A 57,671-nucleotide genomic window follows, 5' to 3' on the forward strand; every position below is an offset into this window, starting at 1 on the left:
ACAGTCCTTTCTTCCCAGGCCATATCGTTCTTCCTTTCCTGCCTCGATATGGCTCTAGTGTATCAAAACTGTAAACCATGTGGTTGCCTGATGTGTAAACTATCTTATTGCACTATACAAATGCTCCGCCTCCCTTTGACGGGGACGCCAAGGACCAGCGCTCCTGGACCCGCTGGGCAGCTGAGTGGCTGTATGAAGCGCGAAAGGTCTGCAAGCTCGGTGCCCCAGTGTGTATGTTCATCGACTGGCGGCAGCTTCCCGCGGCGACAGACGCTCTCCAGTGGGCCGGTTGGATCTGGCGAGGCACCGCAGTTTGGGATAAGGGCAACAGCCGCCCGCAGAAGGGGCGCTTCCGCCAGCAGGCAGAGTACATCGTCTGGGGCTCCAACGGAGATATGCCCATCAACCGTCCGGTACCTTGTCTGCCCGGTGTGTTCAAGTACGGAAATCCGCAGAACCGCATCCATCTCACGGAAAAGCCTCTGCAGCTCATGCAGGACATCGTGAAGATCACAGAGCCGGGCGGCCATATCCTGGACCCCTTTGCCGGTTCCGGGACAACGGTGCTGGCGGCCGTGCTGGAAGGCTACTCCGCCACTGGCGTTGAGGTGACCGATGCCTATGCCAAGCTGGCCAGGGATCGGATCGATGCTGCGGTAGGATCGATGGCTTAAATCACCGTTCTGGAACACTATGTGATTTTCCTTTGGGAGCCTGCTTGATCAAAGAAATATCCTTCGGAGGTTCGACTGCCAGTCCTGCTTTTACACAAAGGCCGCGTACAGCATCCATAACGGCATCCCAGGACAGATCGGAAGCATACTGGAATTTGTTGTGATAGCGCTCCCAAAGTTCTTTCATATAAGTGTTGCTCAGCAACTCGACAAGGACATCTTCTGTTTCCGACAGCAATTGGACAGATCCGCACTTTCGAGCCGTTGCATATAAGGCAGCAGACAGTGTGTTCGTGTCCAGCGTCGGTCCATAAAGCTGCAGTAAGACGCGGATATCGTAAAAATCTCGCATCCTTGTGTTTGTAGAGGCGCGGGAAATAACGGTCTCCAGCTTCTCGGCAAGAACAGTTTCGAGATTGTAAGCTAAGACTTCGATGGATCTGTCCTCGAACATCAACCGGAAGATATAGCGGATCTCCCTGGGGGTGATCGCATCTCCGGTCGAAATGTCGATTTTGAACGGGGTACGAACTTTGTCGAAGAGAGCATCCAGCGCTACCCTGACGCCGGGATACTCCGCCTCATCCATGATCTCCGAAACACTTTTTAAGGAAAAAGAAACACCATCGTCTACATGGACAGAAATGATCTCCGACACGATATCACTGACTTGGTCTACATCGACGGTCGTACCTTGGATCGTTGCGTCGATATCCATGGTGGATCGGGCATCAAGACCTACCATAGCGGCGACCAACATACCGCCTTTCAAAATGAATTTGTCTTTGTAGAGCGAGAGAGAAACACGCTCCAAGAACCGTTCCATCATATAGTTCCGCATGAGAAGCTGTGCGTCTGCCGCATTTTTTCTGGAGAGGTTATTGATCAGATCCTTGAGCTGTCGGGCTGTTTTTATCATAGTAGTACCTCCAGGTAATTTCGCAGAACGGTTTCGATGTGCAGCGCCTGTGCGTAACGCATCAATCGACGCAGATCCTTGTGTTTTCGGGCTGTATATTGTCTGAGTGCATCTCGGATCGTCTGCATCTCCATCCGATTTCGGCTGCGGATCACATCACAAATCGTGCGCTCCGGATCGTAGACAGCAACGGTGTTCCCAAACGGCGTTTCTGCCTGCGAGAGGCCAAGATCATAAAACTCTTTTTTGATGGTGTACACGGTGATGCCATCTCCATGCAGCCGATGCGGGTTATAGCCAGTTTTCACAGTGACGGTATAGGCAAGAGGCTCCCTGTCTGTCAGACCATGTAGAAATAACGCTGTGTCATGGGAAAAGATCACCTGCGGACAGCGCAGCTGCAGCAGCCGCATCCCGTCTTTCCATGCATCCGGCGACAAATAGATCCCGTTCCCGACTCGCTCCATGCCACGCAGGCGCACATACTGAGCAAATGTGGTTCGGGAAATATGAGCCGAAGCTGCATCCGCTGTCCGCAGGAGTCCGTTTTCATGTTGCACCAGGGCATCTAAGATTTGATAAGCATTCATATCATCACCTCGATCTGTGCTAATATGATAACCCATATTAGCACAGATGTAAAGTGGAATCCAACAACTATTTAAAAAGACTCTTTCCTGCCACCTATGCTGAGTGAGCCGGAGAAAGGGAGCGTTCAGGGCGGGAGAGAGCCGCATGACCGCCATGCTATCGGTCAAAAAACTTGCTATGATATGAGAAAATCGATATAATAAGAACAGAAACTATCATGAAAAGCAGGACCGATCCAGATAAATACCAGTGTTGGGCTAATGGCCAAACAGCGACTGGCAGGGTGTCATTTTGACACCCTGTTTTTTCTATGAGGGTGTTTAGAAAACACCCTGCCACAAGGAGAGAAGTATGTCAGAAAATTTTGCAAGTTTTTATCGGAAAGCAAGCAGTGTGCGGGAGTTGGTAGATAAAGCACCTTTTCCTGAAAAAGCGCGGTTTCAAATTACGAAGGTGATCGAACTGCCAGCCAAGCAGTACCACCGCTACATGAACGAGCTTTTGCGGGATGTTTCCTTCATATCCCGGAACGTGGAGGATATGAGGTTCGATGGGAAAACAGAAACATTCCTCTGCCTGTTCGTCACCTGCCGGGATGCGAACACCGGCGTGCTGGTGGAGTCCGAAGGTTTTGGATATGCCAGGTACGCGGCCTTTATCCCCGAAAAGAAAGCTCTCGTGCTGGACGGCATCCCGGTAGAACACGCAAATGAAAAATGCCTTCGCCAGCGTTCTGTCCCGGAACGCTGATTTCTTTTTACGAGGAAGCGGGCAGCGCCCGCCCAATATTGCAATCACCATACCGCTTGCAAACAAAGCCCCGCGCAGCGGGGCGAAAGCCAACGCCGCCGTGGGCGGCGCTGGCGCAAGCATAGCGTTTGTATGACAAACGCGCTTGCTGGGGGCATCCCCAGTCCCCAATGCCGCCTGCGGGCGGAAGATTTTGCGGCAGCGCCGCAGGAAAGGAGGGCGATATGCCCGGAAGAACACACATGATCTCCGTCCGGCTGACCGACGCGGAGCGCAGGAAGCTGTCGCAGATCTGCGCCGTTTCCGGCCTGCCGGTCAGCGCGGCGATCCGGGAGATGATCGGCGGCGTTACCATCCGTCAGCGGCCGCCGCAGGAGCTCCACGACCTGTATGTGGAGATCAACCGCATCGGCAATAACATCAATCAGATCGCCCGCAAAGCCAACGCCGGCTTTGCGACGAAAGATGATATGAGAGAGCTGCTGTTTTTGATGAAAGCCATTGAACAGAAAATGGCAAAGGTGGCGGAGCAGTAGTGGCGGTCACAAAGATACTCGCCCGCCGCGGCGGACTATCCCAGGCCATTGCGTATGTTCTCAACGGGGATAAGACGGAAGAACAGATCCTCACGGCGGCACAGGGCTGTCTCACGTCAACAGCTTGCCATGACATGGCTGCGGTCAAGCAGCGTTGGAATAAGACGGACGGAGTGCAGCTTTACCATGTCATCCAATCCTTTCGCCCCGGTGAGCTGTCACCGGAACTGGCACTGGAGATCGCACAGGAATTTACGCGGGAGCATCTGCCGGGATACCAGGCGGTCATCGGCATCCATACAGACCGGGAACACATCCACGCCCATATCGTATTCAATTCCGTCAACCAGCTCACCGGAGAAAAATATCACAGCAACGCCCGAAGCTACTATCAGCAGATCCGGGGCATCTCGGATAGACTGTGCCGGGAGCATGGACTGTCCGTTATCATGACAGGAGAGCCGTCGAAAGCAGTCAGTTATATCGAGTGGCTTCGGCAGTCCAAAGGACAGCCGACCTTTCGCTCCATGCTGGAAGCGGACCTCCGGACAGCAATCCAGGACGCAAACGATCTCGGACACTTTTTCCTGCTCATGGAGCATATGGGATATGAGATACACCACGGGGATCGTTTGGGTTTTCGCCTGCGCGGGCAGGAGCGTTTCATGTATCCCGGCAGACGGGACCCTTTGTTCACCGAAGATGGTATCCGTGCCGCCATTCGAGGGAACTTGCGGAGATCGAATCTGGCAATCGCCCTGCGGTCATTCAGCGGCCGCAGTATCGCCCCTACCGAAAGCATCCCAAGTACACCGGTTTTCTCGCACTCTATGTCCATTACCTCTACCTGCTGGGCAAGATCGGGCAGCGACAGTATCCACCTCGCATGACACACCATCTCCGACAAGAGGTCATGCGCTTTGAACAGTATCAGGTACAGTTTGCCTTCCTGCGGGAAAACAACATCGTCACACAGGCGGATATGGATGCCGTTCAGTCCAGCACAGAGCAATCGCTGGCCGATCTTATGAAGCAGCGTACCATCCTCAATGTGCGGAAAAAGAAGCGGCAGCACCTATACACGGCACTGGCAGACGCAGAGGCGCTGGCTCCCAGCAAGGCGCTCTACGAAGAAGGGCTCACCGGTATGGAAGCGGAGTTCGAGAAATACATGGAAGCTGTAAAGCAGTTGGAGAAATGCGGCATTTCCGCGGAACGGCTGACAGAAGAAAAAGCCGAGATCTATGAGCAGCTGGCGAGCCTGAATCGTGAGATCCGGGCGGAGCGCCGGAAACTGAAGCTCTGTCAGGAGATCAGACAGCAAATGCCTGCTATGGAGCAGGACATCCAGAACACAGATGAACACCAGAAGGAGGTGCAGGAACATGAACATCGGAGGCGGTGAAGCGGCGGACCAGTTGGTACGCATGATGCTATCCGGCAGCGAGGTAGCTGTCCGACTGAGCGGCTCCGCCCTCAAAAATGTGCTGGCGTTGAGCATGGCGCTGGCGAAGAACCACAAGACGATCTCCGGAAAGGTCAATCTTGCGAAGATGCTGAGAGAGACCCGCGATGTGCGCAAGTTTACCATGTCCCCGGAGCAATACCAGGAGTTCCGAAAACGAGCCGGAAAGCAGAAACTCCTGTTTTCCGCCATTCGGGATACAGACGGCCACGGTAAGGTGGTGGATGTCATCATGCCGGTCACAGAGATCGACCGCGCCAATCTGATCTTTGGCCGCATCCAATACCTCGGCCGACCGGAGCAGGTACAGCAGGAGCAGCAGGAACCACAGCGAGAGGCACCGTCCAAGGACAGAGAGACCCGTACAGCGCAGGGGGCACCCCAGGTCGAACAGGATCACCATCCGCAGACCAAAGCCCCCGTAACGCCGCCTGTGGACCAGCGGCAGGAGGTGCCGTCAAAAAAAGGATCTCGGTCGGGACACGACTCGCCCGCTACCGCGCCCAGCTCGACCTCGTCCAAAGGCGAGAGCCGGACGATGAGTGAGGAACGCCCTTCTGTGCTGGAACTCCTGGAGCGCTATAAGACTCAGCTGGATCAGCAGCAGAAGTCTGCCCCGACCAGAACGAAAAATCGGCAAAAGAGCAAAAACGGTAAAGTGAAATAAGCATTATAGATCACCCAAAGCAGTCTCATCGGCGGATCGTGTACCGCCGATGGGACTGCTATTTTGTTCTCTCGGAGGTGGATCGCCTGAAACAAACATCCAAGCAAAGCGACCTGATCTTTCGCCTTTCCCTCTACATCCCGGTCGTCTGGGCAGCGCTACTCATTGCGCAGTCGATGGGCGGCGGCTTGCCGGGGCTGCTGTCTAAGCTGACCGCCGCGCTGGAGCATCCATTCCAAATCCAATGGACGGACAAGAGTTTGCTGTCCATCCTCATTTGCACTGGCGCTTACATTATGGGTCTGTGTCTGTATGACGCGGAGGGGAGAAGGACGCGAGACGGCGAGGAACATGGTTCTGCCATGTGGGGCTCTCCCAAACAGGTCAACGCACAGTTCTGCCAAAAGCAGAATAAGATCCTGACCCGCCATGTCCGGCTGGGGCTGGACACACATAAACATCGACGATCCCTCAATGTGCTGGTCATTGGCGGCAGCGGCGCGGCCAAGACCCGCGGCTATGTGAAACCCAACATCTTGGAGGCAAACACGAACTATGTCATTACAGATCCGAAAGGGTCACTATAATAAGGATAGAAAGGTCGTGAAAATACAAAACAGGAGGTTACACACATGAGGAAGCAGGAGCAAAAGGGTAAAATCACAGCATTGTACGAAAGGTTATCTCACGACGATGGGCGGTCTGACGAGAGCGTGTCCGTAGAAAATCAAAAGCGCATCCTGGAGGACTACGCCCGAAAAAATGGCTTCACTAATGTCCGCCACTTCACCGATGACGGGGTGCGGGGAACGACCTTCAAGCGGCCCGGCCTGGACGCTATGGTGGACGAGATACGGGCCGGAAATGTGGCTACCGTCATTGTCAAAGACCAGAGCAGAATAGGCCGTGACGTGGTGGAGGTCGGCTTGCTCAAACGCACCTTTGACGAGTACAACGTCCGCTTTATCGCCGCCAATGACAACCTGGACACCGCCAATGGATTTGATATTATGTCCATCTTCCGGGATGTGATAAATGAGTGGTACGTTGCTGACACCAGCCGCAAAATCAAGACCGTTTTCAAGTCCAGAATGGAAAAGGGCCTGCGCTGTTCGGGGGCCGTCCCCTATGGCTATCTCGCCTCAAAAGAAGAAAAGGGCGAGTGGGTGATCGACGAGGAAGCTGCCGCCGTTGTGCGCCGCATCTTTCAGATGGTCATGGACGGTCAGAGCGTCAACGGCATCGCCCGAACGCTGCGGGCCGAGCAAATCCCCATCCCTTCCGAACACTGGAAGCGTATCGGCTGTCCTGTTCGAGCCAACAGCTACCGCGACCCCTACGCATGGTCTGCCACCACCCTGGGTTATATTCTTAAAAGGCCGGAGTACCTGGGGCGCAAGGTGCTGGGCAAGACTGTCTGTGAGAACTACAAGACTAAAAGCACCCGCAGGACAATGCCAGAGGAACAATTTGTATTTGAGGGAGCCGTCCCCGCCATCATTGACGAAGAAACGTGGCACAATGTTCAGCGTTTGCGGGAAACCAAGCGCCGGACACCCAAGCGGAGTAATGCCCCTAACCGTTTAACCGGACTGCTCTACTGTGCCGACTGCGGCGCAAAGCTGACCCACCACAACAGTCTTGTCCAAGGCAAGTACATTGACGATGCTTTCACCTGTTCCAGATACCGGGCACCTATGGAGGATTGCACCATTCACTATGTTGCCACGCAAAAGCTGGAAGCGGCGATCCTCTCCGCCATCCAGCGGATAAGCTGGTATGTCCGCAACAACGAGCAGGAGTTTGTTCAGCGGGTTCGAAAGGCATCCAGTCTGCGCCAGGAGGAAGCAGTCAAGGATTGCCGGAAACAGATTGTCCAGGCGAAGAAGCGCCACGCCGAACTGGACGGACTGGTGAAGAAGCTGTACGAGGCCAACGCCACGGGCAAGCTGCCGGATAAGCATTTCAGCCGTCTCCTTGCCGAGTATGACGAGGAACAGGCCGCGCTGGAAGCCTCCATGACGGAGTGGCAGGGCTTGCTGGACAACTGGAACGCCGACCGGGTGAGAATGACGGAGTTTATCGACCTTGCCAAGCGGTACACCGATTTTTCGGAACTGACTACGCCCATTCTCAATGAGTTTATCGAGAAAATCGTTGTCCATGAGGGCAACGGACGGGGAAAGCAGCGCCGTCAGCGGTTAGATTTCTATTTCAATTTCATTGGCGCGTTTGAGGTTCCCGCCGACATTGTGACCCCGATGGAGCAGGAGGAAGAACGCCGCCAGCAGGAGGAACAGGCAGAGAAAGAGGAACGCTCCCAGGTGCTTGCCCAGGTTCGGTATGAGAGGTACAAGCAGGAGCGCCGGGAGTTTACCGCGAGGAAGCGGGCGGGCCTGTTGACCCCGGAGGAACAGGCGGAGGAAGAACGGCGGTTAGAGCGCAATCGGGCCTATCAGCAGAAGCAACGCGACAAGAAAAAGGCCAGTCAGCCAGAGAAGCCTCGCAAACGCTCACTGAAGGAACTCGCCAAGCTGGATGGAGCCGATCTCACCCCGGAGGAAGCGGAGCGGCTTGCGGCGCACCGCCAGAAGAAAGCCGAGCAGCACAAAGCGTGGCGTGACAGGCAGAAGTCCGCACAGCCCCCGAAGCCCCAACAGCGGACGTTGAAAGAACTTGCCAGATGTGCCGAGGCAGGTTTGCCTCTCACCCTAGAAGAAGCGGAACGGCTGGAAGCCCATCGCAATCGGAAAAAGGCGGCTTTGCAGGATTTGAAAGCCCGCGCCGAAACCGACCCGGTAGCGGCGGCAGAGTTGGCGCAGCAGAGAGCGCAACAGTCAGAAGCGGTAAAGAAGTCCCGTCAGAAAATGTATGCGGACGCTGCCGCCGGAGATCCCGAAGCCCAGGCCCGGTATGAACGTATGCTTGCCGCGAGGCGGGAGAACTACCACAGGAAGAAACAGGCAGAAGCCGAAGCTGCTCAAGTCAGCTAACGTAGATACAGAAAACGCCAGGGACAACGATAGTCCGTGGCGTTTTTGTCATTACTGCCGTTCCAGCAAATCCATATATTTCTGACGTTCGCCCTCCGGGACTTTCAGCGCCGCCATAGCCTGTTCAATGGTCAGCCCCATCGTTTCCATGAGGTTTTTGATAGAGGACAAGATACCTTTAGCAACGCCTTTTTCCTCAACGCCCTTGCTCAAATTACACATGACCGACACCTCCCTTTCCATTGTCTGCGTCATTTGAATGTCGTAATCGTCCTGCAAAATTTTCCGCTTTTCCGCCTCGCTGGTTTCGTTGGAGAGAAGCACATCCAGCATCCGCAATACGCCGTCATAATTTGACCCATCCGGCCCGCCAAGGCACAGCATGATGATGGACAGCAAATCATAATTCCTGATGGGTTCTTTGCCCTCGCCGACCAGATATTCTTCCACCAGCCGATACCGGGTAATGGTGTTCTCTCGATACTGCGGCGGTTTCATGCAAATCCAGATGGAGTAGACCTTCTTGATTTTCTCATAATGGGAGCCAGTGAACTCCCTGCCGTACTGGGAAGAAATCATGCGGCAACAGTAGTATATGCCACGCTTTATCAGCGGATAGCCGGGGTAAAAATCGTTCTGGGCCTCCACGTTGATGATGAGGGCAATTTGTTCCTCGGAGTCGGGAACGATGGCGCGGAAGCGAATGTCATAGGTGACTGTCCCCTCGCGCACCGATTTGTCCTCGGTGTCCATGCCGCTGATGACTGTGCCACCCTCGTCCGGCAGCACCGGGACGGCGGACACCTGGGGTTGGCCCTCAATGTACTTCTCGGCAATATCATTGACATCGCAATCCTTGTATTCTTCCAGGCAGGACTTCATAATCCGCGCCAGGATTGCCTTTTCAGACAGGACACGCTTACAGGCGGCATCATAACCCGCGCTGTCATCTGTGACGTGCAGTCCCTGGGCGATTGTCGTTTTGAGCTCCACCATCCTCACCTTCTTTCGTTTCATTCTACCACAGCTTTGCCAGCGCGTCCACTTCTTTTTTGAAAAGAGTTGCGTATGGCGTATACACGAGAGAGATATGGAGGTGCAGTGACAGAAAAAATTTATCTTAACAGGGTTGCTTTTGGGAATTTGATATGCTATACTATAAAAATCCAAGCAAAGGAGTTTATCAATATGCGGCAAGGTATTCTTAAATAAAATTTGATAATGGGAACAAAGACAAACGTCCTCAAGGAGAGGGCTTGGTTTTTGTACCCAATTTAAGAATACTTTTGCCTTTTCATTTCATATCGTGATAGACAACGGCCAGCCTTGGCCGCAGTTTTCATGTGTGTCCTACCTATCATCCCCAGCGGTAAAAGTATTTGTCGCTGGGGATTTTTGCGCCCTTCTGGGCCTTGTATGGAGGACAATCATATGAAAATCATCAATATTGGCATTCTTGCTCATGTAGACGCAGGTAAGACGACCTTGACGGAGAGCCTGTTATATACCAGCGGAGCAATCGAGGCGCCCGGCAGTGTGGATCAGGGAACAACGAGAACGGACACCATGTTTTTAGAGCGGCAGCGTGGAATCACCATTCAAACGGCGGTCACTTCCTTTCAGTGGCACGATTGTAAGGTCAACATTGTGGATACTCCTGGGCATATGGATTTCTTAGCGGAGGTCTATCGCTCCCTTGCCATTCTTGACGGAGCGATTTTGGTTGTTTCTGCAAAAGACGGCGTTCAGGCGCAGACCCGTATTCTGTTTCATGCTCTGCAAGTAATGAAAATCCCAACTGTTATCTTTATTAACAAAATCGACCAGGACGGGATTGACCTGCCAGGTGTGTATCAGTCTATCCGAGATAAGCTCTCCGCAAATATGATTATTAAGCAGAACGTGCAGCTTTCCCCGGATATATCCATCATGGAAAACATGGGGCTGGAGAATTGGGATACCGTGATTGCGGACTGTGATGAATTGTTGGAGAAATATATTGCCGGAGAACCAATGGACAAAGAAGAACTTCTGCGGGAGGAAAACAGGAGAATCCAAAGCGTCTCTCTGTTTCCGGTCTATCATGGCAGTGCCAAGGTAAACTTGGGAATCCGACAACTCATTGAAGCGGTCACAGATACATTCCAATCACCCACCGGGCAGAACAGCTCTGAATTGTGCGGAACTGTGTTCAAAGTTGAGTACGCAAACCAGAGCCAACGCCTTGCCTATCTGCGGTTGTATAGCGGTACGCTTCATTTGCGGGATTCCGTAGCCTTGGCAGGGAAAGAAAAACTGAAAATTACGGAAATGCGTATCCCCTCAAAGGGTGAGATTGTCCGAACAGAGATTGCCCATGCGGGCGAGATCGTCATTGTACCCTGCGACAGTTTGCGGCTGAATGATGTGCTGGGAAACAAACTGCTGCTGCCCCGTGAAACGTGGAGCGACAATCCTCTCCCTTTGCTGCGGACAACAATTGCACCAGAGAAACCAGAACAGAGGGAACGCTTGTTAAACGCCTTGACAGAAATTGCGGATACCGACCCGCTTCTGCGCTATGAAGTAGACGCTGTGACCCATGAGATCATTCTCTCCTTTTTGGGCCGGGTACAATTGGAAATTATCTCTGATCTTCTGGTGGAAAAATATCAGCTCAACACAACTGCAAAAGAACCTACCGTCATCTATATGGAGAGGCCATTGAAAGCGGTAAGTCACACCATTCATATCGAAGTGCCGCCCAATCCATTCTGGGCGTCCATCGGGCTGTCCGTCACCCCTCTCCCCCTTGGCACCGGAGTGCAGTATGAGAGCAAAGTTTCCGTTGGATACTTGAATCAGAGTTTTCAAAACGCTGTATTGGATGGTATCCGCTACGGTCTGGAACAAGGCGTGTATGGATGGAAGGTAACGGACTGTAAAATCTGTTTTGAGTATGGGCTTTATTATAGTCCGGTCAGCACTCCCGCAGACTTTCGGTCATTGGCACCTATTGTATTGGAGCAGGTGTTGAAAAAGGCGGGGACGCAGCTATTGGAACCATATCTTTCTTTTACACTCTATGCGCCGCAGGAATATCTCTCCAGAGCTTATCATGACGCACCAAAATATTGCGCGAGTATTGAAACGACCCAGGTTAAAAACAGCGAGGTGATTTTTACTGGCGAAATCCCTGCCCGCTGTGTGCAAGAGTACCGCAATGACCTCACCTTTTATACAAACGGGAGAAGCGTTTGTTTAACAGAATTGAAGGGGTATCAAATCGCCAGCGGCGAACCAGTTTTTCAGCCACGCCGCCCAAACACCCGGATTGATAAGGTGCGCCATATGTTCAACAAAATTCTCCCATCAATGATGGACTTATAAAATCCCTTTGGAACAAAGGGCGCACTTCTATACATGGTCTGCGACCATGTATCGTGCGCTCTGCGAGGCTACGGCCCGGACTTCCGAAAGTCCGGGCCGTTTGCGTCGCTCCGCTCCGTACAAGGGGCTGCGCCCCTTGCGCCGCTTTGCGGCTATCCCTGCGCCCTCGCTGGAAAGGTACATCCGCTCTGCGTCTGCACCTTTCCAGCGAGGCTAAAACCGAATACCGTTACCCTTGACCGTTTACCCGACACAGCAGGTAGACGGTCTTTTGTTTTGCCAAGAAGGAGGTCAAACACGATGGACAAGTCACGCGAAGAATTAGAGAAAGAGTATGCTGAGGCCACCGCTAAGTTGGAGCAGTACCAGCACAGAGGCCAGCGGTATGAGAACCGCATCCGCTACTACACCCAAGGCGAAAGGAAGAAGCGAAACCACCGACTTATCACCCGTGGCGGAGCGGTGGAGAGTATCGCCCCGGAGGTGCGCGGCATGAGCGAAAGGGCCTTTTTTCTTTTGATGGAAAAGGTCTTTTCCCTGCCGGAAGTTGCCGCCCTGGTGAGCCAAGCCACTGACCAGCAGGAAAGCGGATAATTGGCCCTGTTCCATCTCCACGTTACCCAGGTCAAACGGAGCGCGGGACAGTCTGTTGTCACGTCCGCCGCCTACCGAGCCGGGGAGAAATTGTATAGCGAATACTATGGCGAGGTCAGCGACTACACCCACAAGGGCGGCGTGGTCTGCACAGACATTCTCCTGCCGCCCCAGGCCCCCAACCAGTACCAAGACCGCGCCACCCTCTGGAACGCCGTGGAGAAGGCCGAGCGCGGCAAGAAAGCCCAGCTTGCATATAGCTTTGACATTGCCTTGCAGAACGAGTTTTCATTGGAGGAAAACATCGCTCTTGCAAGGCAATTTGTTTCGGAGCAGCTTGTGGGCCGGGGCATGATTGCCGACTTTGCCATCCACCAGCCGGACAAGGAGGACGGCGGTATTCCTAACCCGCACTTTCATGTTCTCTGCCCCATCCGGCCCATTGAGCCAGACGGCAAATGGGGGTGCAAGCAGCGCCGCCGCTACCGTCTGGACGAGGACGGGAACCGCATTATGGGAGAGGACGGCAAGCCCCTCTTTGACGCTGTTCCCACTACCGACTGGGGAAGCCCGGAAACACTGGAACATTGGCGGGAGGCGTGGGCCGCTATGGTGAACGCCAAGTTTGAGGAAAAGGGGCTGACCTGCCGCATCGACCACCGCTCCTATGAGCGTCAGGGCCTTGACCTGCTGCCCACCGTCCATGAGGGCGTGGCCGTCCGCCAGATGGAGGCCAAGGGCATCCCCACCGACAAGGGCGATCTGAACCGCTGGATAAAAAAGGCCAACAACATTCTGCGGGATATTCGGAAGAAAATCGCCGGCCTGACGGATTGGATTAAGGCCATAAAAGAAGAATTGAGCAAGCCCCAGGCCCCGACCCTTGCCGCCCTGCTGACCGACTACTATGAGGGCCGGAACGCCGGAGCATGGAGCCGCAACGCCAGGATTGGAAATCTTAAAGGTTTTGCCGAGGCCATCAATTTTCTGACCGAGAGGGGCATCGCTACGCTGGAAGATTTAGAGACCCATATCGCCGCCCAGAGTGAACGAACGGAGGCCATCAACACATCCATGAAAGCGAAGCGTGACCGTCTGAACGAATTGAAGGAACTGCTTCGCCTTGTTGACCTCTACCGAGACACCAAGCCCGTCTATGACGAGTTGCAGGGTATCAAGTGGAAGGGCAAGCGGGAAAAATTCGAGAGGGAGCATGAGAACGAGTTGAGGACGTTCCACATGGCCCGCCGGAAGCTGGACAAGCACCGTTCCCCTGCTGGTAAAATCCCCGTTCATGCGTGGGAACAGGAACAGGCGAGGCTTCACCAGGAGTACACAGCCGAGTATGAGCAGTACAAGCCTATCCAAGACGATTTGCGGCGGCTTCAACAGGTGAAGCGGAACGCCGATGCTGCCATACACCAGCAGGAGCAGACCCAGCAGAAACGCCGGGAGGTGGAGCGGTGAACGGCATTCCCCGACTGACCTACCAGCAGTACCGAGCCGTCCGGCGGCTGGTGCATGACTGCTGCAATTATGACGGCGGCAACTGTCTTGCTCTTGATGACGGCTGGGAGCCTTGTGTCTGCGTCCAGAGTATCACCTATTCCCTGGTCTGTAAATGGTTCCGCGCCGCCGTCCTGCCAACAGACAAGGGGTTGTGTGCCGCCTTGCTCCACCGAGGACAGGCGCGGCCCTGTGCCGAGTGCGGGGCGATGTTCGTGCCGCGCTCCAATCGGGGCAAATACTGTGACGAGTGCGCCGCCAATGTGCGCCGGAGAAAGAAAGCTGCCAGCGAACGGGAACGCCGCAGGCGTGGACATTTAGAGGCTGAAAAGCCTTGCAATCAGGGGGCTTGTGGACAGTCCTCAAAGGGGGACTAATACATTCCCCTTCCCCCACTCCAACGTGGGCGGCAAAATGGCGCTCACGTGGATTAACTTTGATGAATGATGAAAGGAGAGCCTATGACCTACGACCCCAGCATGACGATCACCAGCACCATCCCCGCCCCGGAGGGGAGCGACAGCACCAGCAGAGAGGGCAAGGCCATCCCCCTGCCCGTGATGGCGGGCGGCAACGCTTCACCCGCCCCGGACGTACCGCCACCCGATATGGTAAAGACCGTTGGCGGTACGACCTTTGATATTTATTTCCATTTCAGCCAGACCAGCCGGGAAACCTTTACCGACAAGGTACTGCGCCTTATTCAATCCGATGTTGTAACCTCATAAAAATAATTTACTTTTTTCTCTATCCTTATTGACAAAACCCGAAGATGGAGGTGCTGACAGATACCGGAGGCTACCTCAAACAGCAGGGATACGATGTCCGGGTACTGAACCTCGTCAATTTGGATCAGTCCGATGGCTATAACCCATTCCGCTACCTGCGGGATGAAAAAGACGCGCTGAAGCTGGTGAACACGCTGATCCAGGCGACCACGCCCAAGGGCAGCCATGAGTCGGACCCGTTCTGGACGAAATCCGAAACGGCACTTTTGCAAGCTATCATCCTCATGCTGCACCAGGAGGCACCGGAGTATGAACAGAATTTCTCTATGGTCATGCGGGTGCTGGAATATGCTGAGGTCCGAGAGGATGACGACGAGTACATTTCGCCGCTGGATCTGCTATTTCGTGCCATAGAGCATGAAGATCCGGAGAGCGTCGCGCTGCGGCAATACCGGGTATTCAAGCAGGCCGCCGGCAAAACTGCAAAATCCATTTTGGTGAGTGCCGCTGTGCGGCTGGCTCCCTTCAACCTGCCGCAGATCAAGGCAATCACGGACCATGACGATATGGACCTGTACACACTGGGCGAGAAAAAGTGCGCCCTCTATGCCGTGATCCCGGACAATGATACGACCTTCAACTTTTTGGTAAGCCTGCTGTACTCCCAGATATTCCAGACGCTTTACTACTGTGCAGACCAGCTGCACCATGGCGCACTGCCGTGTCATGTCCACTTCATCCTCGACGAAGCGCCGTCCGTCAACCTGCCTGGGCTCCCAAGGGAACTGGCGACCATGCGTTCCCGCAACATTTCGTGCAGCACGATCATCCAGAACATGGCGCAGATCAAGGAACTTTACAAGGATTCCTGGGAAACCATCCCCGGCAACTCGGACACGCTGCTCTATCTCGGTGGCAACGAGGCAAGCACCCATAAGTACATCTCAGAGGCCCTGGGCAAGTCCACCATCGACACCAAGACCCATGGGCAGACGAAGGGACGCTCCGGCTCCTACTCCACCAACTTCCAGATGAGCGGCAGAGAGCTGCTGACCCCGGACGAGGTGCGGATGCTGGATAACCGATACTGCATCCTGTTCATCCGAGGCGCAAGACCAGTTCTGGATTTGAAGTACGAACTGATGGAGCATCCTGCGATCCGCTACACGATGGACGGCGGAGCGCCGCCCTATATCCATCACGGGACAGCCGCACCGGCCCTGACGGGAGAACCGCTGTTCCAATTTTATTCTAACAATGAAAAGGAGAACGCTGCGTAATGAAACACGATCTGAAAACCAAGAACTTTGAAAGAAAGGCAAAGCGCGTCTACGCCGTCCTTGCCTGCACTGCGATGGTGATGATGGTCACCGCTGTTCCTGCATTGGCTGCAGATGACCCACTGACGGTAGTCAACAATCTGAGTGAGTTTATTTTCTCACTCATCCGTGCCATTGGACTCATCCTGCTGGGCTTCGGCATCCTGCAGGTGGGTCTGTCCCTCAAGAGTCACGATCCCTCCCAGCGCGCCAACGGTATGCTCACTGTGGCAGGCGGCATCGTCATCACCTTCACCAAGGAGATCCTCACTCTCATCACCGGCTGAAAAACGCGGCAGGGTGAACGGCGTGATACCGTTCACCCTGTTCTTCCCGTAGGAGGTGATTTTGAATGGGAAGTGGAAACTGGATCGTAGACAACCTGAACTCCGCACTGGAGATGTGGAACGGCAGACTGGCGGAGATCTGGCAGCTTATTACCACCTCGCCGGAAAACTTTAAGGGCGGCGGTATCTGGAACGTTATCGTCAATATCAACGATGGGTTGAAGGCGGTCGGCTATGCGCTGCTGGTGTTGTTCTTCGTCATGGGCGTAGTCAAGACCTGCGGCAGCTTTGCGGAGATGAAGAAACCGGAGATGGCGTTCAAATGCTTTATCCGCTTTGTGTTGGCGCAGGCTGCGGTAAGCTGGGGCATGGAGCTGATGACAGGAGCTTTCCGGGTAGCCCAGGGCATGGTGACCACGATCATCGACTCGTCTGGACTGAGTGCCATGTCGGCCACCGCACTGCCGGACGAGATGGTGAGCATCATCGAGGATGTGGGATTTATCGACTCCATCCCGCTGTGGGCAGTGACACTGCTGGGCTCGCTTTTTATCTGGGTGCTGTCCCTTGTGATGATCCTAACGGTGTACAGCCGTTTTTTCAAGCTCTACATTGCGACGGCTATCGCGCCTGTGCCCTTGGCCAGCTTTGCAGGACAGCCCTCCAGCAGTATTGGCGTAGCCTTTTTGAAAAGCTATGCCGCCATCTGTCTGGAGGGCTGCGTCATCGTATTGGCTTGTGTGATCTTTTCGGCGTTCGCGTCCTCGCCGCCCGCCATCGCGGACGATACGCTGGCCGCAGCCACCATCGTGTGGAACTATGTAGGCGAACTGATCTTCAATATGCTGGTGCTGGTGGGCGCGATCAAGATGAGCGACCGGATCATCCGGGAACTGATGGGGCTGGGCTGATTCAACGCCACAGCCCCTCGGTGCTGATGGTGTCCTCGCCGTTCTCTCTTGCCTTGCGGACGCGATATTTGAAATATTCTACGGCGGCTCGGTCATCCTGCTTCTCCTGAATGAAGCTCCAGACCCGCCCCAACAAAGAAAACAGCCAGGACAGAACGACCAGACCGACCAGCACGAACAGGATATTGTCCGCCAACGCCGTATGTGTCTGATACCAGCCATGAAAAACGGTCAGCATGGACACCGTGTACAGCAGCGGGATCGTCAGCCGGGTCAGTGCGGCAAGGCGGAACAGGAGCGCCAGGACGCCGAGTCCTGCGCCGATCATCCAAAACATCATTTGCCATGACCTCCTTATCAAGTTTGGCAGATGGTAACATAAACGGGCAGAAAAAGCAAGTATCTGTTCGGGAAAACTCAGAAGATATCGGAGGTGGTACATTGGAGGTACGCATCAACAAAGAAGTACGAAATTATCAGGAAAGCTTGTTTTTCGGACTGTCCCTGCGGCAATTCCTATTCGCGCTGCTGGCGGTGGCTGTGGCAGTTGTCGTTTACTTTTTCCTGCGCCCGGTGCTGGGAAACGGCGAGATCGGCTGGGTCTGCATTCTGGCCGCGTTCCCATTTGCCTTGGGCGGTTTTTTCCAGTACAACGGCATGAATCTGGAACAATTTTTATTGGCGTTTTTTCGCTCAGAATTTCTCACCCCAAAACGGCTTGTGTTCAAATCGGAAAATATATATGCAAAACTGATGGAACACACATCGATGAAGGAGGCGCTAAAACTTGATTAAAACTCTGCAAACCACACTCAAGCAGGACAAAGAACGGTTCAAGGTACCGAGATCCGTACAAGACATCATTCCCATCCGCCGCCTCTGGCCGGATGGGATCTTTCAATTTGGCAGCAAGTATTCCAAGACCATTCGCTTCAGTGACATCAACTACGCCATCGCCTCCAAGGAGGATAAGACGGCGATGTTTCTCAGCTACTCCGAGCTGCTGAACGCACTGGATACCGGATCCACCACCAAGATCACCATCAACAACAAGCGGATCAACCGCCACAATTTTGAGCAGGAGATCCTCATCCCACCCCAGGGAGATTTTCTGGATGGCGGACGGGCAGAGTACAATGCCATGCTGCTGGACAAGGTGACCGACTCCTCCAACAGTGTCGTGCAGGAGAGGTACATCACGCTGTCCGCACACAAGAAGAACATCGAGGAAGCGCGCACCTTCTTCGACCGCACGATGGGCGACGCGGTCTCTCGCCTGAACCATATGGACTCCCGCTGCGAGGAACTGGACGCTGTGGAGAGGCTCCGCATCCTCCACGACTTCTATCGGGTCGGCGAGGAAACGCAGTTCCGGTTGGATCTGGCGGACTGCATGAAGAATGGGCGTTTCTTCAAGGATGCCATCTGCCCGGACAGCATGGAATTCAAAAAGGATCACTTTGTCATGGGCAATAAGTATGGCCGGGTGCTGTTCCTGAAGGAGTACGCCAGCTACATCAAAGACTCCATGATCAACGAACTGACCAGCCTGAATCGCAGCCTCATGCTGTCCATCGACATCATCCCCGTTCCCACGGACGAGGCAGTGAGGGAGATGCAGAACCGTCTGCTGGGCGTGGAGACCAATGTGACCAACTGGCAGCGCCGGCAGAACAGCAACAACAATTTCTCTGCTGTGGTGCCTTATGATCTGGAGCAGCAGCGCAAGGAGACCCGTGAGATGCTGGACGATCTCACTTCCCGTGATCAGCGGATGATGTTTGCCGTAGTGACGCTGGTGCATCTGGCAGACAGCAAAGAGGAACTGGACAGTGACACGGAGCTGCTCCAGTCCACAGCGCGCAAGCACCTCTGTCAGCTCACGACCCTGAACTGGCAGCAGGCGGACGGCCTGGTGACGGCGCTGCCCCTCGGTCTGCGCCGCATCGATGCCCTCCGCACGCTCACCACCGAGGCGTTAGCTGTGCTGATGCCATTCAAGGCGCAGGAGATCTGGGACCGGGGCGGCGTGTACTACGGACAGAACGCAATCAGTAAAAATCTCATCGTAGCAGACCGGAAACAGCTGCTCAATGGCAACGCCTTTATCTTGGGTGTTTCCGGCTCCGGCAAATCGTTCAGCGCCAAGAAGGAGATGGTGTCGCTGGCACTGTCTACCGATGACGATATCATCATCATCGATCCGGAAGCCGAGTACCGTCCGCTGGTAGAAGGTCTTGGCGGGCAGGTCATCAACATTTCCGCCACCTCGCCCAACCACATCAACGCCATGGATATGGAGCAGGGCTACGGTGATGGCGAGAATCCTGTGGTGCTGAAATCCGAGTTCCTGTTGTCTCTTTGTGAGCAGCTCATCGGCGCCGGGAAGCTGTCCGCCAAGGAAAAGTCTATCATTGACCGATGCACCGCCCAGGTCTATCGGGACTATATCCGCGGCGGGTATCAGGGGCAGGCTCCGACCCTGCAGGACTTCCACGCGGAGCTGCTCCGCCAGCCGGAAAAGGAGGCCGCCGATGTGGCTCTGGCCATCGAGTTGTTTACCGAGGGCAGCTTGAACACCTTTGCAAAACCCACCAACGTGGATACCAACGCCCGCATCCTCTGCTATGATATCCGGGATCTTGGCAAGCAGCTCCTGCCGGTAGGTATGCTGGTAGTGCTGGACAGTATCTTCAACCGCATCATCCGCAACCGCGGGCTGAAGCGCAACACCTGGATCTATATCGACGAGATCTACGTGCGTCCGGAAGCCGCCTGAAGCAACGCAGGCAGCGCGGGACTATGCAAATTCCACCTTTGGCAAGTGGAAGGGAAAATGTGAAATCTGAAACCCTGTCATCATCCGGCTTACCCGCAAGAGAAATCCCAAGGGGAACACAGCACGCCGGAAAAGGCATAAGTCAGCCAGTCATCACGCTGCGACTGAGTGCCAAGATGAAAAGTTCTGCATGAGGATGAAAGCCAAACTGCCTGAACGATAGTCAGAGGAGCGTTATCGTCCGCCACGGCGAAAAGATGACTATATGCGCCGTGTGATATGGGCAAGTGGTGAAGGTAAATCGCCAAATGCGTACACATCCATATCAGCCGCCCGCAGTCAGCGGGAAATGACGGAAGTCGCATCCGACAGCAGAACAGGCCAATTTGCATAGTTCTAACCGGAGATGACCTAAACCGGAACGCTGGAAACAGCTATGGCCTGGGCCTGAATATCCGGCACGGTCACGGAGCCACCATAGTAGTCCGAGGGCGTTAATGGCGTCCACATGGCGAAGGGTGGCAGTTTATCCCCTGATACTGAAAAGGAAAGGTGCGTGAGGCACTATGAGAAGTCCACAGACAGTATTGGAAACCCTACGAAAGCACGCGCAGAAAGCGCATTACCAGTATGAGCGTCTTTACCGCAACCTGTATAACCCTCAGCTCTACCTTCTGGCCTATCAGAACCTATATGCGAACAAGGGGAGTACGACGGCTGGAGCAGATGGCGCTACCCTCAGCGGTATGAGCCTGAAGCGAATTGAGTCCCTGATTAAAAAACTGCGGGACCGCAGTTATCAACCCCACCCCGCCAGGAGGCAGTACATCCCCAAGAAAAGTGGAAACGGGCTGCGCCCGCTGGGTATCCCGGCGGCAGACGACAAACTGGTACAAGAAGCCGTTCGCATGATTTTAGAAAGCATCTATGAACCGACCTTTCAAAGCACATCTCATGGTTTTCGGCCCGGAAAAAGCTGTCATACCGCCCTGTCGCAGATACAGAAAACCTTCACCGGCGTCAGCTGGTTTGTGGAGGGCGACATCAAAGGGTGTTTCGACAACATCGACCACCACATCCTGGTCAACATTCTGAAACGAAGGATAAAGGACGAGGCTTTCATAGACCTGATTTGGAAGCTGCTCCGGGCCGGGTATCTGGAGGACTGGATGAAGCACCAGACCTACAGTGGCACGCCGCAGGGCTCCGGGGTAAGTCCACTCTTGGCGAATATCTATATGAACGAGCTGGACCTGTTCATGGAAAAGCTCCGGGCGCAATTCGGCAAGGGCGACAAGCGGCGGTTCAGCAACGACTATGTCAATGCCAACCACCACTATGCGCGAACCAGAGAACGAAACGCCAAAAAATGGAACACCATGAGCGAAGAAGAACGGAAAGACGCCAAAGTCATGCAGAAGAAATTACAGGCAATCCTGCTATCTACCCCCAGTCGGGAGCCAATGGACCCCAACTATCGCAGAGTTCTATATGTCCGTTACGCCGATGATTTTCTAATTGGCGTGATTGGAAATAAAGCGGACGCCGAACAAATCAAGACCGCCGTCAGTGAATTTCTGAAACAGGAATTGAACCTCACCATGTCGCCTGAGAAAACCCTGATTACCCACGGACATGACAAGGCAAGATTCCTGGGATACGACATCACCATCAGCAAGAATCAGGCGGTCAAAAAGACAAAGGGCGGCGTAAAGCGAGCCTATAATGGGCGCGTTGTCCTCCTGCTTCCAAAGGAAAAATGGATGGGTAAACTGCAAGAGTATAGGGCGCTTAATATACAAAAGGATGGCACGGGGAAAGAAATTTGGATGCCTGTGGCAAGGAACGGCTTGCAAAACAAAGAACCTATTGAAATCCTCGCACAATTCAACGGAGAAATCCGGGGTATCTACAACTATTATCGTCTGGCACGGAATGTATCTGTCCTGAACAAGTTTTGCTATGTCATGGAGTACAGCATGTATAAGACTATCGCAAGGAAAATGCGGTGCTCCGCAGCGAAAGTCAAGAAGAAATATACGAGAGACCGCATATTTGGCATAGAATACGAAACAAAACACGGGATAAAACGGGCCGAGTTCTACCATAACGGTTTCCGGAAAAGTGCGCCGTCTAAATTAGACATGGACACAACGCCGGACTATAGATACTCCATCCGACCCAAGGAAGTCATTGCCAGATTTATGACCGGATACTGTGAGCTGTGCTGTAAAAATGAACTCCCGGTTATGATTTACCAGGTGAAGAACCTGAAAAGTCTTTCCGGCAACGAGCCCTGGGAACAATTTATGTTGAAAAAGCGCCGCAAGACGCTGATTGTGTGCGAGGACTGCTACAAAACAATCACAAATTCGTAGGGTGGATAAATAGAGAGCCGTATACATCGAGAGGTGTAAGTACGGTTCGGGGGCGAGCTATGGAAAACCCGCCGCCGCGAGGCGGTAAGGCGTCTATAGTTTAGCCCACCTGCTGTTCCAGCATGAGTACAGCGCCAATTTCCTGTTCACACTCTGGAAACGCATGAGAAAGTATCAGGCTTGCGGGACCGGGATCAGTCAGAATATTGAGGACCTGCTCCAGTCCCACACGGCAAGGACCATGCTGGCGAACTCTGAGTTCCTCGTCCTGTTAAATCAGGCGGCGACGGATCGGGAGGAACTGGCGCATCTGCTGAACATCTCGGACAACCAGCTCTCCTACATCACCAATGTAGACTCCGGCCGCGGCCTCATCAAGTGCGGCAGCGCCATCGTGCCTTTCGTGGATCATTTCCCCAAGAACAAACTGTACCAGATGATGACCACCAAACCCTCGGACCTGGCATCGTGATCCAATATGGAGAAGATCAAGGAAAAACCGGCGCGATCCGAGCGCATCAAAGAAAAAGTAGTTTCCGCGCCAAAGGAATTGCTGCACAAGGGGCTGGATGACGGTGCTGAACGCCTGCGGACCCAGCTCCGGGATACAGCGCAGCAAGGACAACGGGATGAGTATGGCGGCGACGATATCGAGGATACCGCGGTCAGCGGCTCCAAGCGAGCCGCCGCGGAACTGTTGAAACAGCGCAAGCAGAAAGCCACAGAGCAGCCGAGCGATCCCGCCCGGAATAGCGCGTCAGCACCGGATGCACGCAGGAATGAAAGCCCTATCATCCGAACCAAAGATACAGAGTTTGTAGAGACCCAAACGCCTGCTGCAGCGCCCCAGGCACAAGCGCGTCGCGCTGCGATGCAGAAAGCGGCAGCCGTCAAGACGAAGGACACCTATATCGAAACACAGGCGAAAACCAGTGTCACAGCAGCACCGGAGCCGCAGCGGCAAGGACAGCGGGCATTCGTCCGAGAACAGGGGTGCAAGGCGATGCGGCAGACGAGGCTTCGGCAGACGGAGCAGAACAGACGGCTTCGGAATACATCACCAGGTCTCGGCACTTCGGAAACGATCAGTACAGCGCAAAATGCGGAGGATCTTTCACGCAAAAGTATTAAAGAGAGGACCAGTATTCCGTTTCCAAAAGCTTCTCAAAAAGCGCTTTTGAAGAAAGACGGGCAGGCTGAACATTCCGTGCAGAAGATCCGTGTGGCCAGCCGGGGCATCGGACGATTGGCCGATCAGACGACCCGGGCTGCCGCACAGTCCGCCGCAGCGCGAGGCGCAGTGCAGAGCGCCAAGGAAGCCGCCGCGCAGGCGGCACGATATCAGCAAACGGCAAAGGCGGCGCAAACCGCGGTGCAGAAGACCGCGCAGGCGGCAGGCAGGGCGCTTCGCGCGATCCTCGCCGCCGCCCGCAGTCTGCTTGCCGCCATGATGGCAGGCGGCAGTATGGTGGTGTCTATGGTGCTGGTGATCTGCCTCATAGGGCTTTTGATCGCATCACCCTTCGGCATTTTCTTCTCTGGTGAGGACAGCGGCACCGGCTATACCATGCCGGAAGCTGTCCGTACATTGAATGGAGAGTTTACTGACCGAATCGAGCAAATCAAAGCGGAGAACCCATATGACGAACTGGATATGGACAACGCCGGCAGTGCGGCGATGATTGCTAACTGGCAGGATGTGCTGGCCATCTATGCTGTGCGGACGACTACGGATGATACCTCGCCGGATGAGGTCGCCACGCTGACGGCAGAAAAACTGGACATCCTGCGTCAGATCTTCTGGGATATGAACGCCATCTCTTATTGGGTGGAAACCATCTCGGGCGACGAGGATGAAAGCGATACCGTCATCCTGCACATCACTGTCACAGTCAAGGATCATCTGCAAATGGCGGACGAGTATCGGTTCAACACCGAGCAGCGCAAGCTGTTGGAGGAACTGATGCAGCCGGAGTATCAGGAGCTGTTCATGGCGCTTACCGGCAGTTATCAGGATATCGACCTGTCTCCGGAGGAGATCCAGGAGATCATCAATAAGCTCCCCACCGATCTCAGCGAGGAGCGCAAGCAGGTGGTATTGACTGCGTATCAGCTCTTGGGAAAGGTCAATTACTTCTGGGGTGGAAAGAGCCTTGTGCTTGGATGGGACTCTCGCTGGGGAACGCCTATGGAGGTGACAGCGGCAGGCAGCTCAAGCAGCGGGACCGTGCGCCCGTTCGGCTTAGATTGTTCGGGATTCGTCGATTGGGTATTCTACAACCAGTCTGGCGGCAGCTATATCATCGGCCATGGCGGCGGCGCCTCTGCCCAGCACAGCTACTGCACACCCATCAGCTGGAGCGATGCCCAGCCGGGAGACCTTGTCTTTTATCCAGGTGACAGCCATGTCGGTATTGTCTGCGGCTTTGACAGCAGCGGTAATATCATGGTCATCCACTGTGCCAGCAGCGAGAATAATGTGGTGGTGACGGGGAAAAGCGGCTTCACCTCGATTGGCAGGCCCGAGTATTTTGCGGATTGAGAAATGTGCGCATGGAGATGTGTTCATAGTTGATTGCTATCATGCTCCATGATATACAGAGAAAGGCAGGGAGCCTCAATAGAGGCTCCCTGCCGCTTGGGTTCTTACTTCCCCTGATAGGCTCTGTAAAGGAAAGTGACGATTTGTGCGCGGGTGCAGCTATTGTCCGGCCCGAACAGGCCATCACCAATGCCGTTGGTGATGCCGTTCTCCACGGCCCAGGCCACCGCGTTCGCATAATAGCTATCGGTGAGCACATCGCCGAACTCGGCCTTATCATCCCGTGTATACACGGGATGAGGGGCGCGCCCCTCATCATAAGTTTTTCGCTTCATACTAATTCATAATAATTATATTCGCATTTTTGCAAAATGTAAATCGTTCTAAAGCATGAGGATGGATAAAATTTTTGAATATGCTACTCGCCTTCACGTTTTACAACATTCAGCCATTTCTTTTTCCATGTGTTAGAGTGGATCAGCAGGGTTGGCTTCCCCAACGCAAGAGCATAGGCCATAGCCTTATCCTCTGCGCTACCGCTGGCAAGTTCAGGGTCATATACGGCCACCAGCATATCAGACTGTTTGATAATCCGCTGATAGGCCAAAAACTGCGCGTTGGGCTTCTCCTGATAATCAATACATGAAAGGTCGGTGCAGTCCGCCAGCATATCGAAATAGCGTTCCCGCAGCTGCGGCGTCCACTTGGTAGCTTGTTCCTCAAAAGGGGTTACGCAAACAAGGCGCATGGCCTCGTCATTCTGCTTCGTGATATTGACGATTTCCCCGGCGTACAATCCCACGCCGGGGTCACAGGCAACTTGAAATTCTGTCACTCCACATTGACGCAGTTCCATAATACACTGAGCCAGTTCCAGTTTCATTCGGCGGCATTGGGTGTCTTCCTCGTCAAACCCCCACGGAAATCGCATGGGATGCTGGCCTATGATCGCGCAACGGTACTCTTTTTCCATATTCCCACCAGCTTTTATGTAGTCTATTGGCTTACAATTTGTATTCTAACAGCAGCTATTTTTCGCGTCAACAGGAATGTAAGCTATAAGCATACAAAATAAATACTTATAGCGCACAAGTGGAGGCGAACACATGGATAAGAAGCTACTCGGAAAGCGAATCAATATCGCACGCAAGGAACGGGGCTGGACGAGTGAGCGTCTGTCAGAAGCCTGCAACATTAATGCAACCTATCTCCGGCAAATCGAATCAGGGGCAAAAGTTCCAAGTCTACAAGTATTTGTTTTGCTGTGTGAAGCATTGAAAGTCTCGCCAACCTATTTGTTGGCAGAAGTTTTACCCAGCATGGAGCTTCAAAACATGGATGTGCTTTTAGAGTTGTGGCAGACTGCCACACCAAGGCAAATTACAATGATTACTTCCATGATTCGGAGCGCGCTGGATGCGTCTAAAGATTAAAAGTGGGCGGGCAGCTGTATAGCTGCCCGCCCGTTTAAGTCTACCGTGTTGCCCGGATCAATGATTGCGCTTTCAGTAAAAGTGCAGCCAGCGCACGGTGATCTTCCCGCTCCGTCCACCACTGAGGCTTCAGGAATTGAAGCACCTGCTCTGCCCGGAGCCGCAAAAAGCCTTTGGGATTTCTGCGCGAAAGTGTAAAAACGAAAATGAGAGGGTCCCCACTGAAATTCACTTGAATTTCAGTGGGGACCCTCTCATTTTGAGCCATTGCACATAAAAACCCTTCGCAAAGTGGGCAAACAGTATGAAAAATCGGGGCTACTTTTTATCTGTTATAGATGTACGCTGGATAAACTGTCACACCTTCAAAATAAAATGGCTTTTGTGAAAGTCGAGCAGGCCCTCATCCCGCATTTTTCCAAGCTCCACGGACAGCCCGCTGCGCTCCACACCGAGGTAATCCGCAAGCTGCTGCCTTGAAAACGGAATGTCGAACTCATAGACGCTGCGCCGCTGCGCCTCGGCGGAAAAATAGGACATCAGCTTTGCCCGCGTCGTGCGCTGGCCCATGTGGGTGAGCTTTTCGTTGAGCCGCAGGTTCTTCTCCGCTAACTCGCCCAGCAGGTTGCGAATGATCTGGCTATGGTGGGAGCAGGCGGAGGGGCACACATTCAAAACGCGTCTTATATGCAGAAACATCACCGTCACCGCGCTCTCTGCCTCCACGCTCACATTCAGTACCGACCCCGGCGCACAGGCGAACACCTCCGCGAAGGTCTGCCCCGGCCCGATTTTGGAGAGGATGCTGCGGTTTCCCCAGATATCCTCCTGCACGATGAGGGCGCTGCCCGCCAGCACAAGACCCACCTCCTCCACTGCCTCCCCGGCGCGGAGCAGGCGGGAGCCTTTGGGGAAGGTGTCGATCCTCGCCCCAAGGCAGGAGAGCATGGCGGCAAGCTCATCGTCGGAAATGCCGGAGAAAAGCGCCGCGGTGTGGAGCACCGGAAAAAATTCTTTCATAAAAAGTCCTCTTTCGTTGAAAATTCAACCGACTTGTTGCTTTTAGTATAGTACAATGAACGCACAAAAGCAACAGGAGGACCGAAGATGAAACGACGGATCATCGAGATCGACGATAATAAGTGCAACGGCTGCGGCGCCTGCGCCGCCGCCTGTCACGAGGGCGCCATCGCCATGGTGGACGGCAAGGCGCGGCTCATGCGGGACGATTACTGCGACGGTTTGGGCGACTGCCTGCCCACCTGCCCAACCGGGGCCATTACCTTTGTGGAGCGGGAGGCGGCGGCCTATGACGAGCAGGCCGTCATGGAAAATAAGCAGCGGAAAATGCGGAAAGAGGGCATGACCCTGCCCTTTGGATGCCCCGGCAGCCAGTCCCGGAATATTCAGCGTCAGGACGTGCCCGCCGTGGAAACGCCGCAAGCCCAGCAGACGAGCCGCCTTTCCCAGTGGCCGGTGCAGATCAAGCTGGTGCCGGTAAACGCCCCGTATTTTGACGGGGCGCGGCTGCTCATTGCCGCCGACTGCACCGCCTACGCCTACGCCGCCTTCCACGAGAGGTTCATCAAGGGACACATCACGCTGGTGGGCTGCCCTAAGCTGGACGGCGTGGACTATTCCGAAAAGCTGACGGAGATCATCCGGGAGAACGACATCAAAAGCGTCACCATCGTCCGCATGGAGGTACCCTGCTGCGGCGGGCTGGAACTGGCGGCGAAAAAGGCACTCCAGCAGAGCGGGAAGTTCATCCCGTGGCAGGTGGTCACCGTGACGGTGGACGGCCGGTTGGTGGAAGAATAACAAAATCATTAGAAAAAGAAAGGAAGAAGCACGATGAAGTATGTATGCAGCGTTTGCGGCTGGGAATACGACGAGAGCGCAGGTTACCCGGAGGGCGGCATCGCCCCCGGTACGCCCTGGAGCGAGGTGCCGGAGGATTTTGAGTGCCCCCTGTGCAATGTGGGCAAGGAGTCCTTCGAGGAGGCGTGAGCTTCTGATAAAAAGGACATGATCTGAACCAAAATAGGAGAATAGGAGGAAAACGATAATGGATCATAAAATGTTTTGCTTTCAGTGTGAGCAGACGGCTGGCTGCGCCGGTTGTACCGGAAAAACCGGCGTCTGCGGAAAAACCGCTGAGGTGGCGGAGCTTCAGGATCAGCTGACTGGCGCTCTGGTTGGACTGTCCCGTGCGGTAGATAATGCTCCGGATGTGAATGAGGGGACTTGGCGGCTGATGATCGAGGGGTTGTTCACCACCGTCACCAATGTGAGCTTCAACGAAAAGACCATTAGGGAGCTGATCGATCAGGTACACGAGGAAAAGGCCCGCCTTGTTCCCGGTTGCTCCGGATGCGGCTCCCGCTGTGGGCGAAACGATGATTATGATATGAACTTGCTCTGGAACGCGCAGGAGGATATTCGCAGCCTCAAATCCCTGATCCTCTTCGGCGTGCGCGGCATGGCGGCCTACGCCCATCACGCGATGATGCTGGGTTATGCCGACGAGGAAGTGAACCGCTTTTTCGCCAAGGCTCTTTTTGCTGTGGGCGAGGACTGGGGTATGGACGCGCTGCTGCCCATCGTAATGGAGGTGGGCGAGAAAAACCTTAAGTGCATGGCGCTTCTGGATAAGGCCAACACCGAAAGCTACGGTACGCCCGCGCCTGCCACCGTCCCGCTGACGGTGGAGAAGGGACCGTTCATCGTCATCACAGGCCACGACCTCCACGATTTGAAGCTGCTGCTGGAGCAGACCGAGGGCAAAGGCGTCAACATCTACACCCACGGCGAAATGCTGCCCGCCCACGGCTATCCTGAACTGAAAAAATATGCCCATCTCAAGGGCAATTTCGGCACGGCGTGGCAGAATCAGCAAAGAGAATTTGCCGACATCCCCGCGCCGGTGCTGTTTACCACCAACTGCCTGATGCCGCCGAAAGCAAGCTACGCCGACCGCGTGTTCACCACGGCGTTGGTATCCTACCCGGAACTGACGCACATCGGCGAGGATAAGGACTTTACCCCTGTCATCGAAAAGGCATTGGAGCTTGGCGGCTACAACGAGGACAAGCCGTTCACCGGTATCAACGGCGGCGGCACGGTCATGACCGGCTTCGGTCATGGCGCGGTGCTTGGCGTGGCGGATCAGGTGATCGAGGCGGTAAAGAGCGGCGCGATCCGACACTTTTTCCTGGTCGGCGGCTGTGACGGTGCCCGACCCGGACGGAATTACTACACCGAGTTTGTCAAGCAGACACCCGCCGACACCGTAGTGCTGACGCTGGCCTGCGGCAAATACCGCTTCAACGACCTTGACCTCGGAACCATTGGCGGCCTGCCTCGGCTCATGGACGTGGGCCAGTGCAACGACGCTTACGGAGCTGTCAAAATCGCGTTGGCCTTGGCGGAGGCGTTCGGCTGCGGCGTGAACGATTTGCCCTTGTCCATGGTTCTTTCGTGGTATGAGCAGAAGGCGGTGTGCATTTTGCTGACGCTGCTGTATCTGGGGATCAAGAATATTCGCCTTGGCCCCACGCTGCCGGCGTTCGTTTCGCCCAATGTGTTGAACTACCTTGTAGAGAATTTCGGCATTGCTCCCATCACCACCCCGGAGGAGGATTTGAAACAGCTTCTCAAATAACAGTGCCTCAGGCGGCGGTGTAAGGGAACGTGACTCCCTTGACGGAACGATGTGATGAAGCATACAAGGATGGAGATTGCAGTGATTTTTGAAATGAATATTGATTTTTCTGAGGCCAAAGCGCTATAATCGATATGTAACAAAAACAAAGTGTCTATGCTAAGGCTACCGCGAGCCGTCGGATTGTGGTACACCAAAGTTTGATGCATTCTGCCCTAACGGGGGCAAGGATACCGAGCCGATCCTGCTGACACTGGACGAGTACGAGGTCATTCGGTTGGTTGACCTGGAGCAGCAAACCCACGAGCAGTGTGCCACGCAAATGGACATTTCCCGATCTACCGTGCAGGAGATTTACGAAAGCGCACGGCGCAAGATCGCAGCGTGTCTTGTCCACGGAAAACCGCTGCACATTACCGGGGGAAACTACCGCATCTGCGGAGGACAGGAGGCAGCCCACTGCGGCCGCTGCTGCCGGATGCAGAGAGCCAACACAGAAAAATCCAACAAAAATTGCAAAGGAGATTCCATTATAAAAATTGCAGTTACCTATGAAAACGGTCAGATTTTTCAGCATTTCGGCCACACTGAACAGTTCAAGCTTTATGAAGCTGCGGACGGCAAAATCACTCATGCGGAAGTCGTTGACACCAACGGCAGTGGTCACGGCGCACTGGCAGGCTTTTTGATGCAGCACGGTGTGGACACTCTGGTTTGCGGAGGCATCGGCGGCGGTGCGCAGGCAGCTCTGGCCGAAGCAGGTATCAAGCTCTACGGCGGTGTCAGCGGGGACGCTGAAGCAGCGGTGAACGCATTGCTCAGCGGAAATCTGGGCCATGATCCCAATGTTCACTGTGACCACTATGACCACAAGCATGGCGAGGAATGTCACACTTGCGGTGACCACGGCTGCGGCAAGCATAGCTGCCATTGATATGGAACGCACACTGACACAACTTCCGTTCTGGTCATCCTTGACCGAACAGGAGCAAGAAACGCTGCGCCGAAGTGCCTTTGTCCGTCATTATGAAAAGGGCGCGTTCATACACAGCAGCGACACCGAATGTCTCGGAATGCTGTTTGTTCTTTCCGGCGAGATCCGCACCTATCTTCTCTCCGAGGAGGGGCGGGAGGTAACGCTGTTCCGCCTGTATCCGGGCGAATTATGCGTGCTTTCTGCCTCCTGTGTGATCAGTCAGATTACCTTTGATACGCAAATGACCGCAGGAATGGATACGGAGGTTCTGATTATCCCTGCAACTGTCATCGCTGCGCTCAAGGAGAAAAATTTCCATGTCCGCTGTTTTCTCTATGAACTGGCAACGAAACGGTTTTCTGATGTGATGTGGGCGATGCAGCAGATCATGTTCAAGGGATTGGATCGGCGGCTGGCAGAATTTCTCCTTGCCGAAGCGGAGCGTACCGGCTCCGACACGATACGCATGACCCATGAGCAGATCGCCCAGCACATCAGCTCGGCGCGGGAGGCGGTGGCACGGATGCTCAAAGGCTTCTCGGAGGACGGGCTTGTGGAGCTAAGACGAGGCGCAATCACGTTGCGGGATAAGAACAGACTAAATCGCCTAAAATAAAAAGAAATGTGACCTTGTCACAGAAAGAAATCATAAATTTGGTACAATAAAAGCAGAAAAGCTGAAAGGAGCATCGACCATGAAAGAAACGAAATACGCAGGTACTCAAACCGAAAAAAATCTGATGGCTGCCTTTGCCGGTGAGTCCGAGGCACGCAACAAGTACACCTATTTTGCATCCAAGGCCAAGAAGGAAGGCTACGAGCAGATCGCGGCGCTGTTCCTCAAGACTGCTGATAATGAGAAGGAACACGCAAAGCTGTGGTTCAAAGAGCTGAACGGCATTGGCGACACTGCCGAAAATCTTCTCGCCGCTGCTGAGGGCGAGAACTACGAGTGGACGGATATGTACGACGGCTTTGCCAAGACTGCTGACGAGGAGGGCTTTCACGAGCTGGCCCAGCGTTTCCGCCTGGTAGCCGCCATTGAAAAGCACCATGAGGAGCGCTACCGTGCCCTGCTGCACAATGTGGAGATGGCGGAGGTCTTTGCCAAGAGCGAGGTCAAGGTATGGGAGTGCCGCAACTGCGGTCACATCGTCGTGGGCGAGAAGGCCCCGGAGGTTTGCCCCGCCTGCAACCATCCCCAGAGCTATTTTGAAATTCACGCAGAAAACTATTAAAGAAAGAAAAGGAGAATTATCATGGAGCAGAAGTTTTACATTTGCAAGCATTGCGGCAACATCATTGCCAAGGTCAAGGACACGGGCGTTCCCGTCATCTGCTGCGGCGAGCCGATGAGCGAGATCGTTCCCGGCACGACCGACGCGGCGGTTGAAAAGCATGTCCCTGTCTGGACAGTGGAAAACGGCATCGTCCATGTCAAGGTCGGCTCCGTGGAGCATCCCATGCTGCCGGAGCACTACATCGAGTGGGTGTCCCTTCACACCAAGCAGGGCAATCAGCGTAAGGAACTGCATCCCGGCGAAAAGCCGGAGGTCTGCTTCGCTCTCTGCGAGGGCGACGAGATCGAGGCGGTCTACGCCTACTGCAACCTCCACAGCCTTTGGAAAGCGTGACCGCTCCGCACATGGAACTTGATGTATTAGGCTTGCTTGGTGCCTGCTCCTATGCTCTGGATTGCGTAGAGGCGGAACTGGTTCATGTGACAACGTTCCACGCCAAGCGCGTGGCGTATATGAGTGTGTGTACGGCCGAACAGTTTGGCGTTTCCGGCGAAGCACTGCAGGATCTTGCCGTCTGTGCCCTATTGCACGACAATGCTCTGACGCAGTATCTGCACGAAGAATTTCGTGGTGACAGCTCTGCCGCGGAATGTTTACCGGAGCTGCCGCATCTCGGCGCTCACTGCGTTATGGGCGAGGAGAACATATCCGCGCTTCCGTTTCATACAAATGTAGAAAATATCATCCTTTACCACCACGAAAACGCGGATGGCAGCGGCCCCTTCGGAAAAACATGGCAGGATATCCCGCTGGGCGCCCGTATTATCCGTCTGTGCGATCTGCTGGATGCTTTCTGCCGCGCCGATGTCTTTACGCCGGATGTGTGGGAGCGTGCGAACGCATTCCTTACTCGGGTACGCGGCAGGATCGTGGATGAGGAATGCGCGGACGCGTTTCTTCGCGCTTTTTCAGAACAGCATTTTTGCTCTCTTGGCGGCAGGGGGCTGGAGGAGCGCCTGTGGAGCAAGGTGCCGCGTACCAAGCAGCAGCTTGATTTTGCGCAGGTAAAAGCTCTGGCAAAATTCTTTGCGAAAATTGTAGACTACAAATCGCCCTTTACCAGTACACATTCTCTGGGTGTGGCCGACGATGCGGAATGTCTGGCCCGGTTTATGGGATTTGACGAGGACACCGCCCAGAAAATGTATCTTGCCGGCGCACTCCATGACATCGGAAAGGTAGCGATAGACAATAAAATACTGGAAAAGCCGGGACGCCTGACCGACAGCGAATATGCGGAAATGAAGCATCACGCTGCCTATACATATTACGTCCTATCGGAAGTCCAGGACTTTGCGGAGCTGCGCGATTGGGCCGCGTTTCATCACGAGCATCTGGATGGGACGGGGTATCCCTTCGGAAAAAACGAGTCCGAGTTAAATACGCAGGAGCGTATCATGGCTTGCGTGGATATTTATCAGGCCCTGACCGAAAATCGTCCTTACAAAGCTGGAATGTCTCACGAAAAAGCCTGCTCTATTCTTCTGGATATGGCTGAAAAGGGCTGGTTGGATCGGGCGATCGTCGAACAGGTGAACGCCTGCTTTGCCTGAATAACGAGATAGGCGAAAGCTGTGAAGCGGTATGTGAACTGCCGCTTCACAGCTTTTTCTGTTGCCGCGAAAATTTTTGTAATGTGACCTTGTTACAGAAAGGCAGGGCGGAGTTTGCTATGATAGGGCCATCACAAAGAACAAAGGAAAGAGGGAACCGATATGAAAATCAAGCTCAATTCCGATCAGGAGGTCGTGGACACCATCCGTGAGGGTCTCAAGCGCACCAGCGGGTACTGCCCCTGCCGCGTGGAGCGCACGGAGAAAAACGCCGACACACTCAAGGTGGGCAAGGTCAATGTGGACGAGCAGATGGAGCTGGCGATGCGTTTTCAGGTATCCAGTATCCCGATGCTTGTCGTATTCAAGGATGGAAAGGCCGTTGCCAAATCCGTGGGCTACCGGTCCAAGGCGGAGATCGCCGCCATGGTGGAGGGCGCAAGATGAAAGTTGTGATCGTAGGCGGCGTGGCCGGCGGCGCGTCTGCCGCTGCCCGCATCCGCCGTTTGGATGAACACGCGCAGATCGTGATGATCGAGCGCAGCGGCTATGTATCCTATGCCAACTGCGGCCTGCCGTATTATGTGGGCGGTGTGATCAAGGAGCAAGAAGAACTGACGCTGCAAACTCCGGAGAGCTTTTGGGATCGCTTTCGCATTGATGTGCGGGTACGGCAGGAAGTAACTGTGATCAATCCAGCAGAAAAAACCGTCACCGTTCACGCATTGGATAGTGGAAAGGTCTACACGGAAACCTATGACAAACTGCTCCTCGCACCCGGCGCAAAGCCGACGGTTCCTGCGCTTTCCGGAGTCAGCAGTGAGCGTGTTTTCACGCTGCGCACCGTGGAAGACACCCTCCGCATTCGGCGCTTTGTAGAGGATCAGAAGCCGAAAACCGCTGTTTTGGCTGGCGGCGGTTTTATCGGCCTGGAAATGGCGGAAAACCTTGTGGAGATGGGCGTTTCGGTTACCATCGTTCAGCGTCCGAAGCAGCTATTAGCGCCGCTGGATGCGGATATGGCGAGCTTTGTCCATGCGGAAATACGCAGACATGGCGTAGTTCTGCGGTTGGGTGAAACCGTCACCGGATTCCGACAGGACGGAGATTCCGTGCTGACACTGTTGGAAGAAAGTGAACCACTGCATTCGGATATGGTGCTGCTGGCCATCGGTGTTACCCCGGATACGCATTTGGCAAAAGATGCCGGACTCAGGCTTGGTATTCGTGGCAGCATCGCTGTCAACGAGCGGATGGAAACCTCCATGCCGGACATCTACGCCGTGGGCGATGCCGTAGAGGTCACCCATTTCGTGACCGGCCAGAAAGCGTTGATCTCTCTGGCAGGACCGGCCAACAAGCAGGGACGCATTGCCGCCGACAATATCTGCGGCGGCAACAGCCGCTTTCACGGCTCTCAGGGTTCGTCTGTTCTGAAGCTGTTTGGCTTGACAGCGGCCTCCACGGGGATCAATGAAAAGGCGGCGCAGACAGCAGGGGTCGCTTACGACAAAGTCGTACTTTTCCCGGCATCCCACGCTGCCTATTATCCCGGCGCACAGTCTATGGCAATGAAGGTGCTGTATGAAAAAGAAAGCCTGAGGCTGCTGGGTGCGCAGATCGTTGGCGGCGACGGCGTGGACAAGCGCATTGACGTACTGGCAACGGCCATTCGCGCAAAAATGACAGCTTTGGAATTGACTGAGCTTGACCTTTCCTATGCGCCGCCTTATTCCTCCGCTAAGGATCCGGTCAATATGGCAGGCTTTATGATCGAGGATTTGGAGAGCGGGAAGGTACGGCAGTTCCATTGGAATGAGGTTGAGGACTTGCCTTGCGATGGCAATGCGACGCTGCTGGACGTCCGGACGGAGTGGGAGTATCAGCGGGGCCATTTGGACGGCTTTCGGAACATTCCCTTGGACGATCTTCGGGAGCATTTGGACGAGTTAGACCGGAGTAAGCCTGTTTATGTGAATTGCCAGACAGGGCTTCGCAGTTATCTGGCCTGTCGGCTTTTGACGCAGTACGGTTTCTCTTGCTCCCATCTCTCCGGCGGATACAGTTTTTATCAGGTCGTAACAAAAGAGCAGCAGACAGCGCAGAGCGCCTATCCCTGCGGAATGGAGAAGCTATGAGTGAAAATTTATTTGGTTTGACGGTTGCGGCAGATAAAGGCTTGGATGACCTGCAATGCCAGCGGCTTTTGAGTGAGAACCGCAAATATCAGGAGGTCATGCTGCAATACCGATGTGCGCTGAAAGCACTTGAAAGCAGGTTGGAAATTCTGAACGAAGAGTTTTCATTGCAGCACGATCGCAATCCGATAGAAAGTATGAAAAGCCGCTTGAAGTCGCCGTCCAGCATTATGAATAAGATGCACAAGCGCGGACTTTCTCTGGATTTTCCGACCATGCAGGCAAATATCATGGATATTGCCGGTGTGCGTGTGATCTGCTCTTTTGAGGAGGATGTGTTCTTTTTGGCAAAGTGCTTAAAAGATCAGTCTGATATTGAGATAGTCACAGAGAAGGACTACATTTCCAACCCAAAGCCCAACGGCTACCGCAGTCTGCACCTGACGATCCAGCTGCCGGTATTCTTTGCGGAAAAAGAGATCCATGTACCGGTGGAGATACAACTCCGTACAATCGCTATGGACTTCTGGGCAAGCCTTGAGCACACCATCCGCTATAAGAAAAATCTGCCGATAAATACTGAAATCGAAACTGAACTGAAAGAGTGCGCCGCTTCCAGCAGAGAGTGGGATGGTAAAATGGAGAATCTACTGCACATCCTAACTTAATATGCACTGAATAAAAGAAAAAGCCTTATATTTCACACGCATGAGGCCACTGGTTCGAGTCCAGTAGTCTCCACCAAAAATCACCGGAATCGCTTGATTCCGGTGATTTTCTTTCGTAATCCGCAACTTTTTGGGGTGCTTAATTTTTGGCGTTTCTTCAAGACTCACACACTGACCCACACGGGGAAAGGGCCGGAAAGTACTGGACAGGGCCAGACAGGATTTTTCCTGACTGGCCCTGTATTTTTTTGCCATATTTACCGCATCTGCTGGTTGATGACCCCACCGATGGCATCGGCAGCGTCCTGTTTCATCTGGGCCGTGGCGTGGGTGTAGGTGTTCAGGGTGAACCCCGCCGAATAGTGGCCCAGCGCGCCGGACAGCGTCTTTACGTCTACCCCGCTTTTCAGCGACAGCGTGGCGAAGGTGTGTCTGAGATCATGGAACCGAATGTGCTCCGCACCGATGGGTTTCAAAATTTTGTCATGGGTTCTCCGGAAGGCATCCGGGTCATACATGGTTCCGGTTTTGGGCGATGGGAACAGATATGGATTGCGAGGGTGCTTCTGATGTTCGGCGATCAGCAGGTCGACTGCCTGCTGAGGGAGAGCCAGCGTTCGCACGGAGTTGCGAGTTTTCGGCGGACTGACCACCAGTTCCCCGTTGATTCGATTTATCTTCTTTGTGATAGAAAGCGTTTTGCTCTCCACATCCAAGTCCGTCCATTGGAGGGCCAGCAGCTCCCCTCTCCGCAGGCTGGTGGTCAGCTTGTCCAGCGGGACGTCCCCAATTCCGGGGATGATGTGGTTCTCGATGTAGTTGGTGTAGTAGGATTTTGTGTTGGGCCGGATGCGGGGTTCGGCGTAGACCTCGTACCACGTCCGCACCCATGACGCAACAGTATAGTTGCCAGCTTTGGATACGTCCAGCCGCTGACTTTCACTGATCGCGGTCTTGAGTTTCTCCTTGACTTCGGCCTGCGTTTTACCCAGCACGTTCTTGATGATCCGTTTTCCAGTTTGGTCATAGCCCGCGGTGTACCGACCCTCACAGCGGCCATCCTTTCGTTTTTGGATATTCCCCTCTCCGTTTGCTCGTCGTTTTGGCATGGTATCAGCCCCTTTCGACAACGAACAATACCGTAACCAAGGGAACAAAGCTATCGGAAAACCGGACTGTTATCAAAAAGTTATCATTTGCCCCTCGGAGCCGTGCCGCCCTATCTTTGTCTATGGCGGCGCAATTTCTGCGCTGCCGGGGACGTTCTCTTTAGTTACAGCGGTGCGATTTTCGAACGGCTGAGAAGTCCTTTTTATTGACTACAACGGCGCAAAATATACACGTTTTCCTCCGAAAATCGCCGCTTTGCAGAAATCACTTTTTTGAGCGGTAAAAAACGGCGATTTCCTCAACCGCCTACGGAACGGCCACCTTGAAAAGTCTGTTGCCACAGGCATTTGCCGTGTCCAACGTTCACCCAAGACCGCGAAAACACCTCTCAAGGTGCACATTAGACTGCGGTTTCAAAACCTCGGAAAGCCCCGCACTGCGGGGCTTTGTGGGCGGGCTGCGGGCGCTTGCGACTGCGGCCCTTTATCTTGTTATATTTTCGAACGGGGATATCACCCCACAAAACACCTTCAAAACCGGTATCAACGCCCCTTGAGGGAGCGATGATATAATATCCTCATGCGGACAGAGAATTTCCTGCTTCTATCTTTGTAGCCAAGTCTACTGCGCACAGACTGGAACCTCTGCCCTGTGGGATGTCACTTATGAGCCGGATGTCGGGGCGATGGATCGCTTTCTTCTAATCTCGCAACAGGTTGTGACCTTCAGCAGCACGAGGAATGTCCGTAATTTGAACATGAGAGGAGCCTGCACTATGTACATCGTTGGGATCGACATCGCCAAGAGGAAGCACGAGGCAGCGGTGATTGACGGCGAGGGCACCGTCATCATCAAGCCATTTTCCTTCACCAACAACTGCTCCGGGTACAATCGGCTGCTGGCCATGCTCGCCAAGGCCAAGCTGCCACTTGACGAGGTTTCCTTTGCAATGGAGGCCACCGGACACTACTGGCTCGCTCTTTTTACCAGACTTCAGAAGGAGGGCTTCCGTGTTCAGGTCATCAATCCGGTGCAGACCAACTCCATTCGCAACTTCTACATCCGTCAGGCTAAAACAGATCCGAGGGACGCCCTGCTGATCGCGGAGGTGATTCGTTTCGGACACTTCTCCGAGTCTACCCTGCACCCGGAAAACATTTATGAACTGAGAGAGCTGTGCCGTGGACGGCACGCCATCGTTTCCATGCAGGCAGATGTTAAGCGAAAGGTTGTTGCCCTGCTGGATCAGGTCTTTCCTGAATACGAAACAGCTTTTACCAATATGTTTAGCGACACCTCCATGGCGATTTTGCAAACCTGTCCTACACCAAAGGAATTATCCGAGATGCCTCTTGAGGAGCTTTGCCATCTCATCGAAGTCTCCAGCCACAAGCGCTTCCGCATGGTGAAAGCGCAGGAGCTTCAGGAACTTGCGCGCAGTTCCTTCGGCTTCGCCATGGCCGGCGATGTTTTCAGCACGATGATCCGACTCTATGCAAAGCACCTCGTTTTCTTGAAACAGCAGGTTCAAGAAATGGACCGCAAAATCGCTGAGATTATGGATACCCTGGACACACCGATCACCACCATCACCGGCATCGGTCCGACCCTTGGCGCGTACATCCTCAGCGAGATTGGGGACATCAATCGCTTCTCCTCATCGGCAAAGCTTGCTGCCTACGCAGGAATAGATCCCACCATGCGACAGTCCGGTGAATACAACGGTGTCAGGAACCGCATGTCCAAACGAGGCTCGCCTTATTTGCGGCACGCCATTTGGCTGGCGGCTTCATCAGCAGTACTTCATGATCCGGCGCTGAAGCTTTATTTTCAGAAAAAACGAGATGAAGGGAAGCCCTACATGGCGTCCGTGGGCCACGCCTGCAGGAAGATGGTCTCCATCATTTACGCCGTTATGAGAGACAACAAGGCCTACACGCCCTATATCCCAAATGAGATTTCGGCTTGACAAATTATAGCCGGTCTGTGCTTTTATCGAACGGCCTTCCTCATCCAAAAATCCGGCTTAAAAAGTTCGGCTTTTCGTCCAAACCCATTCCCACGAATATCGCCAAAAAGTTACCGTCACAACGCTGCTCCAAATCGCTTTTCATCGCGTTTTTCAACTTCTCCCACAAACGGCCCACGTTCGCTTTTACAGGCGAAAGTGGGTACACCACCCAGCTTTCGGAGAAAGATCGTACACAGCGGCTTACACGCCGAAACAGGGGTCTTCCCTCCCTCGGTCACAGCGCAGTCTTGTGCTGCCAGCAAAATTGCTCTGAATACCGCATTTGTAACCCTTGATTCTGCCGCGCTTTTATATACATACATTTCCCGGTTCTCTGTGAACCCCCACTATCCGCAACAGCTCTATCTCAGACCATCTTTCATCCCGATTTTCAACTTCTCTCACAAACGGCCCACGTTCGCTCTCACTCACGAAAGCGGGTACACACTCGCCTTCGCCAACAGGATCGCACACAACGGCTCACACGGCGAAACAGGGGCGTTTCCGACGGGGGCGCTATCTCTACCCTCGGACCGTTTTGCGCGGTTCGGAAACCCTGCGTGGCCGGGTGTCAGAACGGCAAACTTTGCCGCTTTTGGGCCTTGGTCGAGGGGCGCTCCCGAAGAACGCAGAGAGCCTTCGGAACAGCGATGCGCCCATGCGTGTCGCTGTTCCGAGGCGCCGCGGCCCCGCTGGGCTGCGTAGTTCTGCTACCAATGTGCCGATGACAAAAAATTCATTCGATTCATGAGCTGGTTCATTTCTTGATTTTTATATATCTCCTATGATTTCTTTTAGTACAATCGGCTTGGCATATTTGATTTGAGCATCACTAATGAAAATCGTATCAGATTCTCTCGGCTTAGCCCACATTGCCGGATATATTACCAGTTTCTTGCTGGCCCATTTCCCATGCGCAGTTATGCGATGTCCATCAAAATCAACAGAAATACCTGAACGCTGGAGAATGCGTATCATCGGAGCCATAATCTCTTTCTGCCGGACGGGACTCAGTTCTTCCGGTAACCTTGTTTGTTCGCCCCAGTCCAGCAAATTCAGTGCCGCTTTTCGATCTAACATTCCGTGAACAAATTGATTTCGATAGTGCTTCAGGCACTTATGACAGGCACTTTCACAGGTACATCCCTCTAACAGTTCTCTGGCCTTTGAGAGCAGTGTCTGGATCTGAGATTCCATGCTGACTGCATAACCGGCACCGCTGGAAAGACTGTCGTACAGATAGATGTCCACGTAATCACCGCTGGAATTTTGACGGATACGATACCCCGTTACCAGTTCCGTAAATTCCACATCCAACTCCTGGCATGCGGCAAGCCGCAAGGCTTCTGCCAAAGATTGACCGGCACGATTTAACCAGGAGCTCTTTTCTGCGTTGACATCCACCTTTGTCCTATCCAGTTCGAATTCCAGAACCAACATATCGGTGATAAAATCGTATCCCAAATTCACATTGATAGTATCCGTGTGCTTGCATCGGGTCCGATTAAATTTGGAGTGATAAGGCCGCATAACATTCTTCAGAACGCTTTCGTCATCACCGGGCATGGCGGCACCACAGTCACAACAGACCATAAACCCCTTATTACCCACACCTTTATTCAGCATAACAATTCTCTGGTTCGCACGGACTGCCATTCGAATATTGGCACAGCCATTAACCTCGGATACATCATCCGCCTCCGGCAACGTGGAGTATAGCGGCTGCTGGGTAGCAGAGTATTCTTCATTCAACTGAGCCGTTTCAATAGATCTGGCGTCCTTGGGTGCAAATCCCCAAGGACGTAGCATTTCACGCATGGAGGTCAGTGTAGGATTGCCGCAGAAGGGACACTGATCCATATGATCTTCCCGCAAACCAAACCATCCGCACTTCTCGCAGTTCAAAACACTCTTGCGATAGTTAGCGTCTTGAATAAAAGGTCGTGCAGGAGAGGCTGCAGTTGCTTCTGTCTGATCTCCGCCGGGATGGTAGAAACCACCGATCTGATAGGTCGTTTTGTCCACAACAATGGCTCTGCCGGGAGCATATTCTCCGACAGCCATATCAAGTCCTCGTTCAACCTGATATTTCAGTTGTTCGTTTGGCTTAGAAATATAGGTGCTGACCACATTTTTAGGAAAAGAATATGTAGGAATAATGCCTTCTTCATAAAGTGCGTCCAGCATAGACTTTCTTCCTGATTCGCTTCCGTTATCTGTTTCAAACAGCTCGGGGTGTTTGTCTCGCTTCAACTTTAGCTGCGCCAAAGCCGTTGAGAGCGCATCCTTGTAGCTATTCAACGCCTGCTTGGCCTGGGCAGGAATCAGAATATCATTGTCGGAAATCTGGTAGGTTGTTAGGTACGCTCCAAACGATTTCAAATGATCGTCCAAGAAGGCAATCGCCGGAATCGCATCCAAACTCTCAGATTTCAATTTTAAGTAGCTTTGCAGTGCAACCATTCCTAAGTGACGCTGCACGATTTTTTCACTACTGGTATCCACCCATGGCCTGCGAGGGTCTCCCCTGAACATGGGAACAGGATTAGCAAAGTACAGAGCATCATGTGGGCCATCTTCGCAGAACGTCACAATGGTGGACAGGCTGGAACCTCGACGGCCAGCACGGCCAGCACGCTGTTGGTAGTTCTCTCGCATAGGAGGAATATTTCGCAGACCGACTGCCACCAGAGATCCAATATCGATACCAACTTCCATAGTGGTTGTACTACTGAGGATATCCACAGGTGCCTGGCCAGCTTGAAGAAAGTCCTGAAAGCGCAGTTCATACTGCTCTGTTTTTGACCACAATTCATCTCGCTGATCCTTATGAGATAGCTGAGCAGTATGCTCTTCTGTGTCGATGACACGAATGGTCTCTCCGTTCATTGCGGCTGTGATCGGAGATCTCCAGAAATCCAGCGCATCAATTTCGTCTTGTGTCATAGGATGAACCTGCTCACATTGACAGCTGGGGCATTTTCCGTGCATAGGATATGCTGTCAATTCAGAGCAACGTTCACAGCGGTACCACGAATGATTTAAGTCAAACCGAGGCTTTACACGAGAAAGATCAACATAGTATTTGCCTTCGTCGAGTTGTCCCTCCGCCATGAAGGTTTCACGAAGGACCCGCACCCATATCGCTTCTTCTGAATCGTTGTCCGTCCACCCCATCAACCCTTTGAGCGTATTAGAAAAATGCCAGTCCTTGTCCATACCATAGCCAGCGTAGTTGGGACGAACCTTGAGTCGTACATCTTTGGAAATTGTTTGTCCAAGCACGACAAAGGAATCGCAGGCCCATAAAATCCAGGCGTTAAATAACTCAAGAAAAGCATCTTCCTCAACATCAATCCCAGCTTCCTCCAGCGCATCGATTGCATCCCATTTTGCGGAGTCGGTCGGCTCAATCCAACTGATGGCGGAATCTATCAACGTATTATATCCGCCGCAATACAGGCGCAGGAGTTGCTCCTTCATCTGACTGGGAGCATGTTCTGTTATTGAAAACCGCGGCTCATAATCTCTACGTTGCTTTTGACTCTTCTGATAGCTCTTGATAGCCTGCCGCCCATGCTCAAGAAGAACCTCTTGCTGCTGTTCCTGGAACAAGTGCACATGATTCTCAGCAGCAGCCATAGCAAAGAAGTCATACAACGAATTTAATGAGTACTCTTTCGGCCCCTGTTCCATTCGGTGGATTGCCAGAGCGGTTAACTGTCTTGCTGCGGTCATATCCGAGGCATCCGACATATCCCGAGCCAGTTTTGCGGCCCTTTGACGGCTATCAGAAAAGAGAAGGACCTTTCTTCCTTCATTCGGCAACTGATCTGGGTAGCCCATTTTCTTTGGAACGGGAGGCTGTGCTTGGAACTGTGCTTTAATCAGATTGAAAAATGAAAGGTTTCCTCTGGTGCTGAAAGAAGTCAACTGCATTTTGGAAAGTTCATGCCGACAATGGGGGCATTTGGAAAATGTCAGGATGTTTGGGCGTCCCTTCGCACTAAAATCACTGTAATAGAGTTTTCTAATTCCGGGCTTGCCATCCAAAGAATCATCTGTGAAATCAACGAATCCGCTTTCAATATCCAGATAGCAGGGGAATATTTTGCTCTCGCTCTGTTTTTGGGGAAGCCGATAATCTGCATCCGGCAAGAACAGGTGGATTTCTTTTACTTCATCCTCATTGACAATTCCGGGTTGGTGCCACAAATAAGTTCTTCTGCGATTTTCAAAATCGGCGGTTAAAACATACCCCTTGATAAAGATACTGCCGCAGCGACGGTCGTTATAAAGCTCGTAAACTGCACTGCCGCATTCCTTGCAGGTCATTCTGCCATCAGTAAAATAGATTTCTCCCAAGGTCAACCCGTTTTCAGAGTGACAATGGGGGCAATTCGGGTTTGTGCAGGCATAAACACCTTTGATTCCACGAAACAGCATGTGCATTCGGGCGGGAAACAGAACACTGCCTTCTTCACTGCGGGCCAAGGGGGCAATCGCCAGCATAACACTCACAGCACGAATCGCATCCTCTTTTTCGCCTTCCGGGAAAATGGAGTCCGCCAATTCCTGTAAGGAAACGGCGGTTCCCCGGCAAAGCTGAAACATCTTGCGGAAGGGTTTATACTCAACGAGATGATTATATAGCCAGCGACATGCGCAATCCACATCTACAAAGGGAACTGGTGCGCCCGGAATACCCGACCAGAAATGATTCAATGCATCCAAACGCTGGGGGTCATCGCCTTCAAACGGTTCGGCTTCCATCCCAACAAAATGAGATAGCGGGAGGTCATTGCAACGCTCTGCACCAAGATCTTCTTTTTCGCCAGTCAGATAGCAGAACGGATGATTATCATCCGAGGCTGTCAGCGCATTGGCGAATTCCCGAACCGCCCTACGATCCTCTTCGTCATTGTTGGGCATACTGGCGGTAGTCAGGATAAATTGGACCCGACTCCGGTCAATTCCTAAACGGTGAAACAGTCTCCGAATCAACAACGAAACTTCTCCACCTGCAGAACCACGATACATATGTGCTTCGTCAATGACGAACAAGAGCTTATTTTTAGGGTCACTATCTAACCATCTTTTGGTACTGTCCCAGATTTTTTTCTCCCTGGGACGCAGAAGCATATACTCCAGCATGGAATAGTTGATAATTAGAATATCGGGGCAGAACTGCTGCATTTCAAAACGAGTGACCAATTCTGCATCTTCTGCATCCGGAATATGCTTGCTGTTGTGCAATTTTTCTAAAAAAGCGTCAAAGTTCTCCTTGGATGGAATCTTACCTTCCTTCGTCAACTGACGCAGAAAATCTTCCCCCTCATCCGTTTCTGGGTGAACCATTTTGGCATAAGTGTTTTCTAATCGATGGTCAGCGTCCCTTCTGGGCTCTGGCCCCGCATAAGGGGTACGTCCTGTATACATACCAAACTGCGGGCGGCGGACATCATTTCCGCAAGTCTCTCGGAAGATTTTCACAAAACGATGCCCTGGGTCGCCGATCAGTCTGCGAAGACGGCTCACCTGATCAGAAACCAGAGCATTCATGGGATACATGATAACCGTGCGAACACCACGAAGTGCCCAACTGTCTGTTCGGTTTCTGGCCTCATCAGCAAGTTTTGCCATCAAGGGCCACATAAAACATTCGGTTTTACCGGAGCCTGTACCGGTGGACACAAACAAATCATCCCCATTGAAGGCTGCCTCCAGAGCAGAAATCTGATGGCAGAAGGGTGCAGGATATATGCCCAGATCTGCAATTGACAGTTGGGTAAAATATTTTTTCAGCCAGTCAGGCAAGTCGTCGGAAGATTGTATTCCGTTTTCCTTGCTCTTATAGGCAGGCGAGGATTCAATATAAGGTTTCTGATATAAAACCCCTTCTTGGTCCAGCTTTCCCTGCAGCGCAGAAAGCAGAATGGGAGACTTCCCGAAATACTGGGATTTTATATAGTTTTCCAAGGCTTGCCGCAGCTGCAAATGTACGGCATTTGCTCCATTTGCCATGGTTTATTCCTCCACAAAGCGGTATCCGATGGACTCCAGATGCTGCTTGAACACTGGATACACAATTTTGGACATTTCACGCTGAAACACTTGTGGTGTTTTCTGTGTAATATCATAGTTGATCGGCCAACTGTATAGCTTGAAGAAGTCCTCCTCTGCAGGGGGCAGACGATATCCCAATTTAATTGATACAATATGATTGGGAGAGAATTTAACGGCCACTGGTGGGAGCTGCTGTGCAGCCTCTAAGAGCCCACAGGCGATGCGCCGATACTCTCCATAGCCAGGCTGTCCAATGGTTCTGAAATCGTCTACCCTCCAGGTAGGAATCGCCTTTTGTTCAAAATGACCGTTAAGACAGCGGTAAAAGGCATATAACTTGTTTGGGGCTCCGTAACGGGCCATTGAGGGCGTTTCAACCTTGTCCGGTTTTTCCTGCCAATATCCTCTGGAAAATGGTGGCTTCAAACGCAAAAATTCCGTATCATCGGGCCATTCCACTTCGTTCCAATCATTGCTTGCCAGAACTTCCTGTAAATAGTCGGAAAGGGGCTGCTTCTGCATCTCAAACATCTCCGCCGCAGATTGACTATGCTCCGCAGCTTTTGTAACACCATACAGCCCCAATCCGCTCATGTAACATGGCTTCTCGGGCGGGACTCCCCGGTACAAAGCACATTGTCCCATCCCTCCGGTACTTGGCGCCGCAGGATACAGTCGATGGGAGGAATGGTAGAAAAATCCGTTCCTTCTGTAGGTTTCGTATATATCCTCAATGATACCGCTTCGATCCAATGGGAAGCGATGCCCAGCCTCTGGGTAAATGGAAAGATATGCGTCCAAAACCTGAGCCGCTCTCTTCTTAAAGTGCTGAATAGAGACGAATTTTTCATCTTCGGGATGGTCCCAAATTGATGCAAGAGCCATCTTACCTGTTGTACTATAAATTGCTTTACAGAGGCTTTCTGTGCCAGCAGTTTCTGCAATATTTAGCTGTTTTGATATTTCAGAAATCAGTTGATCTTTCATAATATCACTCTTCTATGTAACGCTGAAGCTCCGCCTGGACTTCTGATTTTATATTTTTCTCACTATCCAGCAGCTCCGCCAGAGCTTCCTGTTTACCACTTAAAACACACATGGGCAACATTCCAAACAGGCATTCCATGCTGGTATCAGAAATGGCACCCATACACTTGGCGTCTGCCAAAACCTTTTCCAGGCGGTTCAGCATCAGTCGACTCAAGCCCAGCTTTTTGACTGGCCCCACCTTAGCTCGATACTTTGGATCTGGCTTGAATTCATCGTATTTAACTGTTTCCTGACCAGCGTCCATATTTTCTGCAGAGGGAAGCTGATCAACAAAGCATTCCGTAAAAACGGGATAAGCATAATGGTACAAGCTGCGAGGCTCGATCTGGAGGTCTTCGGTGAACGGATGTAGCCACAAGGCAAAACCGTTGTTGGGATGAGAGATACAGGAAACCCAGTCTGGGTGGAACGGATTTTGCACCGCAACCATGTCTGATTCCACAAAGCTGGAAATTGCTTCAGAATCTTGTTCACCGTAGCATTTAAGCAGGTCGACTTTTTGACCACAGATCGTCATGGACAAGGCATCTGCAATGGCTTTGGCGTTGGGACCGGCCAGTAGCAGCGGCATACGATTCAGATATGAAGAGTATAGGAAGGACGAAAGCATAGTTGTCCATTGCGATCCGATACCCGCAAGCTGAAGGTTGTCACACAGCAGTTCGAAAGTATCCTTCCAGCTGCTGCATCCTTCCAGGTTATCCATACTATGGCACACCTCACCAGGGGTAAATGTCCATCGGTTTGCCGAACCGCCCTGCACAGATTGCTGGGGCATAAAGGTGGATAATTCTGCAATAAAGCCGGTCATGTCCTGTTGCGCTAAACCAATTTTGTCACGAATTGCCTGAACAGTATTAGCACCTAATGCCTCATACTCTTCGATTTTCTTTAAAATGCTATCAAGCTTTGATTGTGCTTTTGATGTATCCGCAAGCAGTTTTTTATAGGCGGCTTCAGCATCAGCCGCATCCTTATGTTTTTGATCAATTTCAGACTGAGCTGTAGCAATTTCTTCAGCATGAGTAGCCAGCCATTGACTTTTAACAGCGGCTTCACATTGAGTACGCAATGCATCGTGATTTAATGCAATTTGTGCTAAAACATCAGAATCAATGTCACCCTCCTGAATAAGGCTGCCAGCTCTCTTTACAAATCGTTCAACGTTTTCACTGGCAATTTCCAGGGGACAACCAAGTTTTTCTGAAACTTCTTCACACAGAGACTCCATACACGCTCGGTCAAAAAGTGTTTTACAATCTCGCCATTCAGCTTTAGTTTTCCCAATACAATCTTTATAAAGCTTCCATGACATGCGATCTGAAATTGTAGTCCGAATCAATTCATCGACATTAGCAACAGGGATATACTTTTCAGGTTCTCCCAATCTTATACGCCTCATAAAGCGTAGATTCTTATCATCCCAATTGTAAATGTCGTTGCTCTGGAAGGAAAAACAAGGGAGTGAATAGGTAGTATCCTTAATCTTTGCATATTGGTTGCAGACAACAAACTCTTCAGGACGGCACAGAACTCCTGTGAAATTGCCCCATGATCTTTCGTAGCAAAATAACGTGTCACAAATATACGGCTTTGTCCAAACTGAACCGTCTTTTAATGATTCAATTAGTTTTTGTGTGGATTTTAGGTCAGTTTACAAGGAACTACACGCAGACCACGAAACGGGGGCTGCTGACAACAAATAAAGGCTGAGTATCAAGCACCGAAAAAGTGCGAGATATTCAGCCTGTTTTGTTGTCCGGGGTTTCCAAAGGGGCTTGCCCCTTGGCACACGACTTTGCTTGCAAAGTGTAGTGTGTTATACGCTCTGTCGGCGTTGCTGCGAAAATGAGGTTGCCGCCGGGTCGGGCAAGGGCATTTGAAGCAGCAGGAAAACAGGGCTGTGATTGCGTGTCGTGGAGCCGCAAGCGCAGGGCTGGTTTCGTCAGCAGACAGGGCGTATATGAAAGCCCCCGTTCCTCGTCCCACGCCGGACTTCGGGACAAAATGTCCCGAACTTGTGGACACACTCACAAAAAGCAAACAGATTTTTCTCTCAAAATTGGAATGGGCGGGGAAGCCATTTTAGGGCTTTGCTATCTCCCTGATAAATGAGAAGTTAAGTTTCGTCCATATATATTTTTACCTCGATGTATTCATGATTTCTTGCATAAGCAAACGACGCTGATTTTCTGATATAGTCAAATATATTTTCGTCTAAATCTTCGTCCCATGTTGTTTCGCTGAAAATTTTATTTTCAGCGGTTGGCTTATACAAGATGACTACATGGATTTGATAAAACTCTTCATCATCATTTGAAAACTGTCGAACTAATGAAATTTGAAAAAATGGTTCTTTTGAAAAAGCAGTAAATGTTCCGGTTTCAAATAAAACCATATCTTCTTCAAGCGGTGTGCTGCACATCTGCTCAAAAACATCAACTATTTCTTCCACAGACATTTTATCCGTTATCTTATCTTCTAAAAACTTAATCAAGTTCTCCATTGATTTTCCTCCTGTAAATTCTTATTTATTGTTCTCTACTTCCGTCCCCGCTGTGGATTTGGATTTTTCAGCAAATCTGACTTATCAGTTCTTAGAAATGGGCGGGAAGCCATTTTAGGGCTTTCCCGCCTTGATTGCCCATTAGCAAAGACGGGCGGGGCTGTCAACGGCGGCGCATGAAATGCGCCGCCGTTGACTGGCTCGACTGGCTTTGCTATCTCCCCAACAAGTTATTGTTTGTTGTTTTCCCAATTATCTAAACGGGCTTGCATAGTTTCTCGCCATTCTTCACTTGGACAAGCAGTAATCAATTTTCGATACTCTTCACTTGATGGTGCTTCTATCAAATAAGACTCTACCAACTTTAGCAAATCCCACTCTACTCCATACATTCCACCTTCGGGGAAAATGTCAATCAATACGCCTACTTCTTCTCTTGTCAATGGCGTTTTTACATTGGAGAGCAATTCGTCATACATGTTGATGGTTTCTACTGTAGGGTCATCTTTCACTGCGTCTGGCATTTGACCGAGAAGTTTCAATTTTATAATTGCCTCCTGCACCTTTACTCCCTCCAATTTCTCGTTCTCTATTTTCTCCCCCGCTGTGGCTTTGGATTTTTCAGCAAGTCCGACTTCTGTGCAATCTTTTTCAGCCACTTCTTTTCTTCTTCAGATAGCTTCTTCAAATTCAATTTGAGCCGCTTGCAAATGAACGCCAAAGCAGCTTGCTCCGGGTCGCTGTCTGGGCTGGCAGCTTCGTCAACGGTCTGCAAGAAATCTTCCAGTGGGTTGTCCTCCGGGACGCTGAAAAAATCGTCCTTATGCGCTTCCCGCAGGTCAAGAGCTATCTTGTTTATGTCCTGCTGTATCACATAGCGGCAAAAACTATCATCATCAATATGGGCGGCGATAAGCTGTCTTAACTGCGGGTCGGTCAAGCCGGGATTGTGCTGCTTCATAATGGTTGTACTCACAGCGTCTACAATGGCGTTTGCACTCTGCACCTGTTTGCCAGCGATACCGTTTACATAGATTTCAAGGTCAGCCATGAGCCGGGGGAAATCCGGGTGTGCCGCCAGCTCACACAAGAGGGAATTATCCACCCGCCCACTTTTCAATAGTTCAATCATATCATCGCTCAAACGCAGGTCTGCAAGATCGGCGTTTGGGTGATTTTTTGTTTGAGAACGCCCCAGCAGATAATCAACAGTCACTTCATAAAACTTTGCCAACTCAATAAGGGCATAATGGCTGATGTCCTTGAAATTATCCCCCTCATAACTGCCCAACGCAGACTTGGAGAGGTGCGTCTGCTCCGCAAGCTGTTCCAGCGTCAACCCACGCTCCACACGCAGGTCTTTCAATCGTTCTTGTATGGATAGTTCCATGCACTCCCCCTCCTTGTCTGTTTATGTTACCTGTTATATCAAAGTTTGTTCAGATACCCGATTTCATCTAATTCTGCCTTAATCTCGTCCCATTCACTACGCTTGGGGTTTAATGCAACAATCATCTCTTTTGTCACCGGCACCCCGTCTGCAAGCTGGCGCACAACTTCCAAAGGCAGGTCGGCGGGATAAAACCACTTCCCGTATTCCACATAGGTCTGCGGATTACCATCAATCATAGAGAGTAAATCCTTGGAAGCGTCCTCACCAGCCATAGGATTACAGTGCCAAACAACGCCATCTTCCGTCCAGACGCAAAAAGTGCTTTTCATCTTTTTGACTTCTCTGCTATTCATGAGCTTTTGCAAAGCGGAAGGCATCCCATTTGTCAAATCCTCTATCCGAGGGAGTTTTTCTTCCCAATCGTAAAGTTCAGAATCTACACCATTGATAACACAGCCTTCAGATGTGAACATGATAATCATGCTTTGCTCACTGCCATCGGTAGCCCAAAATGTTTCTTTTCCCTTTCTCCATATGGGATTGTATGTATAGTGACGGATGAAACTCCATTCCTTCTCTAACATGATGATGTCCAAAGCTGCAAGCCCTTTGCAGAAAGCCTTTAGGCGATTTACATCAGGTAATCCAGACAAATTTTTCGTTGAAATCATATCGCCACTCCTTTCAAACTTTAATTGCCATCCAAGTACTTTCATTTTACCACAATTCCGAGAGCGTGGAAATAGAGAGTTTTCCGAGCTGATTTCCGACCTTATGGATATACGGGGCGGGCGGTCTTTTAGGTGTAGACTTAGGGTAGTTCATCGATGAGCTGCACCTTGAAAAATGAATGACCGTCCGAAAAGGAATACCCAGGCAGGGGAAGCACCGCAACGAGCCACTTCGGGACAAAATGTCCCGAAGTCCGGGGAGCGTGCCAACGCCGGAACACGCCGCAGAAATGGGGCAGGAAGCTTTTTCGGGGAGAACGGCAAAGGAAAAATGGAGGGAACACATGAGAGAGAATCCATATAAACGACTGCCGCCCATAGAGCGCAGGCAGGATGGTTCCCTTTACCGCATGACACCGGCACAGAGGAAACAGGCAAACGCCCTGATCCGCCGGGAGTGCTGCTGTTATGAGGACGGGAACTGTATGCTCCTTGACGATGGGGACACCCACACCTGTCCCCAAACTATTTCTTTCTCGGTCTGCTGTAAGTGGTTCCGCTGGTCGGTCTTGCCGCAAATCGGAACGCTGGAAGCAGAGATTTTCCGGAATAAGGAGCTAAAACGCTGTGCGGTCTGCGGCAGAGTGTTCGTCCCAAAGTCCAACCGGGCGAAATACTGTCCCGACTGTGCCGCCAGAGTTCACAGGCGGCAGAAAACAGAAAGTGAACGGAAAAGGAGGTCTTGTGTGGACAGTTAGGAGCTGAAAAGTCCTTGATTTACAAGGCTTTGCAAGCACAGAACAGGAGCAGGCAATAGAAACTACCGTCTGCCCCCGGAAACAGGCTTCTAACCGTCCACAAACACGATATGACAAACACCATTTATATCCATCAGCCGGAAAAGGCGGCCAGCTTTACCCGGCTTCCGAATTTCCTTTTTGAAGCCCCCACATTCACGCCCCTGTCCAACGAAGCAAAGGTGCTGTATTCCTTTATCCTGCGCCGGACAGACCTGTCCCGGAAAAATGGCTGGGCAGATGAATATGGGCGGATTTACCTCTACTATCCCATCAATGAGGTAGTGGAGCTGCTCCGCTGTGGGCGGCAGAAAGCCGTCAATACCCTACGGGAATTGCAGTATGTAGGGCTTGTGGAGATCCAGAAGCAGGGCTGTGGAAAACCCAACCGCATTTACCCAAAATCCTATGAAGCGGTTCCAAACACCGACTTCAAGAAATCCGGTTATGGAACGCCGGAGGACTGAAAACCGCACTCGATGAGTACGATAATCAATCCTCTTGAAGTACGAAAACCGGACGGTATATAGAAATACAGAGATTAAAACGATTTATTTATATCTTATCCATTCCCTTCCTATCCGAGATATTTTCTGCGGGATTTTCCTGTGGAAAAGTCCCGGAAAGGAATGGAATGGGGAAAGGAGTTTCATGGCACAACACGCAATTTTGCGATTTGAAAAGCACAAGGGCAACCCGGCAAGACCGCTGGAAGCCCACCACGAACGGCAAAAGGAACAGTACGCCAGCAATCCCGACATTGACACCAGCCGGAGCAAGTACAATTTCCACATCGTCAAGCCAGAGGACAGGTACTACCACTTCATTCAAAACCGCATTGAACAGGCAGGCTGTCGCACCCGCAGGGACAGCACCCGGTTTGTGGATACGCTGATTACCGCCAGCCCGGAGTTTTTCAAGAAGAAGTCCCCAAAGGAGATACAGGAATTTTTCCAGAGGGCGGCTGATTTCTTAATCGGGCGGGTAGGGAAAGAAAATATCGTATCGGCGGTGGTACACATGGACGAGAAAACGCCCCACCTGCATTTGGTCTTTGTCCCGCTGACAGAGGACAACCGCCTGTGTGCAAAGGAGATTATAGGGAATAGAGCCAACCTCACAAAATGGCAGGACGATTTTCACGCTTATATGGTGGAGAAATATCCCGACTTGGAGCGTGGGGAAAGTGCCAGCAAGACAGGCAGGAAGCATATCCCCACCCGTCTGTTCAAGCAGGCGGTCAATCTCTCCAAACAGGCAAGAGCCATTGAAGCCACGCTGGACGGTATTACCCCGTTCAATGCCGGAAAGAAGAAAGAGGAAGCCCTCTCCCTGCTGAAAAAGTGGTTTCCGCAGATGGAGAACTTCTCCGGTCAGCTCAAAAAATATAAGGTCACAATAAACGACCTTTTAGCAGAAAATGAACAGTTGGAAGCCAGAGCCAAAGCCAGTGAAAAAGGCAAGATGAAAGATACGATGGAACGGGCAAAGCTGGAAAGCGAGCTGAAAGACATTCAGCGGCTGGTAGACCGTATCCCGCCGGAGGTGCTGGCAGAATTGAAACGGCAACAGCGACACACAAGGGAACGGTGATCAATGACAGAAAACATTTCACGCCGCAGCATGGCGGCACTGCACTTTGAAAATTAAATACGGAGGTACTATGGAGCATATCAGATACAAGAAAGAAACCGAAGTCGTGACTTTTCAGGGAAAGGAAATCACGCTGGAAAATCTCTCCCCGGTGTTCACGCCGGAGCAGGAAGCGGCAAAACGCCGGGAGCTGGAACAGCAGCTTTATGAGGTGTTCCGCAAGTATGCCGACAAGCGGCAGAGTGAGGAAGCCGGGGCATAAGATTTTCCGAAGCCATCGTTGATTTGCGGAGCTGCTGACGGTATAATAAAGGTGTCAGTAGCTCCGTTTCTTTTTTAGAAAAGGAGCGACAATATGAATAATCGAATAGACGCAATCTATGCAAGGCAATCGGTAGACAAAAAGGGCAGCATTTCCATTGAAAGCCAGATTGAATTTTGCAAATACGAGTTGAAAGGCGGTAACTGCAAGGAATACACAGACAAAGGGTACAGCGGCAAGAACACAGACCGTCCGAAGTTTCAAGAACTGGTGCGGGACATCAAGCGGGGGCTGATTGCAAAGGTCGTGGTTTACAAGCTCGACCGTATCAGCCGTTCCATTCTGGACTTTGCCAACATGATGGAGCTGTTTCAACAGTACAATGTAGAGTTTGTGTCCTCTACGGAAAAGTTTGATACCTCCACCCCGATGGGGCGGGCGATGTTAAATATCTGTATCGTGTTCGCCCAGCTTGAAAGGGAAACCATACAGAAGCGAGTAACGGACGCTTACTATTCCCGCAGCCAGCGGGGCTTCAAGATGGGTGGGAAAGCCCCTTACGGCTTCCATACAGAGCCGATTAAGATGGACGGTATCAACACGAAAAAGCTGGTGGTAAATCCAGATGAAGCGGCAAATATCCGGCTGATGTTTGAGATGTACGCCCAGCCCACTACCTCCTACGGGGACATTACCCGGCACTTTGCCGAACAGGGGATTTTATTTCATGGCAAAGAGCTGATACGCCCCACGCTGGCGCAGATGTTACGCAATCCTGTCTATGTGCAGGCAGACCTTGATGTGTACGAGTTTTTCAAAAGTCAAGGGACAGTCATTGTCAATGACGCTGCCGATTTTACAGGCATGAACGGCTGCTATCTGTATCAAGGGCGAGATGTGAAGCCCAGCAAAAAGAACGACTTGAAAGACCAAATGCTGGTACTGGCTCCCCATGAGGGCATTGTCCCCTCCGACATCTGGCTGACCTGCCGTAAGAAGCTGATGAACAACATGAAAATCCAGTCTGCCCGGAAAGCCACCCATACATGGCTGGCGGGAAAAATCAAATGCGGGAATTGCGGGTATGCCCTTATGAGTATCTTCAATCCCTCCGGCAAGCAATACCTTCGCTGTACGAAACGGCTGGATAACAAGAGTTGTCCGGGGTGCGGGAAAATCATTACTTCGGAACTGGAAGCTGTTGTTTATCAGCAGATGGTAAAGAAACTGGCAAGCTACAAGACTCTGACAGGCAGAAAGAAAGCGGCAAAGGCAAACCCGAAAATCGCCGCCCTGCAAGTGGAGCTTGCCCATGTGGACAGCGAGATTGAAAAGCTGGTGGACAGTCTGACGGGTGCAAACAATGTCCTGCTCTCCTATGTGAATGTGAAGATAGCGGAACTGGACGGACACAAGCAGGAACTTCTGGCGAGGATAGCGGAACTGACGGTGGAAGCCATTAGCCCGGAACAGGTCAGCCAGATTTCCGGCTACCTCGACACTTGGGAGAATGTATCCTTTGACGACAAGCGGCGGGTGGTGGATTTGATGATTACCACCATAGCCGCCACAAGCGACAGCTTGAATATCACATGGAAAATCTGACGGGCGGAACACCTCCCGTCAGATACCTACTCTGTGTAGTCCCTTGTAAACTGTACTTTACGTCTTGACTAACCACTACACGTATCGGCAAAATATCCGACACAAAAAAAGATTGCACGTAGTCGGTTGCCGGATCGTTAAGATTAGGCGTTGCTGTCCAGCGCCATACGCCTATCGTGTCCACCTGAGAGGGGCCATCATTACGATATAATCTATCACGGTTTTCAAAATAGGTTGTACTTCGATTGGATTTGTAAGGAATCGATAGTTGCTGATCGTTGATGTCAGCAATTCGAGTTAGCCAAATACGTCCATTATGATCTTCCGAAATACGGCATACTGAAACAAACTCCACCATATCATCAGTCACGTTTCACAGCCCCCTTCTTTCTGTTTTGATAAGATGCCATGAGTTTAAAAGCATCTACAGGAATATTTCCTTTCCGAATCATTCGATATAACCATTTTTTTGATTGCGGGAAATTCGAAAGACTCTTTGCTATCACACCTACACTATGGGGGACAGCCATCGCAGGTCCATTGCAATTGTTTAGTTTTAGAGTCATTTCTTGATCAAGATCAGCGTAATTTTTGTTTTCCTTTGACTTTTCGAATTTTATATTTCGAATCACATCGCAACTCTGGAAAATTCGAATCTCACACCCAAACGAAAGCCCATCTACGGTGAGTATTTCCTCAGCAACAATATGTCGTATTTCTGAGATCTTATTATTTTTAAGGAGGATAACCTTTCCGTCGAAAGGCGTTTGAATTGTAACTTGTTTCCCCTTCGGAAGTTGATTGCAGAAATCTTCTGCAATCAACTTTCCATCAATACTTTTGATCTGTACCTCTGGAAATAATGCAACCATATCCAGAGGCTTTGTCATAAGGTAAGAAAAACCAATTGCCCCCGACTGCCCCAGTGATAATAACTGCTCTTTTGATGCTGCATAAACCCTATACAGTTTCCCGTCATCAAGATTTTGATGCTGAGCATATATAGTAGCTGGATAAATGCTAAGTTCGGCATCTTCCCCCTGCATATAAAAGTACATTCTTGGGTCATGATGATATAAGAAATAAGGATCTTCAACATACGGTGGCCAAACCGGATAAAAAGCTACTGGTTTTTCCGTTAAGAAAATCGACCTCTTCAAGAAAAATCGGGCAACTGAGGCAGAGAAGTCTTGCACATGGATTTTATATAAATACCAAGTCGTAAAGGAGCCTGTTCTGGTTTCAGCGATGCGCTCATACGATATGCCATGCGGTACTTCATGTTCAATGGACTTGTGCTGAAGGAGATAGTAATCTTGATAAGGATATGCTTTGCTGCCAGAATACAATATTTTCCCGGTAGAACAATCAAAAAATGAACCCCTGCTATTGACACCTGCCGTTTTAGATGGCCAATATCTATCCAAATTTGATGATGGGCGATTATATGAAAGATGGTATTCGGTGCTGGGCGTATTCCCTACATTAAGATAGGTAACGCCTTCTGAAGAAAGCCTCTCAAATGAGTAAATGTATTGTTTCTTGTTATCATCTGTAATTGTGATTTTTTGGCACCAGGTACAGCCTGTAGCAGAAGATGGTGTACGAAAAAAGCCTAATTCCAATAAGTAGTCTCCGTGAACTACTTTAATACGAAGCGGCATCGGATGACAGTTATATCCCGTGCTGACCCGTGCATATGCTTGCGCACGATCTTCACACTCTTTTTTCTGCGCAGCGGATGTATGACGAAAATGTCGTACATTGGCACCGGGAGCCGTTAGTCCAACACTTTGCGCACACAGGGAGCAAACAAAAATTTCGCTATTAGCTGCGACTGTATAAGGGTACATGGAGCAAGCTTCT

52 protein-coding genes and 5 pseudogenes (1 of these 57 running past the window's edge) are annotated in these 57,671 nt (G+C 52.0%); 40 read left to right on the plus strand and 17 right to left on the minus strand.

Translation table 11 applies throughout. The annotated features are described in order from the left end of the window. Positions 1 to 107: 107 nt before the first annotated feature. The gene (locus tag H8S55_RS11045) at positions 108 to 674 is read left to right on the plus strand and encodes a DNA-methyltransferase (RefSeq protein WP_243200581.1); all 567 of its coding nucleotides are present in this window, start codon (positions 108 to 110) and stop codon (positions 672 to 674) included. A gap of 1 nt (position 675) precedes the next feature. Here the strand turns inward: H8S55_RS11045 and H8S55_RS11050 are convergent, their stop codons facing one another. Both H8S55_RS11050 and H8S55_RS11055 read right to left on the minus strand, forming a co-directional pair. Next, the gene (locus H8S55_RS11050) at positions 676 to 1,593 is read right to left on the minus strand and encodes a nucleotidyl transferase AbiEii/AbiGii toxin family protein (RefSeq protein WP_186879019.1); all 918 of its coding nucleotides are present in this window, start codon (positions 1,591 to 1,593) and stop codon (positions 676 to 678) included. Further along, positions 1,590 to 2,183 carry a type IV toxin-antitoxin system AbiEi family antitoxin domain-containing protein gene (locus H8S55_RS11055; protein WP_186879020.1) on the minus strand — a complete coding sequence of 198 codons (594 nt, stop codon included), beginning with the start codon at positions 2,181 to 2,183 and terminating at the stop codon, positions 1,590 to 1,592. The genes H8S55_RS11050 and H8S55_RS11055 overlap by 4 nt, the downstream gene beginning before the upstream one ends. Positions 2,184 to 2,535: 352 nt before the next feature. On the opposite strand from H8S55_RS11055, the gene H8S55_RS11060 reads away from it, so the two are divergent. The 7 genes from H8S55_RS11060 to H8S55_RS11085 all read left to right on the plus strand — a co-directional run bounded on the left by H8S55_RS11060 (position 2,536) and on the right by H8S55_RS11085 (position 8,595). Next, a complete protein-coding gene (locus H8S55_RS11060) occupies positions 2,536 to 2,934 on the plus strand; it encodes a DUF6329 domain-containing protein (protein WP_186879021.1) in 399 nt (132 codons plus the stop codon). A gap of 224 nt (positions 2,935 to 3,158) precedes the next feature. After that, complete coding sequence (locus tag H8S55_RS11065) at positions 3,159 to 3,470, plus strand: plasmid mobilization protein (protein WP_186879022.1); 312 nt, start codon at positions 3,159 to 3,161, stop codon at positions 3,468 to 3,470. Beyond that, positions 3,470 to 4,360 carry a relaxase/mobilization nuclease domain-containing protein gene (locus H8S55_RS14215; protein WP_366467875.1) on the plus strand — a complete coding sequence of 297 codons (891 nt, stop codon included), beginning with the start codon at positions 3,470 to 3,472 and terminating at the stop codon, positions 4,358 to 4,360. Before H8S55_RS11065 ends, H8S55_RS14215 begins: the two co-directional genes overlap by 1 nt. Before the next feature lie 23 nt (positions 4,361 to 4,383). Continuing rightward, positions 4,384 to 4,875 (plus strand): hypothetical protein, encoded by a 492-nt coding sequence (locus tag H8S55_RS14220; RefSeq protein WP_243200582.1) that lies wholly within the window; start codon positions 4,384 to 4,386, stop codon positions 4,873 to 4,875. Beyond that, the gene (locus H8S55_RS11075; protein ID WP_186879023.1) at positions 4,856 to 5,602 is read left to right on the plus strand and encodes a DUF3801 domain-containing protein; all 747 of its coding nucleotides are present in this window, start codon (positions 4,856 to 4,858) and stop codon (positions 5,600 to 5,602) included. Before H8S55_RS14220 ends, H8S55_RS11075 begins: the two co-directional genes overlap by 20 nt. 38 nt (positions 5,603 to 5,640) lie before the next feature. Then, positions 5,641 to 6,189, plus strand: a complete 549-nt coding sequence (locus H8S55_RS14540; protein WP_366467878.1) for a type IV secretory system conjugative DNA transfer family protein — start codon at positions 5,641 to 5,643, stop codon at positions 6,187 to 6,189. Positions 6,190 to 6,234: 45 nt separating this feature from the next. Next, on the plus strand, positions 6,235 to 8,595 hold the full coding sequence (locus tag H8S55_RS11085) for a recombinase family protein (RefSeq protein ID WP_021631982.1): 2,361 nt from the start codon (positions 6,235 to 6,237) through the stop codon (positions 8,593 to 8,595). A gap of 51 nt (positions 8,596 to 8,646) precedes the next feature. On the opposite strand, the gene H8S55_RS11090 is transcribed toward H8S55_RS11085, so the two are convergent. Continuing rightward, positions 8,647 to 9,612 carry a hypothetical protein gene (locus H8S55_RS11090; RefSeq protein ID WP_021631983.1) on the minus strand — a complete coding sequence of 322 codons (966 nt, stop codon included), beginning with the start codon at positions 9,610 to 9,612 and terminating at the stop codon, positions 8,647 to 8,649. A gap of 414 nt (positions 9,613 to 10,026) precedes the next feature. Here H8S55_RS11090 and tet point away from each other — a divergent pair, with 414 nt between their 5' ends. From tet to H8S55_RS11130, 8 genes are all read left to right on the plus strand, one after another. Beyond that, positions 10,027 to 11,964, plus strand: a complete 1,938-nt coding sequence (tet, locus tag H8S55_RS11095; RefSeq protein ID WP_035300359.1) for a TetM/TetW/TetO/TetS family tetracycline resistance ribosomal protection protein — start codon at positions 10,027 to 10,029, stop codon at positions 11,962 to 11,964. A 300-nt stretch (positions 11,965 to 12,264) separates the two neighbouring features. Next, complete coding sequence (locus H8S55_RS11100) at positions 12,265 to 12,558, plus strand: DUF3847 domain-containing protein (RefSeq protein ID WP_021631985.1); 294 nt, start codon at positions 12,265 to 12,267, stop codon at positions 12,556 to 12,558. Then, positions 12,559 to 14,025 carry a MobQ family relaxase gene (gene mobQ, locus H8S55_RS11105; protein WP_021631986.1) on the plus strand — a complete coding sequence of 489 codons (1,467 nt, stop codon included), beginning with the start codon at positions 12,559 to 12,561 and terminating at the stop codon, positions 14,023 to 14,025. Then, positions 14,022 to 14,441 (plus strand): cysteine-rich VLP domain-containing protein, encoded by a 420-nt coding sequence (locus tag H8S55_RS11110; protein WP_021631987.1) that lies wholly within the window; start codon positions 14,022 to 14,024, stop codon positions 14,439 to 14,441. Before mobQ ends, H8S55_RS11110 begins: the two co-directional genes overlap by 4 nt. Positions 14,442 to 14,525: 84 nt before the next feature. Beyond that, a complete protein-coding gene (locus tag H8S55_RS14230; protein WP_035300361.1) occupies positions 14,526 to 14,792 on the plus strand; it encodes a transposon-encoded TnpW family protein in 267 nt (88 codons plus the stop codon). 44 nt (positions 14,793 to 14,836) lie between these two features. Continuing rightward, a complete protein-coding gene (locus H8S55_RS11120; protein WP_436233158.1) occupies positions 14,837 to 16,072 on the plus strand; it encodes a VirD4-like conjugal transfer protein, CD1115 family in 1,236 nt (411 codons plus the stop codon). Continuing rightward, the gene (locus H8S55_RS11125) at positions 16,072 to 16,398 is read left to right on the plus strand and encodes a formate hydrogenlyase (protein ID WP_186879024.1); all 327 of its coding nucleotides are present in this window, start codon (positions 16,072 to 16,074) and stop codon (positions 16,396 to 16,398) included. The genes H8S55_RS11120 and H8S55_RS11125 overlap by 1 nt, the downstream gene beginning before the upstream one ends. Before the next feature lie 65 nt (positions 16,399 to 16,463). Further along, on the plus strand, positions 16,464 to 17,309 hold the full coding sequence (locus tag H8S55_RS11130; RefSeq protein WP_024723017.1) for a VirB6/TrbL-like conjugal transfer protein, CD1112 family: 846 nt from the start codon (positions 16,464 to 16,466) through the stop codon (positions 17,307 to 17,309). A 1-nt stretch (position 17,310) separates the two neighbouring features. Here H8S55_RS11130 and H8S55_RS11135 read toward each other — a convergent pair whose 3' ends face one another. Further along, complete coding sequence (locus H8S55_RS11135; RefSeq protein ID WP_186879025.1) at positions 17,311 to 17,649, minus strand: hypothetical protein; 339 nt, start codon at positions 17,647 to 17,649, stop codon at positions 17,311 to 17,313. A 101-nt stretch (positions 17,650 to 17,750) separates the two neighbouring features. Here H8S55_RS11135 and H8S55_RS11140 point away from each other — a divergent pair, with 101 nt between their 5' ends. The 5 genes and pseudogenes from H8S55_RS11140 (at position 17,751) to H8S55_RS11160 (ending at position 25,008) form a co-directional block, all read left to right on the plus strand. Then, positions 17,751 to 18,104, plus strand: a complete 354-nt coding sequence (locus H8S55_RS11140) for a PrgI family protein (RefSeq protein ID WP_186879130.1) — start codon at positions 17,751 to 17,753, stop codon at positions 18,102 to 18,104. Further along, positions 18,097 to 20,070 (plus strand): annotated as a pseudogene (locus tag H8S55_RS11145) (VirB4-like conjugal transfer ATPase, CD1110 family); the annotation flags it as partial. The gene H8S55_RS11140 and the pseudogene H8S55_RS11145, both read left to right, overlap by 8 nt. 584 nt (positions 20,071 to 20,654) lie before the next feature. Beyond that, a complete protein-coding gene (locus tag H8S55_RS11150) occupies positions 20,655 to 22,466 on the plus strand; it encodes a reverse transcriptase/maturase family protein (RefSeq protein WP_007489947.1) in 1,812 nt (603 codons plus the stop codon). A 106-nt stretch (positions 22,467 to 22,572) separates the two neighbouring features. After that, positions 22,573 to 22,938: pseudogene (locus tag H8S55_RS11155) on the plus strand (VirB4-like conjugal transfer ATPase, CD1110 family); the annotation flags it as partial. Positions 22,939 to 22,944: 6 nt separating this feature from the next. Next, positions 22,945 to 25,008 (plus strand): C40 family peptidase, encoded by a 2,064-nt coding sequence (locus H8S55_RS11160; RefSeq protein WP_186879027.1) that lies wholly within the window; start codon positions 22,945 to 22,947, stop codon positions 25,006 to 25,008. Between the two features lie 104 nt (positions 25,009 to 25,112). Here the strand turns inward: H8S55_RS11160 and H8S55_RS11165 are convergent, their stop codons facing one another. Then, positions 25,113 to 25,301 carry an S-layer homology domain-containing protein gene (locus H8S55_RS11165; protein WP_186879028.1) on the minus strand — a complete coding sequence of 63 codons (189 nt, stop codon included), beginning with the start codon at positions 25,299 to 25,301 and terminating at the stop codon, positions 25,113 to 25,115. A gap of 125 nt (positions 25,302 to 25,426) precedes the next feature. Then, entirely contained in the window at positions 25,427 to 25,981 is a 555-nt protein-coding gene (locus H8S55_RS11170) for an SLOG family protein (RefSeq protein WP_186879029.1), read from the minus strand. Between the two features lie 133 nt (positions 25,982 to 26,114). On the opposite strand from H8S55_RS11170, the gene H8S55_RS11175 reads away from it, so the two are divergent. After that, positions 26,115 to 26,441 carry a helix-turn-helix domain-containing protein gene (locus H8S55_RS11175; protein ID WP_118601940.1) on the plus strand — a complete coding sequence of 109 codons (327 nt, stop codon included), beginning with the start codon at positions 26,115 to 26,117 and terminating at the stop codon, positions 26,439 to 26,441. A 357-nt stretch (positions 26,442 to 26,798) separates the two neighbouring features. Here H8S55_RS11175 and H8S55_RS11180 read toward each other — a convergent pair whose 3' ends face one another. Continuing rightward, positions 26,799 to 27,461, minus strand: a complete 663-nt coding sequence (locus H8S55_RS11180; RefSeq protein ID WP_186879030.1) for a Crp/Fnr family transcriptional regulator — start codon at positions 27,459 to 27,461, stop codon at positions 26,799 to 26,801. 87 nt (positions 27,462 to 27,548) lie between these two features. Between H8S55_RS11180 and H8S55_RS11185 the strand changes: the two genes are divergently transcribed. The 12 genes and pseudogenes from H8S55_RS11185 (at position 27,549) to H8S55_RS11240 (ending at position 36,817) form a co-directional block, all read left to right on the plus strand. Then, positions 27,549 to 28,262, plus strand: a complete 714-nt coding sequence (locus tag H8S55_RS11185; RefSeq protein ID WP_186879031.1) for an ATP-binding protein — start codon at positions 27,549 to 27,551, stop codon at positions 28,260 to 28,262. A 33-nt stretch (positions 28,263 to 28,295) separates the two neighbouring features. Then, on the plus strand, positions 28,296 to 28,451 hold the full coding sequence (locus H8S55_RS11190; RefSeq protein WP_186879032.1) for a rubredoxin: 156 nt from the start codon (positions 28,296 to 28,298) through the stop codon (positions 28,449 to 28,451). Between the two features lie 58 nt (positions 28,452 to 28,509). Continuing rightward, positions 28,510 to 30,105, plus strand: coding sequence for a hydroxylamine reductase (gene hcp, locus H8S55_RS11195; protein ID WP_186879033.1), 1,596 nt, complete (start codon positions 28,510 to 28,512; stop codon positions 30,103 to 30,105). Between the two features lie 184 nt (positions 30,106 to 30,289). Beyond that, positions 30,290 to 31,039: pseudogene (locus H8S55_RS11200) on the plus strand (NifB/NifX family molybdenum-iron cluster-binding protein); the annotation flags it as partial. A 1-nt stretch (position 31,040) separates the two neighbouring features. Then, the gene (locus H8S55_RS11205; protein WP_186879034.1) at positions 31,041 to 31,697 is read left to right on the plus strand and encodes a Crp/Fnr family transcriptional regulator; all 657 of its coding nucleotides are present in this window, start codon (positions 31,041 to 31,043) and stop codon (positions 31,695 to 31,697) included. A gap of 79 nt (positions 31,698 to 31,776) precedes the next feature. After that, entirely contained in the window at positions 31,777 to 32,319 is a 543-nt protein-coding gene (gene rbr, locus H8S55_RS11210; RefSeq protein ID WP_118601948.1) for a rubrerythrin, read from the plus strand. A 21-nt stretch (positions 32,320 to 32,340) separates the two neighbouring features. After that, positions 32,341 to 32,715, plus strand: a complete 375-nt coding sequence (locus H8S55_RS11215; RefSeq protein ID WP_186879035.1) for a desulfoferrodoxin family protein — start codon at positions 32,341 to 32,343, stop codon at positions 32,713 to 32,715. 11 nt (positions 32,716 to 32,726) lie between these two features. Continuing rightward, positions 32,727 to 33,935, plus strand: a complete 1,209-nt coding sequence (locus H8S55_RS11220) for an HD-GYP domain-containing protein (RefSeq protein ID WP_186879132.1) — start codon at positions 32,727 to 32,729, stop codon at positions 33,933 to 33,935. A 162-nt stretch (positions 33,936 to 34,097) separates the two neighbouring features. After that, positions 34,098 to 34,382, plus strand: coding sequence for a thioredoxin family protein (locus H8S55_RS11225; protein WP_186879036.1), 285 nt, complete (start codon positions 34,098 to 34,100; stop codon positions 34,380 to 34,382). Continuing rightward, positions 34,379 to 36,073: an FAD-dependent oxidoreductase gene (locus tag H8S55_RS11230; RefSeq protein WP_186879037.1), complete on the plus strand. Its 1,695-nt coding sequence runs from the start codon at positions 34,379 to 34,381 to the stop codon at positions 36,071 to 36,073. Before H8S55_RS11225 ends, H8S55_RS11230 begins: the two co-directional genes overlap by 4 nt. Positions 36,074 to 36,270: 197 nt before the next feature. Continuing rightward, positions 36,271 to 36,627: pseudogene (locus H8S55_RS14545) on the plus strand (GTP pyrophosphokinase); the annotation flags it as partial. 74 nt (positions 36,628 to 36,701) lie between these two features. Further along, positions 36,702 to 36,817, plus strand: a pseudogene (locus H8S55_RS11240). A gap of 181 nt (positions 36,818 to 36,998) precedes the next feature. On the opposite strand, the gene H8S55_RS11245 reads toward H8S55_RS11240, so the two are convergent. Next, on the minus strand, positions 36,999 to 37,850 hold the full coding sequence (locus H8S55_RS11245; RefSeq protein ID WP_186879038.1) for a site-specific integrase: 852 nt from the start codon (positions 37,848 to 37,850) through the stop codon (positions 36,999 to 37,001). Between the two features lie 776 nt (positions 37,851 to 38,626). Here H8S55_RS11245 and H8S55_RS11250 point away from each other — a divergent pair. Further along, complete coding sequence (locus tag H8S55_RS11250; protein WP_186879039.1) at positions 38,627 to 39,820, plus strand: IS110 family RNA-guided transposase; 1,194 nt, start codon at positions 38,627 to 38,629, stop codon at positions 39,818 to 39,820. Positions 39,821 to 40,633: 813 nt separating this feature from the next. Here the strand turns inward: H8S55_RS11250 and H8S55_RS11255 are convergent. The 7 genes from H8S55_RS11255 to H8S55_RS11285 form a co-directional block, all read right to left on the minus strand. After that, the gene (locus H8S55_RS11255) at positions 40,634 to 45,886 is read right to left on the minus strand and encodes a DEAD/DEAH box helicase (RefSeq protein ID WP_186879040.1); all 5,253 of its coding nucleotides are present in this window, start codon (positions 45,884 to 45,886) and stop codon (positions 40,634 to 40,636) included. A 3-nt stretch (positions 45,887 to 45,889) separates the two neighbouring features. Then, complete coding sequence (locus H8S55_RS11260) at positions 45,890 to 46,915, minus strand: hypothetical protein (RefSeq protein WP_186879041.1); 1,026 nt, start codon at positions 46,913 to 46,915, stop codon at positions 45,890 to 45,892. A 4-nt stretch (positions 46,916 to 46,919) separates the two neighbouring features. Beyond that, complete coding sequence (locus H8S55_RS11265; protein WP_186879042.1) at positions 46,920 to 48,365, minus strand: hypothetical protein; 1,446 nt, start codon at positions 48,363 to 48,365, stop codon at positions 46,920 to 46,922. Positions 48,366 to 49,097: 732 nt separating this feature from the next. Further along, positions 49,098 to 49,484 (minus strand): hypothetical protein, encoded by a 387-nt coding sequence (locus tag H8S55_RS11270; RefSeq protein WP_055080834.1) that lies wholly within the window; start codon positions 49,482 to 49,484, stop codon positions 49,098 to 49,100. Positions 49,485 to 49,714: 230 nt separating this feature from the next. Beyond that, complete coding sequence (locus H8S55_RS11275; protein ID WP_243200584.1) at positions 49,715 to 50,143, minus strand: hypothetical protein; 429 nt, start codon at positions 50,141 to 50,143, stop codon at positions 49,715 to 49,717. Continuing rightward, entirely contained in the window at positions 50,074 to 50,874 is an 801-nt protein-coding gene (locus tag H8S55_RS11280; RefSeq protein WP_118339103.1) for a helix-turn-helix domain-containing protein, read from the minus strand. The genes H8S55_RS11275 and H8S55_RS11280 overlap by 70 nt, the downstream gene beginning before the upstream one ends. A 38-nt stretch (positions 50,875 to 50,912) precedes the next feature. Next, positions 50,913 to 51,548 carry a hypothetical protein gene (locus H8S55_RS11285; protein ID WP_039865142.1) on the minus strand — a complete coding sequence of 212 codons (636 nt, stop codon included), beginning with the start codon at positions 51,546 to 51,548 and terminating at the stop codon, positions 50,913 to 50,915. Between the two features lie 344 nt (positions 51,549 to 51,892). Between H8S55_RS11285 and H8S55_RS11290 the strand changes: the two genes are divergently transcribed. The 5 genes from H8S55_RS11290 (at position 51,893) to H8S55_RS11310 (ending at position 55,805) form a co-directional block, all read left to right on the plus strand. Then, on the plus strand, positions 51,893 to 52,306 hold the full coding sequence (locus H8S55_RS11290) for a cysteine-rich VLP domain-containing protein (RefSeq protein ID WP_186879133.1): 414 nt from the start codon (positions 51,893 to 51,895) through the stop codon (positions 52,304 to 52,306). Between the two features lie 110 nt (positions 52,307 to 52,416). Further along, positions 52,417 to 52,812 carry a replication initiator protein A gene (locus H8S55_RS11295; RefSeq protein WP_054338470.1) on the plus strand — a complete coding sequence of 132 codons (396 nt, stop codon included), beginning with the start codon at positions 52,417 to 52,419 and terminating at the stop codon, positions 52,810 to 52,812. Positions 52,813 to 52,996: 184 nt separating this feature from the next. Next, on the plus strand, positions 52,997 to 53,938 hold the full coding sequence (gene mobV, locus H8S55_RS11300) for a MobV family relaxase (RefSeq protein ID WP_186879043.1): 942 nt from the start codon (positions 52,997 to 52,999) through the stop codon (positions 53,936 to 53,938). Between the two features lie 70 nt (positions 53,939 to 54,008). Next, positions 54,009 to 54,200, plus strand: coding sequence for a hypothetical protein (locus H8S55_RS11305; protein WP_002566025.1), 192 nt, complete (start codon positions 54,009 to 54,011; stop codon positions 54,198 to 54,200). A 93-nt stretch (positions 54,201 to 54,293) separates the two neighbouring features. Then, positions 54,294 to 55,805, plus strand: coding sequence for a recombinase family protein (locus H8S55_RS11310; protein WP_186879044.1), 1,512 nt, complete (start codon positions 54,294 to 54,296; stop codon positions 55,803 to 55,805). Here H8S55_RS11310 and H8S55_RS11315 read toward each other — a convergent pair. Both H8S55_RS11315 and H8S55_RS11320 read right to left on the minus strand, forming a co-directional pair. Beyond that, positions 55,789 to 56,175, minus strand: a complete 387-nt coding sequence (locus H8S55_RS11315) for a hypothetical protein (RefSeq protein WP_186879045.1) — start codon at positions 56,173 to 56,175, stop codon at positions 55,789 to 55,791. The two genes, H8S55_RS11310 and H8S55_RS11315, sit on opposite strands and share 17 nt — an antisense overlap. Beyond that, on the minus strand, positions 56,168 to 57,671 hold the 3' portion of the coding sequence (locus H8S55_RS11320) for a hypothetical protein (RefSeq protein ID WP_186879046.1). Its footprint extends 62 nt past the window's final position; the window shows 1,504 of its 1,566 coding nt (coding positions 63–1,566); the start codon falls outside the window, past its right edge — the gene reads right to left on this strand; the stop codon is at positions 56,168 to 56,170. The genes H8S55_RS11315 and H8S55_RS11320 overlap by 8 nt, the downstream gene beginning before the upstream one ends.

Origin of the sequence: Flintibacter faecis (assembly GCF_014287875.1) — a bacterium.
Taxonomy (GTDB): Bacteria; Bacillota; Clostridia; order Oscillospirales; family Oscillospiraceae; genus Lawsonibacter; species Lawsonibacter faecis_A.

Excerpts from the sequence above, each read along its gene's own strand:
- rbr (WP_118601948.1), top strand. The coding sequence starts at position 31,777 with ATGAAAGAAACGAAATACGCAGGTACTCAAACCGAAAAAAATCTGATG.
- H8S55_RS11205 (WP_186879034.1), top strand. The coding sequence starts at position 31,041 with ATGGAACGCACACTGACACAACTTCCGTTCTGGTCATCCTTGACCGAA.
- H8S55_RS11280 (WP_118339103.1), bottom strand. The coding sequence starts at position 50,874 with ATGGAACTATCCATACAAGAACGATTGAAAGACCTGCGTGTGGAGCGT.
- H8S55_RS14230 (WP_035300361.1), top strand. The coding sequence starts at position 14,526 with ATGACCTACGACCCCAGCATGACGATCACCAGCACCATCCCCGCCCCG.
- H8S55_RS11225 (WP_186879036.1), top strand. The coding sequence starts at position 34,098 with ATGAAAATCAAGCTCAATTCCGATCAGGAGGTCGTGGACACCATCCGT.
- tet (WP_035300359.1), top strand. The coding sequence starts at position 10,027 with ATGAAAATCATCAATATTGGCATTCTTGCTCATGTAGACGCAGGTAAG.
- H8S55_RS11050 (WP_186879019.1), bottom strand. The coding sequence starts at position 1,593 with ATGATAAAAACAGCCCGACAGCTCAAGGATCTGATCAATAACCTCTCC.
- mobV (WP_186879043.1), top strand. The coding sequence starts at position 52,997 with ATGGCACAACACGCAATTTTGCGATTTGAAAAGCACAAGGGCAACCCG.
- H8S55_RS11090 (WP_021631983.1), bottom strand. The coding sequence starts at position 9,612 with ATGAAACGAAAGAAGGTGAGGATGGTGGAGCTCAAAACGACAATCGCC.
- H8S55_RS11230 (WP_186879037.1), top strand. The coding sequence starts at position 34,379 with ATGAAAGTTGTGATCGTAGGCGGCGTGGCCGGCGGCGCGTCTGCCGCT.
- H8S55_RS11290 (WP_186879133.1), top strand. The coding sequence starts at position 51,893 with ATGAGAGAGAATCCATATAAACGACTGCCGCCCATAGAGCGCAGGCAG.
- H8S55_RS11190 (WP_186879032.1), top strand. The coding sequence starts at position 28,296 with ATGAAGTATGTATGCAGCGTTTGCGGCTGGGAATACGACGAGAGCGCA.
- H8S55_RS11100 (WP_021631985.1), top strand. The coding sequence starts at position 12,265 with ATGGACAAGTCACGCGAAGAATTAGAGAAAGAGTATGCTGAGGCCACC.
- H8S55_RS11055 (WP_186879020.1), bottom strand. The coding sequence starts at position 2,183 with ATGAATGCTTATCAAATCTTAGATGCCCTGGTGCAACATGAAAACGGA.
- H8S55_RS11250 (WP_186879039.1), top strand. The coding sequence starts at position 38,627 with ATGTACATCGTTGGGATCGACATCGCCAAGAGGAAGCACGAGGCAGCG.
- H8S55_RS11285 (WP_039865142.1), bottom strand. The coding sequence starts at position 51,548 with ATGATTTCAACGAAAAATTTGTCTGGATTACCTGATGTAAATCGCCTA.
- H8S55_RS11185 (WP_186879031.1), top strand. The coding sequence starts at position 27,549 with ATGAAACGACGGATCATCGAGATCGACGATAATAAGTGCAACGGCTGC.
- H8S55_RS11260 (WP_186879041.1), bottom strand. The coding sequence starts at position 46,915 with ATGAAAGATCAACTGATTTCTGAAATATCAAAACAGCTAAATATTGCA.
- H8S55_RS11085 (WP_021631982.1), top strand. The coding sequence starts at position 6,235 with ATGAGGAAGCAGGAGCAAAAGGGTAAAATCACAGCATTGTACGAAAGG.
- H8S55_RS11065 (WP_186879022.1), top strand. The coding sequence starts at position 3,159 with ATGCCCGGAAGAACACACATGATCTCCGTCCGGCTGACCGACGCGGAG.
- H8S55_RS11310 (WP_186879044.1), top strand. The coding sequence starts at position 54,294 with ATGAATAATCGAATAGACGCAATCTATGCAAGGCAATCGGTAGACAAA.
- H8S55_RS11255 (WP_186879040.1), bottom strand. The coding sequence starts at position 45,886 with ATGGCAAATGGAGCAAATGCCGTACATTTGCAGCTGCGGCAAGCCTTG.
- H8S55_RS11135 (WP_186879025.1), bottom strand. The coding sequence starts at position 17,649 with ATGATGTTTTGGATGATCGGCGCAGGACTCGGCGTCCTGGCGCTCCTG.
- H8S55_RS11120 (WP_436233158.1), top strand. The coding sequence starts at position 14,837 with ATGGAGGTGCTGACAGATACCGGAGGCTACCTCAAACAGCAGGGATAC.
- H8S55_RS11175 (WP_118601940.1), top strand. The coding sequence starts at position 26,115 with ATGGATAAGAAGCTACTCGGAAAGCGAATCAATATCGCACGCAAGGAA.
- H8S55_RS11245 (WP_186879038.1), bottom strand. The coding sequence starts at position 37,850 with ATGCCAAAACGACGAGCAAACGGAGAGGGGAATATCCAAAAACGAAAG.
- H8S55_RS11160 (WP_186879027.1), top strand. The coding sequence starts at position 22,945 with ATGGAGAAGATCAAGGAAAAACCGGCGCGATCCGAGCGCATCAAAGAA.
- H8S55_RS11125 (WP_186879024.1), top strand. The coding sequence starts at position 16,072 with ATGAAACACGATCTGAAAACCAAGAACTTTGAAAGAAAGGCAAAGCGC.
- H8S55_RS11305 (WP_002566025.1), top strand. The coding sequence starts at position 54,009 with ATGGAGCATATCAGATACAAGAAAGAAACCGAAGTCGTGACTTTTCAG.
- H8S55_RS11220 (WP_186879132.1), top strand. The coding sequence starts at position 32,727 with ATGGAACTTGATGTATTAGGCTTGCTTGGTGCCTGCTCCTATGCTCTG.
- hcp (WP_186879033.1), top strand. The coding sequence starts at position 28,510 with ATGGATCATAAAATGTTTTGCTTTCAGTGTGAGCAGACGGCTGGCTGC.
- H8S55_RS14220 (WP_243200582.1), top strand. The coding sequence starts at position 4,384 with ATGCGCTTTGAACAGTATCAGGTACAGTTTGCCTTCCTGCGGGAAAAC.
- H8S55_RS11130 (WP_024723017.1), top strand. The coding sequence starts at position 16,464 with ATGGGAAGTGGAAACTGGATCGTAGACAACCTGAACTCCGCACTGGAG.
- H8S55_RS11075 (WP_186879023.1), top strand. The coding sequence starts at position 4,856 with ATGAACATCGGAGGCGGTGAAGCGGCGGACCAGTTGGTACGCATGATG.
- H8S55_RS11060 (WP_186879021.1), top strand. The coding sequence starts at position 2,536 with ATGTCAGAAAATTTTGCAAGTTTTTATCGGAAAGCAAGCAGTGTGCGG.
- H8S55_RS11150 (WP_007489947.1), top strand. The coding sequence starts at position 20,655 with ATGAGAAGTCCACAGACAGTATTGGAAACCCTACGAAAGCACGCGCAG.
- H8S55_RS11170 (WP_186879029.1), bottom strand. The coding sequence starts at position 25,981 with ATGGAAAAAGAGTACCGTTGCGCGATCATAGGCCAGCATCCCATGCGA.
- H8S55_RS11270 (WP_055080834.1), bottom strand. The coding sequence starts at position 49,484 with ATGGAGAACTTGATTAAGTTTTTAGAAGATAAGATAACGGATAAAATG.
- H8S55_RS11180 (WP_186879030.1), bottom strand. The coding sequence starts at position 27,461 with ATGAAAGAATTTTTTCCGGTGCTCCACACCGCGGCGCTTTTCTCCGGC.
- H8S55_RS11295 (WP_054338470.1), top strand. The coding sequence starts at position 52,417 with ATGACAAACACCATTTATATCCATCAGCCGGAAAAGGCGGCCAGCTTT.
- H8S55_RS11215 (WP_186879035.1), top strand. The coding sequence starts at position 32,341 with ATGGAGCAGAAGTTTTACATTTGCAAGCATTGCGGCAACATCATTGCC.